This is a genomic window from Paenibacillus sp. FSL P2-0089, from assembly GCF_038595095.1.
GTDB lineage: Bacteria > Bacillota > Bacilli > Paenibacillales > Paenibacillaceae > Paenibacillus_AQ > Paenibacillus_AQ silagei.
In genome coordinates, this window is record NZ_CP152006.1 from 7,494,441 (window position 1) to 7,552,111 (window position 57,671).

The 57,671-nt window shown below is 51.6% G+C and carries 51 protein-coding genes, 9 tRNA genes, 1 rRNA gene, 1 other RNA gene, 1 pseudogene and 1 riboswitch (2 of these 64 cut by a window edge); of the genes and pseudogenes, 56 read left to right on the forward strand and 7 right to left on the reverse strand.

Annotation, left to right across the window (positions count from 1 at the left end):
* From NST69_RS32100 to NST69_RS32175, 16 genes are all read left to right on the forward strand, one after another.
* Nucleotides 1-912 (forward strand): 23S ribosomal RNA (locus tag NST69_RS32100); it begins 2,015 nt to the left of the window's first position.
* An 82-nt stretch (nt 913-994) separates the two neighbouring features.
* Nucleotides 995-1,086, forward strand: a tRNA-Ser gene (locus tag NST69_RS32105).
* A 24-nt stretch (nt 1,087-1,110) separates the two neighbouring features.
* Nucleotides 1,111-1,187: transfer RNA gene (locus NST69_RS32110), tRNA-Met, on the forward strand.
* Nucleotides 1,188-1,196: 9 nt separating this feature from the next.
* Nucleotides 1,197-1,272, forward strand: a tRNA-Val gene (locus tag NST69_RS32115).
* A gap of 33 nt (nt 1,273-1,305) precedes the next feature.
* Nucleotides 1,306-1,381: transfer RNA gene (locus NST69_RS32120), tRNA-Thr, on the forward strand.
* An 18-nt stretch (nt 1,382-1,399) separates the two neighbouring features.
* Nucleotides 1,400-1,477 (forward strand) — tRNA-Asp (locus NST69_RS32125).
* A gap of 26 nt (nt 1,478-1,503) precedes the next feature.
* A tRNA-Phe gene (locus tag NST69_RS32130) sits at nt 1,504-1,579 on the forward strand.
* 4 nt (nt 1,580-1,583) lie between these two features.
* Nucleotides 1,584-1,666 (forward strand) — tRNA-Tyr (locus NST69_RS32135).
* A gap of 11 nt (nt 1,667-1,677) precedes the next feature.
* Nucleotides 1,678-1,750 (forward strand) — tRNA-Lys (locus NST69_RS32140).
* Nucleotides 1,751-1,915: 165 nt separating this feature from the next.
* Nucleotides 1,916-2,998 (forward strand): helix-turn-helix domain-containing protein, encoded by a 1,083-nt coding sequence (locus NST69_RS32145; protein ID WP_340956867.1) that lies wholly within the window; start codon nt 1,916-1,918, stop codon nt 2,996-2,998.
* 109 nt (nt 2,999-3,107) lie between these two features.
* A complete protein-coding gene (gene ugpC / locus NST69_RS32150) occupies nt 3,108-4,229 on the forward strand; it encodes a sn-glycerol-3-phosphate ABC transporter ATP-binding protein UgpC (protein WP_036726231.1) in 1,122 nt (373 codons plus the stop codon).
* Nucleotides 4,230-4,460: 231 nt separating this feature from the next.
* Nucleotides 4,461-5,399 carry an HPr(Ser) kinase/phosphatase gene (hprK, locus tag NST69_RS32155; RefSeq protein ID WP_036726232.1) on the forward strand — a complete coding sequence of 313 codons (939 nt, stop codon included), beginning with the start codon at nt 4,461-4,463 and terminating at the stop codon, nt 5,397-5,399.
* Between the two features lie 12 nt (nt 5,400-5,411).
* Nucleotides 5,412-6,443, forward strand: a complete 1,032-nt coding sequence (lgt, locus tag NST69_RS32160) for a prolipoprotein diacylglyceryl transferase (protein ID WP_036726233.1) — start codon at nt 5,412-5,414, stop codon at nt 6,441-6,443.
* A gap of 8 nt (nt 6,444-6,451) precedes the next feature.
* Entirely contained in the window at nt 6,452-7,111 is a 660-nt protein-coding gene (ppaX, locus tag NST69_RS32165) for a pyrophosphatase PpaX (RefSeq protein WP_342548069.1), read from the forward strand.
* Nucleotides 7,108-7,599 (forward strand): acyltransferase, encoded by a 492-nt coding sequence (locus NST69_RS32170; RefSeq protein WP_076077035.1) that lies wholly within the window; start codon nt 7,108-7,110, stop codon nt 7,597-7,599. Before ppaX ends, NST69_RS32170 begins: the two co-directional genes overlap by 4 nt.
* Nucleotides 7,599-8,756, forward strand: a complete 1,158-nt coding sequence (locus tag NST69_RS32175) for an acyltransferase family protein (RefSeq protein ID WP_209878684.1) — start codon at nt 7,599-7,601, stop codon at nt 8,754-8,756. The genes NST69_RS32170 and NST69_RS32175 overlap by 1 nt, the downstream gene beginning before the upstream one ends.
* Before the next feature lie 91 nt (nt 8,757-8,847).
* Here the strand turns inward: NST69_RS32175 and gntK are convergent, their stop codons facing one another.
* Complete coding sequence (gene gntK, locus NST69_RS32180; RefSeq protein ID WP_342548070.1) at nt 8,848-10,401, reverse strand: gluconokinase; 1,554 nt, start codon at nt 10,399-10,401, stop codon at nt 8,848-8,850.
* A gap of 254 nt (nt 10,402-10,655) precedes the next feature.
* Between gntK and NST69_RS32185 the strand changes: the two genes are divergently transcribed.
* From NST69_RS32185 to NST69_RS32295, 23 genes are all read left to right on the forward strand, one after another.
* Nucleotides 10,656-11,873 (forward strand): ATP phosphoribosyltransferase regulatory subunit, encoded by a 1,218-nt coding sequence (locus NST69_RS32185; RefSeq protein WP_342548071.1) that lies wholly within the window; start codon nt 10,656-10,658, stop codon nt 11,871-11,873.
* A gap of 60 nt (nt 11,874-11,933) precedes the next feature.
* A complete protein-coding gene (gene hisG, locus NST69_RS32190; RefSeq protein WP_342548072.1) occupies nt 11,934-12,578 on the forward strand; it encodes an ATP phosphoribosyltransferase in 645 nt (214 codons plus the stop codon).
* 36 nt (nt 12,579-12,614) lie between these two features.
* The gene (gene hisD / locus NST69_RS32195; RefSeq protein WP_339252773.1) at nt 12,615-13,925 is read left to right on the forward strand and encodes a histidinol dehydrogenase; all 1,311 of its coding nucleotides are present in this window, start codon (nt 12,615-12,617) and stop codon (nt 13,923-13,925) included.
* Nucleotides 13,912-14,523 carry an imidazoleglycerol-phosphate dehydratase HisB gene (hisB, locus tag NST69_RS32200; RefSeq protein WP_339252775.1) on the forward strand — a complete coding sequence of 204 codons (612 nt, stop codon included), beginning with the start codon at nt 13,912-13,914 and terminating at the stop codon, nt 14,521-14,523. Before hisD ends, hisB begins: the two co-directional genes overlap by 14 nt.
* Before the next feature lies 1 nt (nt 14,524).
* Nucleotides 14,525-15,145, forward strand: a complete 621-nt coding sequence (hisH, locus tag NST69_RS32205) for an imidazole glycerol phosphate synthase subunit HisH (RefSeq protein WP_209878674.1) — start codon at nt 14,525-14,527, stop codon at nt 15,143-15,145.
* 42 nt (nt 15,146-15,187) lie between these two features.
* Nucleotides 15,188-15,937: a 1-(5-phosphoribosyl)-5-[(5-phosphoribosylamino)methylideneamino]imidazole-4-carboxamide isomerase gene (hisA, locus tag NST69_RS32210; protein WP_339252779.1), complete on the forward strand. Its 750-nt coding sequence runs from the start codon at nt 15,188-15,190 to the stop codon at nt 15,935-15,937.
* A 25-nt stretch (nt 15,938-15,962) separates the two neighbouring features.
* On the forward strand, nt 15,963-16,721 hold the full coding sequence (gene hisF / locus NST69_RS32215; RefSeq protein ID WP_342548073.1) for an imidazole glycerol phosphate synthase subunit HisF: 759 nt from the start codon (nt 15,963-15,965) through the stop codon (nt 16,719-16,721).
* Nucleotides 16,718-17,437, forward strand: coding sequence for a bifunctional phosphoribosyl-AMP cyclohydrolase/phosphoribosyl-ATP diphosphatase HisIE (gene hisIE / locus NST69_RS32220; protein WP_342548074.1), 720 nt, complete (start codon nt 16,718-16,720; stop codon nt 17,435-17,437). Before hisF ends, hisIE begins: the two co-directional genes overlap by 4 nt.
* Nucleotides 17,438-17,451: 14 nt before the next feature.
* The gene (gene hisJ, locus NST69_RS32225; RefSeq protein WP_342548075.1) at nt 17,452-18,279 is read left to right on the forward strand and encodes a histidinol-phosphatase HisJ; all 828 of its coding nucleotides are present in this window, start codon (nt 17,452-17,454) and stop codon (nt 18,277-18,279) included.
* Nucleotides 18,280-18,302: 23 nt separating this feature from the next.
* Nucleotides 18,303-19,250, forward strand: a complete 948-nt coding sequence (locus tag NST69_RS32230; protein ID WP_036726251.1) for a ribose-phosphate pyrophosphokinase — start codon at nt 18,303-18,305, stop codon at nt 19,248-19,250.
* 166 nt (nt 19,251-19,416) lie between these two features.
* The gene (locus tag NST69_RS32235) at nt 19,417-20,865 is read left to right on the forward strand and encodes a tetratricopeptide repeat protein (protein ID WP_342548076.1); all 1,449 of its coding nucleotides are present in this window, start codon (nt 19,417-19,419) and stop codon (nt 20,863-20,865) included.
* A 46-nt stretch (nt 20,866-20,911) separates the two neighbouring features.
* Nucleotides 20,912-21,865, forward strand: a complete 954-nt coding sequence (gene trxB / locus NST69_RS32240) for a thioredoxin-disulfide reductase (protein WP_036726252.1) — start codon at nt 20,912-20,914, stop codon at nt 21,863-21,865.
* A 49-nt stretch (nt 21,866-21,914) separates the two neighbouring features.
* Nucleotides 21,915-22,021: riboswitch (TPP riboswitch) on the forward strand.
* Nucleotides 22,022-22,181: 160 nt separating this feature from the next.
* Nucleotides 22,182-23,867 carry a phosphomethylpyrimidine synthase ThiC gene (gene thiC, locus NST69_RS32245; protein WP_340958175.1) on the forward strand — a complete coding sequence of 562 codons (1,686 nt, stop codon included), beginning with the start codon at nt 22,182-22,184 and terminating at the stop codon, nt 23,865-23,867.
* 215 nt (nt 23,868-24,082) lie between these two features.
* Nucleotides 24,083-24,310, forward strand: coding sequence for a DUF1858 domain-containing protein (locus tag NST69_RS32250; RefSeq protein WP_036690062.1), 228 nt, complete (start codon nt 24,083-24,085; stop codon nt 24,308-24,310).
* A 14-nt stretch (nt 24,311-24,324) separates the two neighbouring features.
* Nucleotides 24,325-25,587, forward strand: coding sequence for a DUF438 domain-containing protein (locus NST69_RS32255; RefSeq protein WP_340956850.1), 1,263 nt, complete (start codon nt 24,325-24,327; stop codon nt 25,585-25,587).
* A 201-nt stretch (nt 25,588-25,788) separates the two neighbouring features.
* On the forward strand, nt 25,789-26,739 hold the full coding sequence (locus NST69_RS32260; protein ID WP_036690067.1) for an ROK family glucokinase: 951 nt from the start codon (nt 25,789-25,791) through the stop codon (nt 26,737-26,739).
* 45 nt (nt 26,740-26,784) lie between these two features.
* On the forward strand, nt 26,785-27,684 hold the full coding sequence (rapZ, locus tag NST69_RS32265; RefSeq protein ID WP_036690069.1) for an RNase adapter RapZ: 900 nt from the start codon (nt 26,785-26,787) through the stop codon (nt 27,682-27,684).
* Nucleotides 27,685-27,741: 57 nt separating this feature from the next.
* Nucleotides 27,742-28,683 carry a YvcK family protein gene (locus tag NST69_RS32270; RefSeq protein ID WP_200869550.1) on the forward strand — a complete coding sequence of 314 codons (942 nt, stop codon included), beginning with the start codon at nt 27,742-27,744 and terminating at the stop codon, nt 28,681-28,683.
* An 18-nt stretch (nt 28,684-28,701) separates the two neighbouring features.
* On the forward strand, nt 28,702-29,631 hold the full coding sequence (whiA, locus tag NST69_RS32275) for a DNA-binding protein WhiA (protein WP_036726258.1): 930 nt from the start codon (nt 28,702-28,704) through the stop codon (nt 29,629-29,631).
* A gap of 97 nt (nt 29,632-29,728) precedes the next feature.
* Entirely contained in the window at nt 29,729-29,998 is a 270-nt protein-coding gene (locus NST69_RS32280; protein ID WP_036690075.1) for an HPr family phosphocarrier protein, read from the forward strand.
* Nucleotides 29,999-30,184: 186 nt separating this feature from the next.
* A complete protein-coding gene (locus tag NST69_RS32285; protein ID WP_339252795.1) occupies nt 30,185-30,940 on the forward strand; it encodes an SIMPL domain-containing protein in 756 nt (251 codons plus the stop codon).
* 371 nt (nt 30,941-31,311) lie between these two features.
* Entirely contained in the window at nt 31,312-32,409 is a 1,098-nt protein-coding gene (locus NST69_RS32290; protein WP_051478082.1) for a DUF4163 domain-containing protein, read from the forward strand.
* Between the two features lie 164 nt (nt 32,410-32,573).
* The gene (locus NST69_RS32295) at nt 32,574-33,212 is read left to right on the forward strand and encodes a GDSL-type esterase/lipase family protein (RefSeq protein ID WP_036726263.1); all 639 of its coding nucleotides are present in this window, start codon (nt 32,574-32,576) and stop codon (nt 33,210-33,212) included.
* A gap of 87 nt (nt 33,213-33,299) precedes the next feature.
* Here the strand turns inward: NST69_RS32295 and clpP are convergent, their stop codons facing one another.
* Nucleotides 33,300-33,896, reverse strand: a complete 597-nt coding sequence (gene clpP / locus NST69_RS32300; RefSeq protein WP_036690083.1) for an ATP-dependent Clp endopeptidase proteolytic subunit ClpP — start codon at nt 33,894-33,896, stop codon at nt 33,300-33,302.
* A 193-nt stretch (nt 33,897-34,089) separates the two neighbouring features.
* Nucleotides 34,090-34,164: transfer RNA gene (locus NST69_RS32305), tRNA-Arg, on the reverse strand.
* A 292-nt stretch (nt 34,165-34,456) separates the two neighbouring features.
* Between NST69_RS32305 and NST69_RS32310 the strand changes: the two genes are divergently transcribed.
* The 12 genes and pseudogenes from NST69_RS32310 (at nt 34,457) to NST69_RS32365 (ending at nt 48,423) form a co-directional block, all read left to right on the forward strand.
* On the forward strand, nt 34,457-35,509 hold the full coding sequence (locus NST69_RS32310) for a sugar-binding domain-containing protein (protein WP_036726264.1): 1,053 nt from the start codon (nt 34,457-34,459) through the stop codon (nt 35,507-35,509).
* A 116-nt stretch (nt 35,510-35,625) separates the two neighbouring features.
* Nucleotides 35,626-36,636 (forward strand): type I glyceraldehyde-3-phosphate dehydrogenase, encoded by a 1,011-nt coding sequence (gap, locus tag NST69_RS32315; protein ID WP_036690087.1) that lies wholly within the window; start codon nt 35,626-35,628, stop codon nt 36,634-36,636.
* 132 nt (nt 36,637-36,768) lie between these two features.
* Entirely contained in the window at nt 36,769-37,950 is a 1,182-nt protein-coding gene (locus NST69_RS32320) for a phosphoglycerate kinase (RefSeq protein ID WP_036726266.1), read from the forward strand.
* Between the two features lie 27 nt (nt 37,951-37,977).
* Nucleotides 37,978-38,733, forward strand: a complete 756-nt coding sequence (gene tpiA, locus NST69_RS32325; RefSeq protein WP_036726267.1) for a triose-phosphate isomerase — start codon at nt 37,978-37,980, stop codon at nt 38,731-38,733.
* A 2-nt stretch (nt 38,734-38,735) separates the two neighbouring features.
* Nucleotides 38,736-40,280, forward strand: a complete 1,545-nt coding sequence (gene gpmI, locus NST69_RS32330; protein ID WP_036726269.1) for a 2,3-bisphosphoglycerate-independent phosphoglycerate mutase — start codon at nt 38,736-38,738, stop codon at nt 40,278-40,280.
* A gap of 57 nt (nt 40,281-40,337) precedes the next feature.
* Entirely contained in the window at nt 40,338-41,624 is a 1,287-nt protein-coding gene (eno, locus tag NST69_RS32335; RefSeq protein ID WP_036726271.1) for a phosphopyruvate hydratase, read from the forward strand.
* 231 nt (nt 41,625-41,855) lie between these two features.
* On the forward strand, nt 41,856-42,089 hold the full coding sequence (secG, locus tag NST69_RS32340; RefSeq protein ID WP_036690096.1) for a preprotein translocase subunit SecG: 234 nt from the start codon (nt 41,856-41,858) through the stop codon (nt 42,087-42,089).
* A 231-nt stretch (nt 42,090-42,320) separates the two neighbouring features.
* Nucleotides 42,321-45,290: a ribonuclease R gene (gene rnr, locus NST69_RS32345; RefSeq protein WP_342548077.1), complete on the forward strand. Its 2,970-nt coding sequence runs from the start codon at nt 42,321-42,323 to the stop codon at nt 45,288-45,290.
* Nucleotides 45,291-45,468: 178 nt separating this feature from the next.
* The gene (smpB, locus tag NST69_RS32350) at nt 45,469-45,948 is read left to right on the forward strand and encodes an SsrA-binding protein SmpB (protein WP_036690100.1); all 480 of its coding nucleotides are present in this window, start codon (nt 45,469-45,471) and stop codon (nt 45,946-45,948) included.
* A 203-nt stretch (nt 45,949-46,151) separates the two neighbouring features.
* Nucleotides 46,152-46,516: a transfer-messenger RNA gene (gene ssrA, locus NST69_RS32355) on the forward strand.
* A 101-nt stretch (nt 46,517-46,617) separates the two neighbouring features.
* Nucleotides 46,618-47,447, forward strand: a pseudogene (locus tag NST69_RS32360) (Rpn family recombination-promoting nuclease/putative transposase).
* 190 nt (nt 47,448-47,637) lie between these two features.
* Complete coding sequence (locus NST69_RS32365) at nt 47,638-48,423, forward strand: nucleotidyltransferase domain-containing protein (RefSeq protein WP_342548078.1); 786 nt, start codon at nt 47,638-47,640, stop codon at nt 48,421-48,423.
* Nucleotides 48,424-48,491: 68 nt separating this feature from the next.
* Here the strand turns inward: NST69_RS32365 and NST69_RS32370 are convergent, their stop codons facing one another.
* From NST69_RS32370 to NST69_RS32380, 3 genes are all read right to left on the reverse strand, one after another.
* The gene (locus tag NST69_RS32370; protein ID WP_342548079.1) at nt 48,492-50,333 is read right to left on the reverse strand and encodes an alpha/beta fold hydrolase; all 1,842 of its coding nucleotides are present in this window, start codon (nt 50,331-50,333) and stop codon (nt 48,492-48,494) included.
* 59 nt (nt 50,334-50,392) lie between these two features.
* Nucleotides 50,393-50,959 (reverse strand): TetR/AcrR family transcriptional regulator, encoded by a 567-nt coding sequence (locus NST69_RS32375; protein ID WP_342548080.1) that lies wholly within the window; start codon nt 50,957-50,959, stop codon nt 50,393-50,395.
* 89 nt (nt 50,960-51,048) lie between these two features.
* Nucleotides 51,049-51,909: a hypothetical protein gene (locus tag NST69_RS32380; RefSeq protein WP_339312242.1), complete on the reverse strand. Its 861-nt coding sequence runs from the start codon at nt 51,907-51,909 to the stop codon at nt 51,049-51,051.
* A 237-nt stretch (nt 51,910-52,146) separates the two neighbouring features.
* Between NST69_RS32380 and NST69_RS32385 the strand changes: the two genes are divergently transcribed.
* The 5 genes from NST69_RS32385 to NST69_RS32405 all read left to right on the forward strand — a co-directional run bounded on the left by NST69_RS32385 (nt 52,147) and on the right by NST69_RS32405 (nt 55,502).
* Nucleotides 52,147-53,400, forward strand: a complete 1,254-nt coding sequence (locus NST69_RS32385) for a mechanosensitive ion channel family protein (RefSeq protein ID WP_339315022.1) — start codon at nt 52,147-52,149, stop codon at nt 53,398-53,400.
* A gap of 168 nt (nt 53,401-53,568) precedes the next feature.
* Complete coding sequence (locus NST69_RS32390) at nt 53,569-53,817, forward strand: hypothetical protein (RefSeq protein ID WP_339312243.1); 249 nt, start codon at nt 53,569-53,571, stop codon at nt 53,815-53,817.
* Complete coding sequence (locus NST69_RS32395) at nt 53,804-54,013, forward strand: hypothetical protein (protein WP_339312244.1); 210 nt, start codon at nt 53,804-53,806, stop codon at nt 54,011-54,013. Before NST69_RS32390 ends, NST69_RS32395 begins: the two co-directional genes overlap by 14 nt.
* 6 nt (nt 54,014-54,019) lie before the next feature.
* Complete coding sequence (locus NST69_RS32400; protein ID WP_342550245.1) at nt 54,020-54,448, forward strand: DUF6155 family protein; 429 nt, start codon at nt 54,020-54,022, stop codon at nt 54,446-54,448.
* A 136-nt stretch (nt 54,449-54,584) separates the two neighbouring features.
* Nucleotides 54,585-55,502, forward strand: a complete 918-nt coding sequence (locus NST69_RS32405) for a VOC family protein (RefSeq protein WP_342548081.1) — start codon at nt 54,585-54,587, stop codon at nt 55,500-55,502.
* Nucleotides 55,503-55,599: 97 nt separating this feature from the next.
* On the opposite strand, the gene NST69_RS32410 is transcribed toward NST69_RS32405, so the two are convergent.
* On the reverse strand, nt 55,600-57,671 hold the 3' portion of the coding sequence (locus tag NST69_RS32410; protein ID WP_342548082.1) for a helix-turn-helix domain-containing protein. The gene runs 259 nt beyond the window's last position; only the last 2,072 of its 2,331 coding nucleotides appear in the window; its start codon lies off the right edge, out of view — the gene reads right to left on this strand; the stop codon is at nt 55,600-55,602.

The following is a 57,671-nucleotide window of genomic DNA, read 5'->3' on the forward strand; positions in this document are numbered from 1 at the left end:
CGACTTGGGCGCTGTCTCAACGAGAGATCCGGTGAAATTTTAATACCTGTGAAGATGCAGGTTACCCGCGACAAGACGGAAAGACCCCATGGAGCTTTACTGCAGCTTGATATTGAATTTGGGTACGATCTGTACAGGATAGGTGGGAGCCGTGGAGGCAGGAGCGCAAGCTTCTGCGGAGGCGCCGTTGGGATACCACCCTGATCGTATCTAGGTTCTAACCTAGTGCCCTCATCGGGTACGGGGACCGTGTCAGGCGGGCAGTTTGACTGGGGCGGTCGCCTCCTAAAGAGTAACGGAGGCGTTCAAAGGTTCCCTCAGAATGGTTGGAAATCATTCGCAGAGTGCAAAGGCATAAGGGAGCTTGACTGCGAGACCTACAAGTCGAGCAGGGACGAAAGTCGGACTTAGTGATCCGGTGGTACCGCATGGAAGGGCCATCGCTCAACGGATAAAAGCTACCCTGGGGATAACAGGCTTATCTCCCCCAAGAGTCCACATCGACGGGGAGGTTTGGCACCTCGATGTCGGCTCATCGCATCCTGGGGCTGAAGTAGGTCCCAAGGGTTGGGCTGTTCGCCCATTAAAGCGGTACGCGAGCTGGGTTCAGAACGTCGTGAGACAGTTCGGTCCCTATCTGTCGTGGGCGCAGGAAATTTGAGAGGAGCTGTCCTTAGTACGAGAGGACCGGGATGGACGTACCGCTGGTGCATCAGTTGTTCCGCCAGGAGCATGGCTGAGTAGCTACGTACGGACGGGATAAGCGCTGAAAGCATCTAAGCGTGAAGCCCCCTCAAGATGAGATTTCCCAGTATGTAAGACCCCTTGAAGACGACGAGGTAGATAGGTTGGAGGTGGAAGTGCAGCAATGCATGGAGCTGACCAATACTAATCGGTCGAGGGCTTATCCAAAATTTCTAACACGCAGATTCGTTTCGGATTCAGTTTTCAGGAATCAATTTCCTGTGCGGATTTACATGGCTACCATTAATTTGGAGAGATACCCAAGTGGCTATAAGGGGACCCTCTGCTAAGGGGTTAGACTGCGTAAGCGGTGCGAGGGTTCGAATCCCTCTCTCTCCGCCATTATAAATCCAATACTTGTAGTGTGGCGGCGTAGCTCAGCTGGCTAGAGCGTACGGTTCATACCCGTGAGGTCGGGGGTTCGATCCCCTCTGCCGCTACCATACATACCCGGAGGCTTAGCTCAGCTGGGAGAGCATCTGCCTTACAAGCAGAGGGTCGGGGGTTCGAACCCCTCAGCCTCCACCATTTTTATGTTCGAATTGTATTGCCTTACACCGTGCCGGTGTAGCTCAACTGGTAGAGCAACTGACTTGTAATCAGTAGGTTGGGGGTTCAAGTCCTCTCGCCGGCACCATTTTTAAGAGCAAATTGTGGAACCGTGGTGTAGTTGGCCTAACATGCCTGCCTGTCACGCAGGAGATCGCGGGTTCGAATCCCGTCGGTTCCGCCATTTTTTTTGTTTTTAGGTTTGTTTATGGCTCGGTAGCTCAGTCGGTAGAGCAAAGGACTGAAAATCCTTGTGTCGGGGGTTCGATTCCCTCCCGCGCCACCATCATGGAGGCTTAGCGAAGTGGCCAAACGCATCAGACTGTAAATCTGCTCACGTACGTGTTCGGTGGTTCGAATCCATCAGCCTCCATCCCTTTTTAGGAGCCATTAGCTCAGTTGGTAGAGCACCTGACTTTTAATCAGGGTGTCGAAGGTTCGAGTCCTTCATGGCTCATCTTAAGTCAAACGGTCATCACTTTAGGGTGGTGGCCTTTTTTGTATTTTGATTCATGATACAAGTATGCTCGTAAGCGCAAATTCCGCATTTTACAGCAAAATATGATAAAATAAGCGAAAAAAGCAAAAGTGGTGGAGAATGGTGATGATGGATAGTGAGGGTTTGCGTCAAAAATTGGAGCAACTCACCGGAAAGAGGACCGGAATCAAGCAGCTGGGGAGACAGCATTCCGCTTCACTTTTTGGCATAAGTACGGATAAGGATCAGGAACTGCCGGTCATTCATGAGGGTTATCTCTGGATTCCCCTATATGAGAATGATGGCCGTGTTACAGCAGTGTGGGTGGAGACAGAGGGGCTGTCGTCGCTGGAGCTGGAGCTGGTGAATTATGCCGGACGCAATTTTGCGGTAGCGCTGAAGGCAACCGGGTTCAAGGAAGAAGGGGAGATGGAGGCGCGGCAGCTTAGCGGCTGGCTGAATGCCCAACTGGAGCAGGAGAAGGACGATGCGGAGATCCCGGATGAAATCTCGCTGAAGGGCCGGCTGTTCGGAGATATGATTCCGTTCATGCTGGTAAGCGAGAATGTTCATAATCCGCAGATGACGTATCGCTCCTTAATGAAGCTGCTGCGCAGTTATTTCGAGAATGATGTATTGCTGGTTCCCCTGCAGGATAAGGAATGGTTAATTTTAGCCCGTAAGGAACTCCTCACAGGCGGAGATGATAAAGAGGATGAGGAAGAGAGTGCTGAGGATTTGCTGTCACAGACTTCTATGGGGCTGCATGAACTGATTGCCAGCGAGTGGGTTGGCGTCTTCCATCTGGCCGTCTCTCCAGCCATTATCCCGGTTAAAGGTCTGACAGGAGCAGTCGCCTTGCTGCGGGAGACCATTATTCTTGGCCGTATCTTCCAGGTAGGTGATTATATTCATCTGCCGTGGGAGCTGCACATGGAGCGGCTGGTTAACAGTATTCCGGATGACCGGCGGAGACAGCTGCTGGGCCAGATCGGTGATTACACGGCGGTACTGGCGGATAAGGAAATGCTGCTGACGCTGGAGAGTTTTTTTGAAATGGACTGCAATGTCAGTGAAACCGCCAAGAAGCTGTACATTCACCGCAACACGCTGCTCTACAGGCTGGACAAGATTAAACAGGAGACGGGGGCCGATGTCCGCAGCTTTGGGGATGCCGCTATTGTGAAGCTTGCCATGTTATTGTATAAAGTGACGAAAAGAAAATAGGTTTTTTGTGAACCTTGCAAATAGCCATGAGGCCGGCTCTGGGGTAAGATAAGTGTACAAGAAAGCGTTTGATTTTCTAATCCAATACTAGACTCGAGGGGGAAATACAATGGCAGGCGTACGTTTAGAGCATATTTTCAAAAAATACCCGGGTTCCGATAAAGCAACAGTAATCGATATCAATCTTGATATTAAAGATAAGGAATTCCTCGTACTGGTTGGTCCTTCCGGTTGCGGTAAATCCACAACCCTGCGTATGATCGCTGGTCTGGAAGAAATCTCTGAAGGTAAAATGTACATTGGTGACCGTGTAGTGAATGACGTTGCTCCTAAAGACCGTGATATCGCGATGGTATTCCAATCCTACGCCTTGTACCCGCACATGAGTGTATATCAGAACATGGCTTTCGGTCTGAAATTGCGCAAAGTGAAGAAAGAAGAAATCGACAAGAAAGTGCGCGAAGCAGCGAAAATCCTGGATATCGAGCACTTGCTGGAACGCAAACCTAAGGCACTGTCCGGTGGTCAACGTCAACGTGTCGCTCTCGGCCGCGCAATCGTCCGTGATCCACAAGTCTTCTTGATGGATGAGCCTCTTTCCAACTTGGATGCTAAACTTCGTGGTCAAATGCGTGCTGAAATCACTAAGCTGGTGAAACGCCTTGAAACTACTTGTATTTATGTAACGCATGACCAGACAGAAGCAATGACGATGGGTGACCGTATCGTAGTTATGTACGATGGTATCATCCAGCAGGCGGCTTCCCCTGAAGAACTGTACAATGAGCCTACGAACCTGTTCGTAGCCGGATTTATCGGTTCCCCTACCATGAACTTTATCAACGGTACTCTTTCCGAAGTGAACGGCGCTGTCCGTTTCCGTGCAGAGAACCTTGATGTTGAAGTTCCAGGCGGCAAAGCTACAATCCTGCGTAACAAAGGCTTCATCGGTAAAGATGTAATCATGGGCGTTCGTCCAGAAGACATTCATGAAGAGCCAGTGTTCCTGGAAGCTTCTCCTAACACAATCTTCACTTCGATGGTTGATGTTACGGAAAACCTTGGTCATGAAATGCTCCTCTACTTGAGCGGTCTTGGCAATAACACTGTAATTGCACGTGTAGATGGACGTTCCACTACCCGTGAAGGCAGTAAGCCTAGATTGGCCATCGACATGAACAAAGTCCACATCTTCGACAAAGAATCCGAACTTAACGTTCTGCTGGGATAAGATCTCTGCAGGGTGAACATAGTTTATAATGAAGAAAGCCGCCTGGTTAGGCGGCTTTTTCTTGTAATGATCATGGTGGAATGGAACGATAACCGCTGGGGTTAAGATTGCATTCACTGGCATAATCCATTAAGATAGCAGGAGAATTACCTGTAGCTGGAATGGATAAAGATGTAACCGGTATGCGGGGAAGCGGCATAAGCCGCGGGTGACGAAAGGACGGACACATATATGGCTAAGAAGGTAAAAGTATCGGAATTGGTGCAGCATTTTCAATTAGAGGTAGTATCCGGACATGAAGGTCTGAAAAGACCGATCACAGTGGATGATTTGAACCGTCCCGGGCTGGAAATGGCCGGTTATTTCGAATATTATCCGGAAGAACGTGTGCAGCTACTAGGCAAAACAGAGCTGGCTTTCTTCTCTATGCTCTCAGAGGAAGAACGGAAAAGCCGGGTACGCGGTATCTGTAACGACAATACCCCGTGTATCGTCATTACTCGTGCGTTGGATGTACCTCAGGAGCTTGTAGACATCAGTAACGAGAAGGGACTTCCTGTGCTCCGCAGCTCCATGGCGACCACGATTTTCTCAAGCAGACTGACCAGCTTCCTTGAGGGCAGACTGGCACCGACTGCAACAATTCACGGTGTTCTCTGTGATGTGTATGGGGTAGGGATGCTGATTACAGGCACCAGCGGCATTGGTAAAAGTGAAACCGCTCTGGAACTCGTTAAACGCGGTCATCGCCTGATTGCCGATGATGCGGTAGAAATCCGCCAGACCTCGGATAATCAGCTTCATGGTACCGCACCGGAATTAATCCGTCACTTGCTGGAGATCCGCGGTGTCGGGATTATTAATGTTATGACGCTCTTTGGAGCAGGCGCTATCCGTAATCACAAGCGGATTACTCTGGTGGTCAGACTGGAAGCCTGGCAGCAGGACAAGCAGTATGACCGACTGGGACTGGATGAGGAGACGACACGGATTATTGATACCGATGTGCCGCTGGTTACCATCCCTGTCCGTCCGGGACGTAACCTCGCTGTCATTATCGAGGTGGCTGCGATGAATTACCGGCTCAAGCAAATGGGCTTTAATGCCGCGCTGCAATTTACGAATAAACTTACCGCCACCATCTCAGAAGATATGGATGATCTCGATTAGGAGTGTGAGAGCATGTTTTATTCACTAGCGATTGACCCGATTGTCTTCTCGATTGGATCACTGCCGGTTCACTGGTATGGCCTGATTCTGGGTCTTGGTGCGCTTACCGGGCTTTTCCTATGTATTCAAGAAGGCAAACGCTTCAACATTCCTCAGGAGTTCTTCATGGATATGTTGCTGTTGGGCTTGCCATCGGCTATTATTGGGGCGCGGCTATACTTCGTAGCCTTCAAGTGGGAAGACTATAAGGATAACCTGCTCGATATCTTCAAGGTCTGGAATGGCGGTATTGCGATTTATGGCGCCCTGATCGGCGCGATTATCTGCGGGATTATTTATTTCCGCTATAAAGGCTATCCGTTCTGGCGCATCGTGGATATCTGTGCTCCCGGACTGCTTGCAGGCCAGATGATCGGACGGTGGGGTAATTTCATCAACCAGGAAGCCTATGGCGGTGTGGTAGAGGAATCGTTCCTGCGGGATAAGCTGCATTTGCCGGACTTTATCGTTAATCAAATGTACATAGGGGATGCTTTTCACCATCCGACCTTCCTGTACGAATCACTCTGGAGTCTGCTGGGCATTCTGCTCCTCATGGTGCTGCGCCGCCAGAAGTTCGTCCGTGCCGGAGAAATCTTCATGTCCTACTTCATCTGGTACTCCATCGGCCGCTTCTTCATTGAAGCTCTGCGTACGGACAGTCTTGCCTTTGACGGCAGCAGCGGTGTGGCAGCCTTCATTAACGGGCTGTGGAGTCCAATGAAGTGGATGGGTTTCGAGCAAGGCTATCTTGACCCGGCTTACGGGAATATCCGTATCTCTCAGCTGCTCGCGCTGCTCATTATTGTGGCCGCCATTGCACTGATTATTGTACGGCGGGTAAGCGGACAGCCGAAGGCTCATTACCTGGACCCGATCATTAGCACCAAACCGGCAGCAGCGGATGCGGTAGTTCCAGAGAGTGCTGTGAATACGCCTCAGAAGCCTTCTCAGCCAGTTCAGCCGGTGGAAGATCCCTCTAAAGATAAGGAAACAAAGGAGTAATACAATCAATGATAGAATGCGTGTTATTTGATCTGGACGGAACGATTGTGAATACGAATGAGCTGATCATCAATTCGTTCATGCATGCGCTGAAGGAGAATAACCTGCCGGCGCTGACCCGGGAACAGATCATTCCCTTGATGGGAACTACACTTCAGCAGCAGCTAGGCGCATTCTCCGGCCTGGAGCTGAAGGATATAGGCGTGCTGGAACGGTCCTACCGTTCGTACAACAATGCGCATCATGATGAGCTGGTCCAAGCTTTTCCCGATGTGAATGAGACGATGGAGGAGCTGCAGCGCCGGGGAATCAAGCTTGGGATTGTGACCACGAAGATCCGGCCTAACACATTGAAGTCACTGGAAATGTTCGATCTGTTGAAATATATGGAGACGATTGTTACGGTGAATGATGTGACTCATCCGAAGCCGCATCCGGAGCCGGTGCTCACGGCAGTGGCCAATCTGGGTGTTGATCCAGCCAAGACACTGATGGTGGGGGATAGTGCTGTCGATATTCAGTCTGCCAAGGCAGCAGGTGTGCTTGTAGCAGGGGTAGCCTGGTCGCTTAAGGGTGAGGCTGTACTGCGCACCTATGAACCGGATTACATCATCCAGGAGATGAAGGACTTGTACTCAATTGTGGAGCAGGAGACTATGCAGCCGTGAGAAAGATAACCCGTTATCCCGTGGAGGGGCATAATTCGCTCTGGCATATTTACCGCACGGTCAGCCCGTGGAAGGGTGTGCGCAACTTTATTTTTATCCAGATTGCCCGTTATTGCCCGATTCTGCCGCTCAAAAACTGGATTTACCGCCGGGTGCTCGGGATGAAGATAGGCAAGCATACTGCGTTTGGACTTATGGCGATGGTGGATGTTTTTTTTCCGGAGAAGATCTCTATTGGGGAGAACACGGTTATCGGCTATAACACTACAATCCTGGCCCATGAGTACCTCATCAAGGAGTATCGGCTGGGTGAAGTTATGATCGGCGAGAATGTAATGATTGGGGCTAACACGACTATTCTCCCTGGGGTTACGATTGGGGATGGGGCTACGGTTGCGGCGGGGTCGGTGGTTCACAAAGATGTTGCTGCCGGTTCGTTCGTCGGGGGGAATCCGCTCCGCGAGCTGCGTAAACAGGAGGAATCATAATGGCTCAAAAGGAAAGAATTCCACAGCTAGATATTTTTCGGGCAATCGCTATTTTTGCGGTAATCGCCATCCATGCCACTTCACGCACGTTGGCTGAGACACTGGGCACTTCCATGTTCCCTCCGTTTCTGTTTATTAACAAGTTCAGCCAGTTTGCGGTGCCTTCCTTTATATTCTTAAGCGGGTTCGTCCTGTTCTACAATTATATTGACCGTCCGCTGGGCGGGAAGGTACTGGCCAAATTCTACAGCCGCAGACTGATCTATATTATTGTGCCTTATCTTGTGTTTACGGTGCTGTATTTTGGACTGAAAATGACGTCCGGTCATACCTGGGGGATGCCTCTTCAGGAGATGGGCGGGAAGTTCTTCAAGTATCTATGGACGGGTACGGCGTATACACATCTCTACTATATCATCATCATTATCCAGTTCTATCTGCTGTTCCCTTTGATACTCTGGTGTCTGCAGAAAGTCCGGCATCTCGCGGCCTGGGCACCTGTAATCGGGCTTGCGTTACAGTGGGGCTTCGTGCTGCTTAACAAATATATGGTGAACCATGGGTATTGGCAGCTGTCCAAGGGGAGTCTAGCCATTACGTATTTCTCGTATTTCCTGCTAGGTGCGGCGATTGCGATCTACTACAGCTCCTTGAAAAAGTGGCTGGTTCCCTCCCGCGAAGGCTGGCGTTCCGGTAAAGGGACAAGCTGGGTGGTACTATGGCTCTTATGGGCGGCTGCCGGAGCTTACCATGTGGTCTTGTGGTATAACAACTATACGAAGAAAACAGTAATCAATAGTCTATGGTACGAAGGGTTCTCGAACCTGCATGCCTTGCTCTCTTGTCTGGTACTGTTCCAGCTGTCCTTCCTGCTCTACGGGGCAGGACGCAGCGTGCTGAGCAGACTGCTGCTCTCGGCCGGGGCATGCTCCTTCGGTATCTATCTGCTCCATCCGCTGCTGCTGTTCATGTACCGGAAGCTGCCGTTCCACGGCGGATCGCTGGCCTATACGGCAGCAATAGCGGGCGGCTGGCTGGTGGCCCTCCTGGGCTCCTGGCTGGTGGTTGCGCTTGCCTTCCGTTATGTGAAGCCGGCCTGGATGGTGTTCGGCTCTGCACCGCAGAAGCCGGCAGCAGCGCCAAAGGCGACAGTGTAGACTTAGGTTTGGTAATATATTGAAAGCGCCGGCTGGCCGCATCTGCGGCTGTCCGGCGCTTTGCTGTAAGCAGGCGGTTCTGGAAAACACGTTAGCCGGGCTGTTCCCCCGCCTGCTCGCGCTGGAAGTCGGCGATAGCCTGATACTGATCCTCCAGACTGCGGGATACCGAGATGAAGATGGGCAGCAGCTGTTTGTAGGCTTTGGCGTGGGCAGTAACCGGCTCATGCCGGTGAGTGGAGCCAATCATGCTGAAGACAGCATCCAAGGAATCGATCCGCCGGATGGCGTATAATCCCAGTACAACAGCGCCGAGGCAAGAGCTCTCGAAGCTCTCAGGGACGACTACCTCCTGATCGAAAATATCCGCCATCATCTGCCGCCATAGCGCCGAGCGGGCGAAGCCGCCGGTAGCCAGGATTCTAACGGGCTCGCCGATACATTCCTCCATGGCCAGCAATACGGTGTACATATTGAAGATGACACCTTCAAGCACCGCACGGATCATATGCTCCTTACGGTGATTCATGCTTAACCCGAAGAAGGAGCCGCGGGCATCAGGATTCCACAGCGGTGCGCGTTCTCCGGTCAGATACGGATGGAAGAGCAGTCCGTTGCTGCCGGGCGGCACCTGCTCGGCGATCCGGGTTAATACTTCGTAGGGATCAATGCCCAGGCGCTTCGCCGTCTCTACTTCAGAAGCAGCGAACTCATCACGCACCCAGCGGAAGAGCATCCCCCCGTTATTCACGGGGCCGCCAATCACCCAATGCTTGTCTGTCAGGGCGTAGCAGAAGATCCGTCCTTTGGGATCGGTCAGCGGATGGTCAACTACAGTACGGATGGCACCGCTTGTGCCTATCGTTGCAGCGATTACCCCCGGCTCCATTGCCCCTACGCCCAGGTTGGACAGAACGCCGTCACTGGCGCCTACTACAAACGGAGTGTCCGTGAGCAGACCGAGCTTTCCGGTAAGCTCCGGAAGCAGGCCCTGCAGGATATGGGTGGTCGGGACCGGACGGGATAGCCGCTCTGGAGTAACACCGGCAATCCGGAGCGCCTCCTCGTCCCAGTCGAGCTTCTCCAGATTGAACATGCCGGTGGCAGAGGCGATGGAATGGTCAATCACATATTCTCCGAACAACCGGAAGAAAATATATTCTTTGATGGAGATGAACTTGTAGGTCTGCCGGAACAGCTCGGGCTGCTCCTCGCCCAGCCACATCAGCTTGGTGATTGGAGACATAGGGTGTATAGGCGTTCCTGTCCGCAGGTAGAGCACATGTCCATTCAATTCATCCTTCAACCGCCGGGCATAGCGGCTGCTCCGGTTATCAGCCCAGGTGATACAGGCGGTCAGCGGCTTACCCGCAGGATCTACAGCGATGACGCTATGCATAGCGGAGCTGAACGAGACCAGCAGAATGGATTCAGGTGTTGCAAGGCTCTCCTGCATGACCGCTGCTATGGTATGAATCACGGCTTCCAGAATCTGCTCCGGGTCTTGTTCTGCAACAGAGGGGGAGGGCTGATGCAGTGGATAGCCCTGATTGCTCTGAGCGACAATTGTTCCGTTCTCTTCAAAGAGGACAGCCTTCGTGCTGGTGGTTCCAATATCAACGCCAATCATATAGGATGTACTCAAGCCGTCAGTCCTTCTTTCTGCTTCTGAATTAGATACCGGGAATACTTAATGGAGGAAATAAAGTACAATCATATTAACTTATTATATTCGCCGCTTATCCCGGTGGCAAAAGGAACTCTGGAATTCAAGCGAATTGTTGACGCAAAAGGATGGTACGTGATACGATATTGCCACTACTTTACTTTGCTACCACTTTACCATGATAAAGTATTTGATGATACCCTTTAACATATCCGATGAGGTGAACAATGAAGATGGCCAAACCAAAGGGATTTGAAAAGCCTGCCGGCGTAAGAGATTATCTCCCGCGTGCAGTAACGAAGCTGCGCAAGATCGAGAAGGATGTACTTCACTGTATGAGCCGCTGGGGCTACCGGCAGATGATTACACCTACTCTTGAATATTACGATACGGTCGGTGTAGCCAGCTCTACATCTGATCAGAAGCTGTATAAATTGCTGAATAACCGTGGGCAGGCGTTGGTGCTGCGTTCAGAAATGACGGCACCTGTAGCCCGTGTGGTCTCCTCTCTATTGAAGGATGAGCCGCTGCCGCTGCGTTTGTCCTACCATGCCAACGTCTTCCGGGCGATTGAAGAAGAGGCCGGGCGGGAGGCGGAATTCTTTCAGACCGGTGTAGAGCTTGTCGGTGATGATTCACCGGAGGCTGACGCAGAGGTAGTCGCGCTGGCGATTGCTTCCCTGCAGGCGGCGGGCGTAAAGTCTTTTAAAATTGCAATTGGACATGTGGGCTTCCTCGACGGTCTCTTCCAGGAGGCGGTATCCGGCCTGCCCCAGGCTCAGGAGGAGCTGAAGAGCCATCTGCTCAGCCGCGATTATGTAGCCTTCCGCCAGACACTGCGGCGTCTTGAGCTGTCTGCTGCCCAGAAGCAGGAGCTGGACGGACTGTTGAGGCTGCGCGGCGGGAAGGAGATCTGCGGTCAGGCGCTGGAGCTGAGCAACCATCCGGTGGCGCGCGCGTCGATCGAGCATCTGTGCAAGGTCTGGGAGGTGCTGGTTGCTTACGGTGTCTCGGAGCATGTGCTGATTGATCTGACGATGATCGGTGATTTCTCTTACTATACAGGCATGACCTTCGAGGGATATGCTTCCGAGCTGGGCTTCCCGGTATGCAGCGGCGGCCGATATGACAACCTGCTGCAGCAATTCGGGCGTCCGATTCCCTCCACCGGCTTCTCCCTGAAGACCAACCGTATTCTGGATGGAGTCTCCGGGCTGCTGGAAGAGGAAGAGCTGCCGATTCTGGTCCAGTACGATGCACTGCGGCGCCAGGAGGGTCTGGCCGAGGCTGCGAGGCTGCGCTCGGAAGGGCATGCTGTGGTTACACGGCTGGCAACAGGCCCGGAGGAGCTGAAGACCGTGAAGCGGCTGGATGCAGATACTATTCAGGCAGAGGGCGGGCTGTACGGCGAGATCTACACGTTCGTGTCGTTTGTCAGCGAGCATGGGTGAGCGGAGCTGCTGCAGGTGGTTTTGAAATGATGAGTACACACGAAACGGGGGCGGGTATTGATGGCACAGATTCTTAAGGTGGCCATGCCGAAAGGCCGGATTTACAATAAAGCGGCAGAGCTGTTCCGCCAGGCGGGACTGCCGATTCCTCCGGACGGAGAAGAGTCGCGCAAGCTGGTGATTTCATTGCCGGAGGCCGGAATGGAGTTCATTCTAGCCAAGCCGGTGGATGTGCCCACTTATGTAGAGTATGGAGTGGCGGATATCGGTATTGTCGGCAAGGATGTGCTGCTGGAGGAGAGCCGCGATGTGTACGAGCTGCTGGATCTCGGGATCGCCCGCTGCCGGATGTCGATTATCGGGCTTCCGAACTGGCAGCCGGGCATTCAGCAGCGGGTAGCTACCAAGTACCCGAACGTGGCTTCGCGGTATTTCCGTGAGCAAGGCCAGCAGGTGGAGGTTGTGAAGCTGAACGGCTCCATCGAGCTGGCACCGCTGATCGGGCTGGCTGACCGGATCGTGGATATGGTTGAGACCGGCCAGACGCTGAAGGATAACGGTCTGGTGGAGATGACGAGCATCTTCGAGATCACCAGCCGCCTGGTGGCGAACCGGGTAAGCTACCGGATGAAGAATGCGGAGATTCAGCAGCTGTGTGACCGGCTGCAGGCTGTTATTGCAGAACCGGGGTTGCAGGTAAAATAATATAAGCAAAACTATAAGCTCAAGGGGGAAGCGGCGGTGAAGATCCAGTCCAGTAAGGAATTTAAACTGCAGCGTGAGGTGGAATACGGCACGCCGGAGCAGAACAAGGCCGTACGTGAAATCGTGGCCGATATCAAGCGGGAAGGCGACGCGGCGCTGCTCCGGTATACGGAGCGCTTCGACGGCGCTGTACTGACGCCAGCGCAGCTGCGCGTAACGCCGGAGGAGCTTGAGGCCGCCTACGGCCGGGTAGAGGAGTCCTTCGTGACGGCGATTCGCGCAGCAGCCGTGAATATCCGTGCGTTCCATGCGCGGCAGAAACGCAATTCCTGGATGGATCTGCAGCCGGACGGTACGATCCTCGGCCAGATCATCCGCCCGCTGAAGCGCGTGGGCGTCTATGTTCCCGGCGGCAAGGCGGCCTACCCGTCCTCGGTGCTGATGAACGTGATACCGGCACAGATCGCCGGGGTGCCGGAGATCGTGATGGTGACGCCGCCTTCGACGGGCGGCTCCGAAGGTATTGATCCTTATATTCTCGTGGCCGCCGCTGAAGCGGGCGTACACGAGATCTACCGCGTAGGCGGCGCGCAGGCCATCGCCGCCCTCGCCTTCGGCACGGAATCGATCGTGCCGGTCGACAAGATCTGCGGGCCAGGGAACATCTACGTGGCCCTGGCCAAGCGCGAGGTCTACGGCGCTGTCGACATCGACAGCATCGCCGGACCGAGCGAGATCGTCGTGCTCGCCGACGATACCGCTGAGGCCGCCTACATCGCGGCCGACCTGCTCTCGCAGGCCGAGCACGACGAGATGGCGTCGGCGATCCTCGTGACGCCGTCGCAGCGTCTCGCGGAGGCGGTGGCTGCCGAGGTTGAGCGGCAGCTGCAGGCATTGCCGCGCGAGCAAATCGCGCGGGCCTCGGTCGAGAACTACGGCGCGATTATCGTCGTAGACTCGCTTGAGGAGGGCATCTCCGTGGTGAACCGGCTCGCGCCGGAGCATCTGGAGATTGTGGTGAAAGACCCGATGGGGCTGACCGGCGCAATAGAGAACGCCGGTGCGATCTTCCTCGGGCCGTACAGCTCGGAGCCGGTCGGCGACTACTTCGCCGGACCGAACCATATTATACCGACGAATGGCACAGCGCGGTTCTCCTCGCCTGTAGATGTGGATGACTTCATCAAGAAGTCCAGCCTGATCTATTACAGCAAGGAAGCGCTGCTGCGCGACGGGGCGGCGATTATGGAGCTTGCCCGGCGTGAAGGGCTGGAAGGCCATGCACGCGCGATAGAAATCCGGCTTACGAACGAAGCGAAAGGTGGAGACACAAATGGAGAACAATAACAACGAACTGGCGCTGCGTAAGGCCGGACTTAGCCGTACAACCAATGAAACGGACATCAAGCTAACCTTTGCCGTGGACGGCAGCGGGGTCTCCGAACTGGAGACCGATGTACCGTTTCTGAATCATATGCTGGATCTGTTCACGAAGCATGGACAGTTTGACCTCTCTGTACAGGCGCGGGGAGATATCGAGATTGATGATCACCATACGGTAGAAGATATCGGTATCTGTCTCGGGCAGGCTTTGCGGGAAGCGCTTGGCGATAAAAAAGGCATCAAGCGGTACGCCAGTGTCTTCGTCCCTATGGATGAGGCGCTTGCCCAGGTAGTGATCGATATCAGCAACCGGCCGCATTTCGAATACCGGGCAGCGTATCCTTCCCAGCAGGTAGGTAGCTTCTCAACAGAGCTGGTACATGAATTCCTGTGGAAGTTCGCACTGGAGGCGAGAATTACGCTGCATGTCATCGTTCATTACGGCTCCAATACCCATCACATGATTGAAGCGGTCTTCAAGGCGCTGGGACGGGCACTGGATGAGGCGACCCTGGTAGATCCCCGGGTGAAGGGCGTGCCTTCAACGAAGGGAGTGCTGTAGTATGGCCGTTGCAATCGTCGATTACGGCATGGGCAACCTGCACAGTGTCAGCAAGGCCGTAGAGCGGCTGGGGTATACGAGTCTTGTAACCTCGGATGCCGCCGAGATCCTGGCGGCAGACAGTGTCATTCTGCCGGGAGTCGGTGCCTTTGGCGATGCGATGGAGCACTTACGGGAGAGCGGAATGGATGATGTCGTCCGGGCCGCAGCGTCAGCGGGCCAGCCGGTGCTGGGCATCTGCCTCGGAATGCAGCTGCTATTCAGCAGCAGCGAGGAGCATGGCGAGCATAAGGGGCTGGGGCTTCTGCCCGGCGCAGTGGTGCGCTTCGCCCCCCGGGACGGCTACAAGGTGCCGCATATGGGCTGGAACAAGCTGAGCTTCCGCCAGCCGGAGAGTCCGCTGCTGGCCGGCCTGACGGAGGGGCATGTGTACTTCGTGCACTCCTACCATGCACTCGCGGCGGACAGCGATCTGCTGGCCGTCACAGACTATGGACATCCGGTAACGGCTATTGTGGGCCGCGGCAATGTCTACGGTATGCAGTTCCACCCGGAGAAGAGCGGGGAGCTTGGCGTCAAGCTGCTGGGTAATTTCCTGAGGCTCCAGGCACAGCAGGCTTAGCCTGCCTGAATCACTAATTTGCAATGAAAGCGGGGAGTATTCATGTCTTCTTTTATCCTATATCCGGCGATTGATATCCGGGACGGCAAGTGTGTCCGGCTGCAGCAGGGTGATTATGCCCAAGAGACGATCTATAACGACAGTCCGGTAGAGGTAGCTAAGTCATGGGAAGAGCAGGGCGGGCAGTATATCCATCTGGTGGATCTGGACGGAGCCAAAGCAGGCTGTCCCGTGAATGATGCCATCATTGGAACTATTGCTAAGCATGCGAATGTTCCTGTACAGGTCGGCGGCGGTCTCCGTACTCTTGCCGATGTCGAGAAGCTGCTGGGCCTTGGCGTCAGCCGGGTGATTATCGGAACGGCGGCCATTAATGATCAGGCTTTTACAGAAGCGGTTCTTGCCAAATACGGCGACAAAGTTGCCATCGGCATCGATGCCCGCAACGGCTATGTGGCTACGCACGGCTGGCTTAATACATCTGAGGTCCGCGCGGAAGATTTGGCCAGAGAGCTGGCCGCCAAAGGTGCCGAGACCTTCATCTATACCGATATCTCCCGTGACGGGATGATGCAGGGGCCGAACGTGGAAGGCATTCTCTCTATGGCTAAAGCAAGCGGCCGCAGCGTAATTGCTTCCGGCGGCGTGACCAGCCTTAATGATCTGCAGCGCCTGAACGTACATAGCGGCAGCGGAATCGGCGGGGCGATTGTGGGCAAGGCGCTGTATACCGGCAATATTAATCTGGGTGAAGCGCTGCAGACCCTGGGCCAATCCTCCGGATTGCGGTAAGTCTATACTAAGGAGGGGTCTTGGCATGTTGGCGAAACGGATTATTCCCTGTCTGGATGTGAAGGACGGGCGTGTGGTAAAAGGCGTGAATTTTGTGAATCTGCGCGATGCCGGAGATCCGGTGGAGCTTGCGGCGCTGTACGACCGCGAGGGAGCGGATGAGCTGGTATTCCTCGATATTTCCGCTTCTGTGGAAGGCAGGGCGACCATGATTGAAGTGGTGCGGCAGACGGCGGGTGAGATTGCCATTCCCTTCACGGTGGGCGGGGGCATCTCGACCCCTGATGATATGAAGCGGATTCTGCGTGCCGGAGCGGACAAGATCGGCATTAACACAGCCGCAGTAAATAACCCCAGGCTGATTCTGGAAGGGGCCCGTCACTTCGGCTCCCAGTGCGTTGTAGTGGCGATGGATGCCAAATATAATGAGGCTTGGGGCGAATGGGAAGTGTATACGCACGGCGGACGTACGCCCACGGGTATCCGGGCCTTGAACTGGGCCAAGGAAGCGGAGCGGCTGGGGGCCGGCGAGATTCTGCTTACAAGTATGGACGCGGACGGGACCAAGGACGGCTTCGACCTGAAGCTGACGGCGGCGGTCAGCGGCCTGCTGAGTATTCCTGTCATTGCTTCCGGCGGGGCCGGGAGAATTGAGCATTTCTATGATGTATTTACGGAAGGCCGGGCAGATGCCGGACTTGCGGCAACCATTTTTCACTATAAAGAGATTGCTATTCATGATCTGAAGGCTGATCTGAAGCAAAGAGGAGTAGAGATCCGATGAGCGAGGACAAGAAGGATATCGCACTAAGCCAGCAGGAGGCAGTGTCCGGCATCCGCTGGAATGAATCCGGCCTGCTGCCTGCTGTCATTCAGGATGCGCGCACCCTGGAGGTATTAATGTTCGCCTATATGAATCCTGAATCGCTGCAGCGCTCACTTAAGAGCGGCCAGACCTGGTTCTGGAGCCGTTCACGCAGCGAGCTGTGGCATAAGGGGGGGACGTCCGGCAATACGCAGGCGATCACCTCGATCCATTACGATTGTGACAGCGATACGCTGCTGGTGAAGGTAGTGCCGGAGGGCCCGGCCTGCCATACCGGGGAGAACAGCTGCTTCTTCCGCGAGATTCCGCTCGATTCACCGGCAACCGTAACTGATACTGCCGGGGCTGCCGTGAATGCTGCTGAAGCAGAGAGCGGCCGGTTTGCGGTACTCGGGGAGCTGGAGCGTGTGATTGCCGAGCGTGAGGTGAACCGTCCTGAGGGGGCGTATACGACCTATCTGTTCGACAAGGGCGTGGACAAGATCCTGAAGAAGGTCGGTGAGGAAGCCTCCGAGACGATCATTGCCGCCAAAAACAAAGATAATGCCGAGCTGCGCCTGGAGGTCAGCGATCTGATCTATCACCTGCTGGTGCTGCTGCAGGAGCGCAAGCTTCCGCTGGATGAGATTCTGGAAGAGCTGAGCGCCCGCCATGAACGCCCGCGGCGGGATTAGGAGGAACTTTCTGCATGCACATCGATTATCATACCCATCATGAACGCTGTGGCCATGCGGTCGGGAAGCTGGAGGAGTATGTGCAGCGGGGCATCGCTCTGGGACTTGAGCAGCTTGGGTTGTCGGATCATCTGCCGCTGATCCATGTCGACCCGGACCACTATTATCCCGAGATGGCTATGCCTCTTGCGGAGCTTCCGCGATATGTGGAGGAATGCCTTACGCTGAAGGAGCGCTACCGGGGCACGATTGAGCTGCGGGTCGGGCTGGAGGCGGATTATATTGAGGGATATGAGGAGCAGATCCGCGAGCTTTTGGCACCGTATCCGTGGGATTATCTGATTGGCTCGGTGCATTTCCTGGGAGAATGGGATATTACCGACCACCGGCAGACCCATGGCTGGGAAGGCCAGGATGTCATGGCGGTATACCGCCGCTATTATGATGCTGTACAGAAGTCGGCGTTATCAGGATTATATGATATTATAGGACATATGGACGTCATCAAAAGGTTCGGTTACGGACCCCGGACGCCGGAGGACCTGGCGGAGGCTAAGAAGCTTGAGCTGGATACGCTGAAGGTCATTGCCCGCAGCGGCATCGCGATGGAGCTGAACGCTTCCGGGCTGTCCAAGCCGTGCGCCGAGATGTTCCCGGCAGAGCATGTGCTTGTTCAGGCGCTTGAGCTGGGCATTCCGCTCACGGTTGGCTCTGATGCGCATGATCCCATGAAGCTGGGAGACGGCTTAACAGAGGCCCGGGACATGCTCTGGCGCACCGGCTTCCGCGAACTGTCCGTCTTTGAAGGACGCCGCCGTACATCTGTTCCGTTCAGCGTATAAATTTATAATCCCAGGAGGGTACTATGCATCATCAATTACGGATTTTTTCCGGTTCGTCGAATCCGAAGCTTGCCGCTGATATTGCGGAGCGCCTTGGTGCGCCGCTTGGCCAGATTAAGCTGACCCGTTTCAAAAGCGGCGAGATTTATGTGCATTATGAAGAGAGCATCCGGAACTGCGACGTATTTTTGGTGCAATCCCTGGCTCATCCGATTAACGAGCTGTTTGTAGAGCTGCTGGTCATGATTGATGCCGCCAAGCGCGCATCGGCCAGAACGGTGAACATTATCGTTCCCTATTACGGGTACGCCCGGCAGGAGCGTAAGTCCGCACCACGTGAGCCGATCTCAGCCAAAATGGTCGCCGATGTGCTGACCACCGCCGGTGCAACGCGCGTAATTACGATTGATCTGCATGCCGCAGCCATACAGGGATTCTTCAATATTCCGGTCGATCATCTGACGGCGCTTGATCTGATTAGCGGTTATCTGAAGGTGAAGGGGCTTACCGATCTGGTCGTGGTCTCCCCGGATGCGGGACGAGCGTCCATGGCGGAGAAGCTGGCCAGCCGGCTGGATTCGCCGTTCGCCATCATGATTAAGAAGCGTCCGGCGCATAATGAATCGGTGATTACGCATGTCATTGGTGATGTGGAAGGCAGGACGCCAATCATTATAGAGGATCTTATAGATACCGGAACCACGATCGTCAATGTGGTGGAGGGCCTGAAGGAGCGGGGTGCCCGGAACAGTATCGTCTGTGCTACGCACGGACTGTTCTCCGGGGATGCGCTTGAGCGGATGGATCATCCCAATATCGACGAGATTGTCATTACCGATTCCATTGCCCTGCCGGACGAGCATTCCAGCAGATTCGCAGTGCTCTCGGTAGCTCCCATGCTGGCTGAGGCCACGCGTATTATCATCGAGGGCGGTTCCATAGATAAGCTGTTCAGAGACGCGGGGATTTAACTCCCGCGTCTTTTTTTGAGCTTTTCCCTCCCGTTAGCTCTCTCTCTGAGACTTGAGAATCTCGTTGCCACATGTGGTATACTGTGTGAAGAAGACAGCCGAGACCATAAATGGAAACGAACAGGTAAGGCTAGGGAAGCTGAAACAAGGGAGGTGCCTTGCTTCCATGATAGAGAGAACTTCAGAGAATACCGCGGAGCACAGTAATGTCATTCCGGTCACTCTGGATGCCAATTTTTTCTTTGAAAGAGCCGTTCGGTCGCTGGACCGCTTTCAATATGATAAGGCATTAAGAAATTTTCGCAAAGCTGTTGAATATGAGCCGGATAATCCGGTGAATCATTGCAATATGGCGGGTATATTATCTGAGATGGGCAATTATACCGCATCTAACGAGATTCTTATCCATGTTCTGGAGAAAATCGACCCCGCTATGACGGAATGCCATTTCTACATGGCTAATAACTTCGCCAATATGGAAAGCTTTGAAGAGGCGGAGCGTTCGCTGGTCACTTACTTGGAAGAGGATGCTAACGGCGAGTTCATGACCGAATCCGAAGAACTGATGGAGCTGCTGCAATATGAGCTGAACCGGCCTGCTCCGCTGGTGCGTATCCGTAGCCGTGAGGGAGTCGTAGAGCATGACCGGGCGCGGAGTCTGCTGGAGGAGGGTAAGTTCCCTCAGGCTGTAGAGCTGCTGGAGGAGATCACTGCGGGTACCCCGGATTTTTTGGCTGCGCATAATAATCTGGCACTAGCTCATTTCTATATGGGCCGGTTCGCCAAGGCGAAGGAATGTCTGAATGAGGTGCTGAAGCAAGACCCCGGCAATCTGCACGCTCTGTGCAATATGGCCATCTTCCTGCAGTATGCAGGAGATAAGGAACAGCTTGAAACGCTGCTCGGTATGCTAGAAGCAACGGTGCCGTTCCATCAGGAGCATGTATTCAAAATGGCTACAACCATGGGTATCCTGGGCCGGCACGCTGCCGCTTACAGCCATTTCCGCCGTCTGCTGAAGGACGAGGAGGTCGCCGGAGACGCCGGGCTGTATCATTACTGTGCCGCGGCGGCAAGCAATAGCGGAAGACATGATGAGGCACTGCGCTGCTGGAGACAGGCAGCCAAGCTGGACCCTGCTTCCGCTGTCCCTGCGTTCTTCCTGTCCCAGCTCCAGCAGGCCCGGGCAGAAGGACACCCTATGCCTGCTGTCAGCTATAACTATCAGCTGCCCTTCCAGGAGCAGCTGAAGCAGTGGAAGGGCAATACAGGCAGATTCACTGAAGAAGTGCGGAATAATCCGCTGCTGCGCGCCTCGTTCTTCTGGGCGCTGCGCTACGGCGATTCCGCTACGAAGCTTCAGGTGACCGAGGCTCTCCGCTGGATTGAGGACGAGGAGATGTCCGAGGTACTGCGCGGAGTTCTGGAGCAGGAGCCACTGCAGGAGGACCGCCTGCAGGAGGCGGCATTGTTCAGCCTTCAGCGGCTGATCGGGGAGAACCTGAATGAAGCCGGCGGCTCGCCCGGCGAAGAGCAGGAGCCTGCGGCTGCTCCCGGACCCAAGGGGATGCTGCCCGGAACCGGCGGCTTATCGCCGTCCACTACCCGCATTTGAAGCAATTGCTGTTGTAAGAACACCTACTTGTAAGGAGGCCAATGTAATGTACAAAACGATTGTAATCGGAACAGGCCCGGCCGGGCTGACTGCCGCGATTTATCTGGCGCGTGCGAACCTGAGCCCGCTGGTCATTGAAGGCTTGCAGCCGGGGGGACAACTGACAACGACGACAGAAGTGGAGAACTTTCCAGGCTTCCCTGAAGGGATTCTGGGTCCGGACCTGATGGACAATATGCGCAAGCAGGCGGAACGCTTCGGTGCTGAATTCAAGAATGGCTGGGTGGAGTCGGTGGACTTCTCACAGCGTCCGTTCAAGGTAACAGTGGACGGAATGGGTGTACTGGAAGCGGAGTCGGTTATTATTTCAACCGGGGCCTCTGCAAGATATCTGGGCATTCCGGGCGAGCAGGAGAATGTGGGACGCGGGGTCAGCACATGTGCGACCTGTGACGGCTTCTTTTTCCGTAATAAAAAGATTGTCGTCGTCGGCGGCGGAGACTCCGCTATGGAGGAAGCCAGCTTCCTGACCCGCTTTGCGTCCAGCGTAACGCTGGTTCACCGCCGTCCCGAGCTGCGGGCCTCGAAGATCATGCAGGACCGGGCGCGTGACAACAGCAAGGTAACCTGGGCCTTGAACCGCACACCGGTTGAAGTAACGGTAGGAGAGACCGGAGTGAAGGGCCTTACGGTGCTTAACAATGAGACAGGTCTGACAGAATTGGTGGAGGCAGACGGCGTGTTCGTAGCGATTGGACACACACCGAACACAGCCTTCTTGGGCGGGCAGATCAATACGGATGAGAATGGCTATATCGTGGTGAATCCGGGTACCACCGAGACCAACATCCCGGGTGTATTCGCCTGTGGCGATGTACAGGATACCCGTTACCGTCAAGCGATATCGGCAGCGGGAACCGGTTGTATGGCCGCTATGGATGCCGAGAAGTTCCTGGAAGGCACGATGGTGCACGACTGGAGCGAATCGCTAGACAAATAACGGGTTTACAAGAATTACCCATACAGGTAAAATGTATTTAATTAGATAAGATACCCACTAGGGGAGCCTGAATAGGCTGAGACGGGAAAATTGAATTTCCGGACCCTTGAACCTGATCTGGATCATACCAGCGTAGGAAAGTGGAGTCGGACCTTTTTTGAATACAGTCTTATTTGGCTGTTCCTTTAATAAAGCCGCTCCAGGTGGAGCGGCTTTTTGACTTGCAGGAATCTATAGATTCTTCAGCTCAATCTGCTGCGTGACCTCTTATCTGATGAGTGTACAGAGCGAAGAGGAGGAGATTGAAATGAAAGGAATGGGTAAAAACGAAGAGGTGGATCTTTCGGGATTCCCCGCAAGCCGTAAAGTGTATGTGGAGGGCTCACGCCCGGATATCCGGGTTCCGATGCGGGAGATCAGCCTCAGCAGAACCGAAGGCGTTGCCGGGGAAGAGGAAAATGCTCCGCTGCGTGTCTATGACACAAGCGGTATGTACACGGATGCCGCGGAGGAGATGGACATTCGGAGGGGGCTGCCGCCGCACCGTTCAAGCTGGATCGCGGAGCGTGGCGATTCGGAGGAGTACACCGGAAGAGCCGTCCGGCCGGAGGATAACGGAATCCGCAGAGAAGGGGCTGCCGCAGAAGCTTATCCAGGACTGTGCAGGAATCCGAGGCGGGCCTATGCAGGCGGCAATGTGACCCAGTTGCATTATGCAAGGCAAGGGATCATCACACCGGAAATGGAGTATATTGCGATCCGGGAGAATATCCGGCCGGAGTTCGTTAGGGATGAGGTGGCTGCGGGCCGTGCTATTATTCCGGCCAATATCAATCACCCGGAGAGTGAGCCGATGATTATCGGCCGTAACTTCCTGGTGAAGATCAATGCCAACATCGGAAATTCGGCGGTCACTTCTTCTATTGAAGAGGAGGTGGAGAAGATGCGGTGGGCGACCCGCTGGGGGGCTGATACCATCATGGATCTCTCCACCGGCTCTAAGATCCATACCACCCGGGAGTGGATTATCCGCAATTCTCCTGTGCCGGTCGGGACAGTGCCCATATACCAGGCGCTGGAGAAGGTGAACGGTATAGCTGAGGATTTAACCTGGGAGCTCTATCGCGACACGCTGATTGAGCAGGCGGAGCAGGGGGTGGATTACTTCACCATTCATGCCGGGGTGCTGCGGCGCTATATTCCGCTCACTGCCCGGAGAATGACAGGCATTGTATCCCGGGGCGGATCGATTATGGCTGCCTGGTGCCTGGCCCATCAGCAGGAGAACTTCCTGTACACACACTTCGAAGACATCTGTGAGATTATGAAGACGTATGATGTGGCCTTCTCGCTGGGGGATGGCCTGCGTCCCGGCTCTATCGCTGATGCCAATGACGAAGCTCAGTTCGCCGAGCTGGAGACGCTGGGAGAGCTGACGGCGCTTGCCTGGAAGCACGATGTTCAGGTTATGGTAGAAGGTCCGGGCCATGTGCCAATGCACAAGATCAAGGAGAATATGGACAAGCAGCTTGAGATTTGCCACGAAGCCCCTTTCTACACCCTCGGTCCGCTAACTACGGATATTGCACCCGGCTATGATCACATCACGTCGGCCATCGGGGCAGCGATAATCGGGGGGCTTGGAACGGCAATGCTGTGTTACGTTACACCTAAGGAGCATTTAGGCCTGCCTGACAAGAATGATGTGCGCGAAGGAGTCATTACCTACAAAATTGCTGCACATGCCGCAGACCTCGCCAAGGGACATCCGGGTGCGCAGGACCGGGACAACGCGCTGTCCAAGGCGCGGTTCGAGTTCCGCTGGCGCGACCAGTTTCATCTCTCCCTGGACCCGGAAAGGGCGCAGGCGTATCATGATGAGACCCTGCCTGCGGAGGGGGCAAAGCAGGCGCATTTCTGCTCGATGTGCGGCCCTAAATTCTGCAGCATGCGGATTTCGCATGATATCCGGAATTCCCATAGATGGAGCCAATCACTGTAACTTAGCTGCATGACCTAATCTATATGTAGGTACGTTGTTCATGGCCGAGAGGCCGTGATTACAGCGTAAACGTATTATTCTGAGGCTATCCCCACAAGCTGAATGGCTGGCGGGGATAGTCTTTTTGTAGTTAGTGATTACAATCACAATTCACCTCTGTACCCTATGCTAAGCTGGTGTTGAGAAGAATTCTCATTAGTGAGGTGTGCAAAAGGATGAGCAAAGCGTTGAAGCTGGATGAATCGGTCTTTGAGCTGGTAACCAGGCACCCGGAAATTGTTGAGATCATGGTGGAACTGGGTTTTCGTGATATTGCGAAGCCTGGAATGCTGCAGACTGCAGGACGATTTATGACCCTCTCCAAAGGAATGAAATTAAAGAAAATAGAGCTGGAAACCGTTCGGCTGGCCTTTCAGCAGCATGGTTTCGAGATTATAGAATAGAAGGAGAGATTGTGATGAGCGAACTGATTAATAACCGCGAGGTCGATATTCCGGAACAGACACGCCGCCAGGCTATGCTGAGAGAGATCATCAAGGAGCTGCATGCGGGCAAAAGCGTGGAGGAGGTTAAGGCGCGTTTTGAAGAAGCGGTAGGCGATGTTACGGTGGAGGAAATCTCCGCCATGGAGCACTCTCTGATGACCGAGGAAGGCATTCCGGTAGAGGAAGTACAGCGCCTCTGCTCCGTGCATACGGCAATCTTCAAGGGCTCGATTGAACAGATCCACCGTTCTTCTAAGCCTGAGGAGCAGCCCGGTCATCCCGTGCATACGTTCAAGCTGGAGAACCGGGAGATCGAACGTCTGGTCAACTTCCGGCTGGAGCTGCATGCGGATAAGTTCAAGAAGAACGCCAGCGATGAGATTATCTATAAGCTGCTGGAGGACCTGAGTCTGCTGCTGGATCTCGACAAGCACTACAGCCGCAAGGAGAATCTGCTTTTCCCTTACCTGGAGAAGTACGGCATATACGGTCCTACGAAGGTAATGTGGGGAGTGGATGACGGAATCCGCAATATGATCAAGGAAGCCAAGAAGGCGCTTAGCGCCTATAACGGAGACAGCGGGCAGATTACAGCCGCACTGGAGGAGATCATTAAGGAAGTCAATGAGATGATCTTCAAGGAAGAGAATATTCTGCTCCCGATGGCGCTTGATAAGCTGACTGAGGATGAGTGGGTCAAAATCGCCCGCGAAAGCGATGAAATCGGCTTCTGCCTGACTGCGCCCGACCAGGAATGGATACCGGAACGTGCAGCGGAGCCTGAGGGTGCTGATGTTCCGGCGGAAGAAGGGGAAGGCCTGTCCCCGCAGGGCTTCATCCGGTTCGAGACCGGGCTGCTGTCGCTACACCAGCTCGAGACGCTGATGAATCATCTGCCGGTGGATCTGACCTTTATCGACGAGAACGATGTCGTCCGCTACTTCTCGCATGGCAAGGAACGGATCTTCGCCCGGACGAAGGCCGTTATCGGCCGCACCGTACAGAACTGCCATCCGCCGCAAAGTGTGCATGTTGTTGAGAAGCTGCTGGCTGATTTCAAAGCCGGAGTGAAGGATGCCGAAGATTTCTGGATTAACATCAAGGATAAATTCATCTATATCCGTTATTTCGCCGTGCGGGATGCAGGAGGCCGTTATATGGGGACGCTGGAATTCACCCAGAATATCGCACCGATCCGTGCCCTTGAGGGCCAGAAGCGGATTTTGTCCGAATAGCATTAAGGTATCTGGCACCCTACAATAGAAGAGAATGAACGGACTTTCTTGCCTGCCTGGTGAGAAAGTCTTTTTGTTAACAAATAAGAACTGAAGTCCATTGCCCCGGGTGTATCGCCTTTCCTTGACCGCAGGGGAGGGTTCTATTATAGTGGGTACGTAGGATTAACTATTTTAGCATAGAAAAAGGTGGCTTGTAACATGTCTGAACATATCTACGTTGGCGTGGATTTAGGTGGTACCACGATTAAGGTTGGAATCTGTAATGCCGAGGGAAGCCTGCTGCACACTTACGAAGGTCCGACAGGGACTGCGGATGGCGTCGATGCTGTCATCGATAATATCGAGAAGTATGTACGCCAGATTGTGGAGGACTCTCCGTACTCCTGGGACCAGCTGGCTGGTGTCGGTGCGGGACTGGCCGGATTTACGAATATTCGTGAAGGTATCATCATCCTTGCGCCCAACATAGGATTTAGAGATGTGCCGATCCGCTCCATTCTGGAGGGTCGCCTGAACAAGCCAGTCAAAATAGACAATGATGCCAACGTGGCTGCACTGGGCGAAGCCTGGAGCGGTGCAGGGCGCGGCATAGAGAACTGTGTCTGCTATACGCTCGGTACGGGTGTCGGCGGCGGTATTATCATTAATGGTAAGGTGTATCAGGGATTTGCCGGTCTGGCCGGCGAGCTTGGACATATCTCCGTGGTGCCCGATCTGGAAGCGATCCAGTGCGGCTGCGGGAACATGGGCTGTTTGGAAACCGTTTCCTCAGCGACAGGCATTATCCGTATGGCGAACGATGCTGTAGCACGCGGGGACCGGACCTCCTTGTCCACCGTTGAAAAAATCGCTGCGAAGGAAGTATTCGATGCCGCCAAGGCAGGCGATGAAGCTGCGCTGCGGATTGTGAACCGGGCGGCCTTCTACCTGGGCAAATCAATGGCCTCCGTTGCAGCGGTCCTGAACCCTGAAGTATTCATCGTCGGCGGCGGAGTCTCCAAGGCAGGCGATATTCTGTTCGATGAAGTCCGCCGGGTATTCGCCAAGCTGGCGCCTGCCCCTCTGCAGACCGGTGTTACGATTGTACCTGCAGCGCTTGGCAATGACGCCGGTATTATTGGTGCGGCAGGCCTGCTGCTGCGTTCTTAAAAGACCGGAATTATTCATATACTAATCATAGGGAGGGATGCTGTAATGACCGACCTCGAGCAAACCCTGCCCGCCCATGCCACCCTGATTATCATTACAGGCATGTCGGGTGCGGGCAAGACGATTGCCGTGCAGAGCCTGGAGGATCTGGGGTTCTTCTGCGTGGATAATCTTCCGCCTGTACTAATCCCGAAATTCGCTGAGCTGATTGAGCAGTCCAAGGGTAAAATCGCCAAGGTGGCGCTGGTCATCGACCTTCGGGGGCGGGAATTCTTCACCGCCCTGTCGGAGTCTCTGGCCTACATCAAGGACGAGTCAACGATCGGGTGTGAGATCCTTTTCCTGGACGCCACAGATTCAGTGCTTGTACAGCGTTACAAGGAGAGCCGCAGGCATCATCCGCTTGCTCCGAAGGGCATGCCGCTGGACGGCATCCGCATGGAGCGCCAGATGCTGGAGGAGCTGAAGAATTCAGCTACCCTGTGTCTGGATACCAGCAGCATGAAGCCGGTTCAGCTCAAAGAAAAAATAGTGTCACGCTTCTCCCACCTCGGGAAAAGCACCCTCTCGGTTAACATTACTTCGTTTGGATTCAAGTATGGGATTCCGATTGATGCTGACCTGGTGTTCGACGTCCGCTTCCTGCCTAATCCGCACTATGTGGATCAGCTGCGGCCCAAGACAGGCCAAGACAACGAGGTGTACGACTACGTAATGAAATGGCCTGAAACGCAAGAATTCCTGACCAAGCTGCTGGATATGCTTCAATTCCTTATTCCGCAATACCGCAAGGAAGGCAAATCCCAGATTATTATCGGCATCGGCTGTACGGGCGGCAAACACCGTTCGGTAGCCATCGCCGAATACCTGGGCAAAATGCTGGGGGTTAGCGAGACGGAAGCGGTGGCAGTCAGCCATCGGGACTCCGAACGCGACCGGCATTGATGAGAGAAGGGATGAATAGTGGCTGAAGAACAAGGACAGCGTCCAAAGATCGTCGTGATGGGTGGCGGGACCGGACTCTCGGTGATGCTCCGGGGGCTGAAGGAGAAGCCGCTGGATATCACGGCGATCGTAACTGTCGCAGATGACGGGGGAAGCTCCGGGATTCTGCGCAGTGAGCTGCAGATGCCGCCGCCCGGGGATATCCGCAACGTACTTACGGCTATGGCTGACGTTGAGCCTCTGATGGCACAGATTATGAAGTACCGCTTCAGCAGCGGAGAAGGCTTAGCCGGGCATAGCCTGGGCAATCTGATTCTGGCTGCACTGACTGACATCTCCGGGGACTTCGTTACAGCAGTCCGGGAGCTTAGCCGGCTGTTCGCCGTTCGCGGCCGGGTGCTGCCTGCGGCCGGAGAGGCGGTAATCCTGCACGCCGAGATGGCGGATGGAACGCTGATTACCGGTGAATCCAAAATCCCGGAGGCGGGAGGCGTCATCAAGCGCGTATTTCTGGAGCCGGTGGATGTGGAGCCGCTGCCGGAGGCGCTGGAGGCTATCCGCAACGCAGATGCTATTCTGCTCGGTCCGGGCAGTCTGTATACCAGTATTCTGCCGAATCTGCTGGTGCCGAAGCTGGCAGAAGCCGTGGTAGCTTCCGAGGCCATTAAGATTTTTGTATGCAATGTAATGACCCAGCCGGGTGAGACGGATAATTACACGGTTAATGACCATCTACAGGCCGTATATGACCATATCGGGCTGCATCTGTTCGATTATGTGATCGTCAATGATGGGGAGATCCCGGAGCAGGTGCAGATCAAATACGCCGAGAAGGGTGCCCGTCCGGTACAGCTTGACCGTGAGGCCGTGGACGGCAACGGGTATAAGGTGATTGCTGACAAGCTGGTATTATTTAAAACCTATTTGCGGCATGATACAGATAAGCTCAGTCACCATATTTTCCAGCTGGTGAAGGATTGGATTGACAGAAAGAGTTAAATGAAAGAGGTGAGCCCCTTGTCTTTTGCGGCCCTTACCAAAAAAGAGCTGACGATGGTCGAGAGCCAGCCCTGCTGCGAGAAAGCGGAAATGTCAGCGCTGATCCGAATGAATGGTTCGGTGCAGCTTTCGAGCAAAAAGGTGGTTCTCGACATTTCGACGGAGAACGCCGCGATTGCAAGGCGGGTATATTCTTTGCTTAAGAAATATTACCAGGTCCATATCGAGCTACTCGTGCGTAAAAAAATGCGTTTGAAGAAGAATAACGTCTATATTGTAAGAATCCCGAACCAGGTCCAGGAGATCCTGAAGGATCTGCGGATTGTCTCTGAGGGCTTTATTTTCACGGACGGGATTGATGAGGAGATTGTCGGCAAGAACTGCTGCAAGCGTGCCTATCTGCGCGGGGCCTTCATGGCCGGCGGTTCGGTCAATAACCCGGAGGGCTCTTCGTACCACTTGGAAATCGCTTCCATGTATGAGGAGCACTGCAAGGCGCTCGTTGAGCTAGCTGGTGAATTTCACCTGAATGCCCGCTGCATAGAACGCAAAAAAGGCTTCATCCTATACATCAAGGAAGGCGAGAAGATCATCGAGTTCCTCAGTCTGATCGGCGCCCATCAGGCGCTGTTCAAATTCGAGGATGTGCGGATCATGCGCGATATGCGCAACTCGGTCAACCGGATTGTGAACTGCGAAACGGCCAATCTGAACAAGACGATCAGTGCGGCGGTACGCCAGATTGAGAACATCAAGCTGCTGCAGCGCGAGGTGGGTCTGGAAAGCTTGCCGGATAAGCTGCGGGAGGTTGCCGAGATCAGACTGGCGCACCCGGATATTAACCTCAAGGAAGTCGGGGATATGCTGGGCGGGACGGTCAGTAAATCGGGTGTGAACCACCGTTTGCGCAAAATTGATGAGCTGGCGGACAAGGTCCGCGGCGGCTGATTATTTTTTTTCTAGTGCGGTATGCGTTATAATGATATAATATTATAAAATTAATGTGAAATTTTTGGGCAGATCTCAAATAGGGGGTAAGCGTTTCATGACAAAGCACCCGGTAGTTGTTCGGTTGAAGACGGGGCTCCATGCTCGGCCGGCAGCATTGTTTGTGCAAGAAGCTAATAAGTTTTCGTCGGAGATTTTCGTGGAAAAAGACGATAAAAAAGTGAACGCCAAGAGTATCATGGGCATTATGAGCCTTGCGATCAGTTCCGGTACGGAGATTCATATCAGCGCAGACGGTGCAGATGCGGAACAGGCTGTAACCGCTTTGACCAGTCTGGTAAGCAAGGAAGAGCTCGAGAATCAATAAATGCTACATGGTCTAACCAAAAGCCCTTAGGGGCTTTTTTTCATATCGTAGATGTCATCCGCCGGTTCTGGATCGGGACGGGGAACAAATAAAAAATAAATATCGTACATCGCTCATGCAACTTTTACCATGCTGTCCCGTCTAGAGGGTAATAACACTTAAACGAATCGAAAGGGGATGGCAAGCATGAGAAAATGGGGTAAATCGATTGGATCAGTTCTGCTGGCAGCTAGCTTGATGATTGGAGGAATGGGGTTGAGCGGAGTGCTAAAGGGTCCTGAAAAGGCTTACGCCGACGAAGTACAGAAGAATGTGGTGAACGTGGTAGGCAAAGGCGAGCTGTCGATCAAACCGGATATCGCGTATCTCTCCATCGGGGTAACGACAACTGCCGAAACCGCGCAGGAAGCACAGAAAGGCACAGCCGCGAAGGTCTCCAAGCTGACCGCTTTGTTCAAGACCACTTGGGGCATTGCAGACAAAGACATTCAGAGCACCCAGTTCAACGTACAGCCTAACTACACTTACAGCGAGAAGGACGGCCAGAAGGTAAAAGGCTATAACGCCCAGCACACGCTAGAGGTCTCTTACCGGGATCTGACAAAGGTTGGACAATTGCTGGACGCTGCCTCTGCGGCTGGAGCGAACAACATCGGCAATGTGCGGTTTGCCATTGAAGATCCATCGGCCTTTGAAGCACAGGTAATCGAGAAGGCTATGCAGAATGCAGATGTCAAAGCAGCGGCTATTGCCAAAGCAGCCAAGCGCGGACTGGGTCAGGTAGTCACTGTCATTCAGAGCGATGACGGGAATCATCCGGTGGTCTACGCTGAAGCAGCCTCCATGCAAAAGATGTCCATGGATAACAATGCTGGCAGCTCCGTTGAGCCCGGGCAGGTTAAGGTCATTACCCAATTGAGTGTAACTTATGAATTGAAATAAAACGTTTCGTAAGAGGCGCTTGCTCTGCTGTTATAGCGGGGCAGGCGCTTTTTATAAAAATATAAGAATTTATATGTTTTACATGATAAATTATCCTTCATTTCTCGCTGAAACGGTACCGTCCTTTAAAAGGACGGCAAAGCCGTTTCCACTTGTCATATAAATGTATTGATATGCACATAGCCGCTATCGAAAGCTCTCAATTTGTTTAAATTGAGGTAACAGGATCTTTAGATAATCACGGCAAACCTTAAGAAACTGTAAAGCGGATTGTAACAATCCCCGCACTTTCTTTTACTATAATAGGAACAGTGATACTGAGGAGCACACATCATGACTAATCATACCACCAGGTGGAAGGGGAAATAACAATGAATTCGAACTCTAAGAAATATATCAGCAAATGGGGTGCAGGAATGCTCGCCGCAGGAATCCTGCTGGGAGGAACAGGAATAATCCATGCAGGCATCACTGAGGCCGCTCCGGCAGCCGCTCAGGTCAAAGCCAAATCCTCATCTATAGTGCTGAAGGTTAACGGGAAAAGTACAGCCCAGACGGGCCTGCTCCAGGAAGGAAAGGTATGGGTGCCGGTAACCTTCCTGCGCGATGCGCTGGGGATGCCGCTCTCTTATGATAAAGCGGGGAAGACGTACACCATCGGGACAGGAACTGCTCAGACAAGGCTGACGATCAATGATTATGGCATTTCTGTTATGGTGAACAATTATTATGTCGGTGAAGGCAAGCAACTGAATAACCGGCTGTATGTTTCGTCTGAGCTGCTTAGCGATTACTTGGGCTACAAAGTAGACGGGAGCGCAGCAGCAGGACGGCTGAATGTTATGAAGAAAGTACAGAATGCGGTAACCATCAAAACAGTGAGCTATGTGAAGGATCATAAGGATGCGCCTATCCGGCTGGATTATCCGCAGGTCAGCGGCCTGGCAAGTGCAGAAGCAGAGAAGGCAATCAATGATACGATTAAGCAGACCGTTCTGAACTATGCGAAGGATGCTGAAGATCAAATCTCCAAGCGGTCGAAGGATGACCGGCCGTATGAATTCGAAGGCGGTTATGTGATCACGTATAACCAGGATGGCGTGCTCAGCCTAATCACCAATCAATACGGGTATACCGGCGGTGCCCATGGGATGACTTACCGCAATGCGTTCACCTTCTCGCTCAAAGACGGGAAACGTCTGTTGCTGGGCGATCTGTTCGGTGCCAACCCTAATTACAAGAAACAGCTCAATGCCAAGCTGGCCACCGAGATCAAAGCTAACGGAGGATATCTGGGCGGGTTCAATGGACTGAATACCGAGAAGTACTTCTATCTGAAAGATGGCAAAGCGGTGCTCTTCTTCCAGTTATACGAATACACGGCATATGCCGAGGGCTTCCCGGAATTCAACTTCAGCTTCAAGGAACTCCTGCCGGATGGAAGCAGTCCGTTCGCGGCGCTGAAATAATAAAATAATTATCCAGATGCCCTTGCATCTCCTCCGGGAGATGCAGGGGCATTCTTGCACAACCCTTCATCCACGGCCTAATCAGCCTGCCCTGCCGTTACCACTTCACCCGGATAGTCATAAGCTATAGAAGGCAAGCAGCTTATAACGGGGAGGGGAAGGTTATGGTCTATGCTTATACAGCGATCGGGGATTCACTTACAACCGGCTTCGGGGCGCTGCCCGGGAACGGCTTCGTCCCCGTCTACCGGCGGATGGCGGAAGGGAGGCTGGGTACACCAGTGGTGCCGGCGAATCTTGGCGTCAACGGTCTGACCACCGGGGGGCTGAAGCAACGGCTGAGGAGCTCGAATGTCTACCGGGCAGCGGTGAAGGATGCGCAGATCATTACGCTGTCCATTGGCGGCAACGACTTGATTAAGGCAGCCCGGGCAGCCGGGCCCCGGCCCGGTGAATTCCAGGGATTACTGCAGCAGGCGCTTAGGGACTGCAAGCGTAACTACAGCGACATCATGGGTAGCCTGACACAGCTCAAAGCAGGTTCCCGCAGCCCCTACATCATCCGGATGGTAGGCCTGTATAATCCCTACCCACAGGTGAATGAAGCAACAGAGTGGGTGCGGGAGTTCAACCGCTATGCAGCAGGCTACAGCAGCAATAACGTAGGGTTTGCTTCGGTATACCATGAATTTGCCGGTAATGAGCGGGGGCTGCTGTTCCTGGACCATATTCACCCGAACGGCAGAGGCTACCGCGTAATTGCAGGCAAGCTGGATGCCCTTGGGTACGGGAGCTTAAGGTAGGCAGCAATGGCTGGGCATAAGAAAGAGGCTGTAACGGGACCGGACCGGTCTGTTACAGCCTCTTTGTGTATTCATTGGAGCAGGTACTTATACGCCTGTTGGCAGAGTCTTCTCAATTACCTTGTCCACGATACCATATTCAGCAGCGTCTGCAGCGCTCATGAAGTAGTCGCGGTCAGTATCCTTCTCGATCTTCTCCAGCGGCTGGCCTGTACGCTCGGACAAGATGCGGTTCAGCTTCTCACGCAGCTTGATGATGCGGCGGGCGCGGATCTCGATATCCGAAGCCTGCCCCTGGGCACCGCCTAGCGGCTGGTGAATCATGATTTCGCTGTTCGGCAGGGCGAAGCGCTTGCCCTTGGCGCCGGCATTCAGCAGGAAAGCTCCCATGGAAGCGGCCATACCTACACAGATGGTGGACACATCCGGCTTAATGTATTGCATTGTATCGAAGATAGCCATACCCGCTGTGATGGAACCGCCTGGGCTGTTCACATACAGGTGAATATCCTTATCCGGGTCCTCGGCAGCCAGGAAGAGCATTTGTGCGATGATGGAATTGGCAACCACGTCATTAACCTCCGTTCCAAGGAAAATGATGCGGTCCTTCAGCAGGCGGGAATAGATGTCATAAGCGCGCTCACCGCGGTTGCTCTGTTCTACTACCATAGGAATATAACTCACGTGGAAAACCTCCTTGAAATTGGTGCTTCGAATGTGTTCATTTTTTACTGTTACCGTATTAACCACATGATAAACAAATTCAAACAAAAAGTCAAAGAAAGTCAAACTTACTTTCAAAAAAAAGAGCCCTCAAGCGGCTCATTGGTTAAATATAATATAATCGGAACTAAATTATGTACAAGCTTGAAAAAAATGGCGCGCCCGCCAAGAATCGAACTTGGATCTCAGGCTTCGGAGGCCTACGTCATATCCATTGGACCACGGGCGCAACAGAAATTATTATAATATACTTCTCGGATAAAAGCAATGCGTATTAGGCATCCTGCGCAAAAATAGTTTTCTCTGCCTCCATTAATAGAGCCGGAAATGCGCCTCCTGCCAGTGGGCTGCCGAACAAGCCCATGTATAAGATGAAAGCGGGCTGAGAATTATAGTCTCGGAACACTTGCACTTGGCGTCAGTTTTGGGTAGAATATGGGTGGGACTTAAAAAGTTAACCCGGGACATTTTGAGACCACGAACAAGGGATAAGAGAAAGACGAAGTTGCAGGAGTGAAAGCATGCGTAATCTATTGGAAATCCAAAAGCAGCTTCTGCCTGATCTCATGGAAACCCTTAAGAGACGGTATACGATTCTACATCAGATCATGCTGTCCGATATTATTGGGCGCAGGACGTTAGCCGCATCGCTTGATATGACCGAGCGGGTGCTGCGCGCCGAGACGGATCTTCTGAAATCGCAGGGGCTCATTGAGATCGAGAGCGTCGGTATGCGCATTAGCGATGCCGGTCGCAGACTGCTTGACCTGCTGGAGCCGGTCGCCAAGAGCCTATTCGGCCTGGATGATCTGGAAGAGAAAATTCGTACAACGTACGGTCTCACCAAAGTAATTGTGGTACCTGGCGATTGTGAGACATCGCCGTTCACCAAGCGTGAGCTGGGGCGCGCAGGCTCCAAGGCACTGCTCAGCGTACTGCGCAGTGACGATACGATTGCCGTCACAGGCGGATCAACACTGGCCGAGATGGCCGATCAGCTGACCCCGCCGCTATCCCTTTCCTATAAGAACGCCTGGGTTGTTCCGGCGCGTGGAGGACTGGGAGAGAGCATGGAGATACAGGCCAACACCATTGCTTCAACCATGGCCAAACGGATTGGCGCCAATTACCGTCTGCTGCATGTGCCCGATCTGCTTAGCGGAGACGCATATGAGTCGCTTGCGCAGGACTCCAATATTGGAGAGATTGTACAAATTATCCGCAGATCGCGTATTATTGTACATGGAATAGGCGACGCCATTGAAATGACCCACCGCCGCAAGCTGGACTCCGGGACGATCTCAGAGATTCAGAGCGAGGGAGCCGTAGCCGAGTCCTTCGGATACTATTTCAATGAGAATGGCGAAGTGGTTCATACGATGCGGACCATGGGGCTGCGCCTGGAAGACATTATCCGTACAGAAGTCGTTATCGGTATTGCCGGCGGCAAACGCAAGGCGAAGGCCATTCATGCGATGCTGCGGTTCGGGCAAGAGGATATTCTCGTCATCGACGAGGCGGCGGCTGTTGAAATCGGCAAGGAAATCGACACACAGCTACAAAAGGCCCTATAGATTCCATTAAATGGGGCGCGCGCAAAGGGTTTATGCATTATACTTAACATTGTTGTCTTGACGAGCCTCACGGCCTGTCTTGAATAAATAAAACGAACTCTAGGAGGAACTATTCAATGAGTGTAAAAGTTGGTATTAACGGTTTTGGACGTATTGGACGCCTTGCATTCCGCCGTATTCAAAATGTAGAAGGTATCGAAGTGGTAGCAATCAATGACTTGACTGACGCTAAGATGCTTGCTCATTTGCTTAAATATGATACAACTCAAGGTAAATTCCAGGGAGACGTTGAAGTTCATGACGGATTCTTCAAAGTAAACGGTAAAGATGTTAAGGTTCTGGCGAACCGCAACCCTGAAGAACTTCCTTGGGGAGAGCTTGGCGTTGATATCGTTCTGGAATGTACTGGTTTCTTCACAACTAAAGAAGCCGCTGAAAAGCACCTTAAAGGCGGAGCTAAGAAAGTAGTTATTTCCGCTCCAGCTACAGGCGACATGAAAACTGTTGTGTACAACGTTAACGATGACATCCTTGACGGTTCCGAAACAGTAATCTCCGGCGCATCTTGCACAACGAACTGCCTGGCTCCAATGGCCAAAGTCCTGAACGACAAGTTCGGTATCATCGAAGGCCTGATGACTACGATCCACGCTTACACAGGTGACCAGAACACTCTTGATGCTCCACACGCAAAAGGCGACTTCAGACGCGCCCGCGCTGCTGCTGAGAACATCATCCCTAACACTACCGGTGCTGCTAAAGCCATCGGCCTGGTTATTCCAGAACTGAAGGGCAAGCTTGACGGTGCAGCACAACGTGTGCCTGTAGCTACAGGTTCCCTGACTGAGCTGGTTACTGTTCTGGATAAGAGCGTAACTGTTGAAGAAATCAATGCAGCCATGAAGGAAGCTTCTGACCCAGAAACTTACGGCTACACTGAAGACGAAATCGTATCTTCCGACATCAAGGGTATGACTTTCGGTTCCCTGTTCGATGCAACTCAGACTAAAGTACTGACTGTTGGCGACAAACAGCTGGTTAAAACTGTTGCTTGGTATGACAATGAAATGTCCTACACTGCACAGCTGGTTCGTACTTTGGAGAAATTCGCTAAGCTTGCTAAATAAGACCGATTTCATATAAGAAGTACAATAGAGCGGAAACAAGGAAAGTCTGTTTCCGCTCTTTCTAAATGAACTGGATTCGCGTGAAATGGCTTTGTGAAGGAACCAATTTTGGGTGTGGAGGAAATGTTAATCATGAACAAAAAAAGTGTCCGTGATGTAGAAGTAAAAGGCAAACGCGTATTCGTGCGTGTAGATTTCAATGTGCCAGTGGAAGACGGCAAGATCACTGATGATACCCGTATCCGCGAAACCCTTCCAACAATTAAATACCTGATTGAGAACGGTGCAAAGGTCATTCTGGCCAGCCATATGGGCCGTCCTAAAGGCGAATTCGTCGATTCCATGCGGTTGACTTCCGCTGCAGTCCGTTTGTCTGAATTGCTCGGCAAACCGGTAGCCAAGGCTGATGAGGCCATTGGCGAAGCGGTAAAAGCGAAAATCGCTGAACTGAACGATGGCGATGTGCTTGTGCTTGAGAATGTCCGTTTCTACAAAGGCGAAGAGAAGAATGATCCTGAACTGGCTAAGCAGTTCGCTGAACTGGCTGACCTGTTCGTCAATGACGCATTCGGCGCAGCTCACCGTGCCCATGCTTCGACAGAAGGAATCGCTCACTTCCTGCCGGCAGTATCCGGTCTTCTGATGGAGAAGGAATTGTCCGTTCTCGGCAAGGCGCTTTCTAACCCGGAACGTCCTTTCACTGCCATCATCGGCGGTTCCAAGGTGAAAGACAAGATTGACGTTATCGACAACCTGCTGAATCTGGCTGACAATGTACTGATTGGCGGCGGCCTCTCCTACACGTTCACCAAGGCTCAAGGTTACGAAATCGGTAAATCCCTGGTAGACAACGACAAGATTGATGCAGCGCTTGGATTCATCGAGAAGGCCAAGAAGCTGGGCAAGAACTTCGTGCTTCCGGTTGACGTTGTAGTGGCTGACAAGTTCGGTGCAGATGCCAACACCAAGATTGTAGATGCAACCGAGATCCCTGCAGATTGGGAAGGTCTGGACATCGGTCCTAAGACCCGTGAAATCTATGCCGATATTATCAAAAACTCCAAGCTGGTTGTATGGAATGGACCGATGGGCGTATTTGAAATCGACATCTTCGCTGAAGGCACCAAGGCTGTGGCTCAGGCTTGTGCTACTACCGAAGGCTACACTGTTATTGGCGGCGGCGATTCCGCTGCGGCTGCTGAGAAATTCCACCTCGCAGACCAGATGGATCACATCTCCACTGGCGGCGGCGCATCGCTCGAGTTCATGGAAGGTAAGGCTCTTCCAGGTGTAGAAGCACTGAACGACAAGTAATACCGAAGAGGGAGGCAATACATCATTATGAGTAGAACACCTATTATTGCAGGCAACTGGAAAATGTTCAAAACCGTTCCGGAAGCCGAAGGCTTCATCGCTGAAATCAAAGGCCAGGCGGAAGTGGCAGGCGTAGAGACTGTAATCTGCGCGCCATTCACGAACCTGCCTGCACTGGTTGCAGCGGTACAAGGCACCACCATCAAAATTGGTGCACAGAACCTGCACTTCGAAGATAACGGCGCTTATACAGGTGAGATCAGCGGCGTAATGCTGAAGGATCTTGGTGTAGAGTACGTTATTATCGGCCACTCCGAACGCCGTGCTTATTTCGGTGAAACGGACGAAATCGTCAACAAGAAGATGCATGCGGCCTTCCGTCACGGCATTACTCCAATTGTCTGCGTAGGCGAAAAGCTGGAAGAGCGCGAAGCTGACCAGACTAAGGACGTATGCAAGGTGCAGACTGAAGCGGCATTTGCCGGTCTTAGCGCAGAGCAGGCAGCAAGCGTAGTTATCGCTTATGAGCCGATCTGGGCGATTGGTACAGGTAAATCCTCCACTTCCCAGGATGCTAACGAAGTTATTGCTTATATCCGTACCCTTGTTAAAGGCCTGTACGATGAAGCAACGGCTAATGCAGTCCGTATCCAATACGGCGGCAGTGTGAAGCCTGAGAATGTAACGGAGTACATGAGTCAAAGCGACATCGACGGCGCTCTCGTCGGCGGTGCCAGCCTGCAGCCTGCTTCCTTCGTTTCACTCGTTGAGGGGGCGAAGTAAGAATGTCAGCTCCAAGACCTGTAGCACTGATTATCATGGACGGCTTCGGACTGCGGAACACGGATGAAGGCAACGCTGTTGCCCAAGCCAACAAGCCGAACTACGACCGTTACCTGAAGCAATATCCGAATACTACGCTTACCGCTTGCGGTGAAGCTGTAGGTCTGCCGGAAGGCCAAATGGGTAACTCTGAAGTAGGGCACCTTAACATTGGTGCCGGCCGGATTGTATATCAAGACCTGACCCGTATCGACAAGTCGATCCGTGATGGAGAATTCTTCGATAACGAGACGCTGGTGGCTGCCGTAAGAAGCGCTAAGTCAACCGGCAAAAAGCTTCACCTCTATGCACTGGTATCCGATGGTGGCGTACACAGCCACATCAATCACCTGTTCGCCATGCTCGATCTGGCCAAAAAAGAAGATCTGCATGAAGTCTATATTCATGCCTTCATGGATGGCCGTGACGTACCACCCGACAGTGGACAGAAGTTCATTCAGGATCTGGTCGCCAAGATTGAAGAGGTTGGCGTAGGTACGATTGCTACGGTATCCGGACGCTACTTCGCGATGGACCGTGACAAGCGCTGGGAACGTGTAGAGAAGGCTTACCGTGCAATGGTATATGGGGAAGGCCCTAAATATACCGATGCCCTTCAGGCCATCACTGCATCCTACCAGAATTCTGTGTTCGATGAATTCGTGGAGCCAAGTGTAATTGTGGACAGCCAAAACAACCCGGTAGCGACCGTGGAGAGCGGCGATTCCGTCATTTTCCTTAACTTCCGTCCTGACCGTGCGATTCAGCTGTCACAAGTGTTCACGAACTCGGATTTCCGCGGCTTCGACCGTGGTCCTAAGTTCCCGCAAGGCCTGCACTTCGTATGTCTGACTACCTTCAGTGAGACAGTTCAAGGCTTCGTGGCTTACTCCCCGAAGAATCTGGACAACACGCTCGGTGAAGTGCTGGTTCAGCAGAACAAGAAGCAGCTGCGTATTGCAGAGACCGAGAAGTATCCGCATGTGACCTTCTTCTTCAGCGGCGGACGCGATGAGGAGCTTCCGGGCGAGACCCGTATCCTGATCAACTCGCCGAAGGTGGCAACCTATGATATGAAGCCAGAGATGAGCGCTTACGAAGTGGCGGCGGCCTGCGTAGCGGAGATTGAGGCGGATAGACAGGATGCCATTATCCTGAACTTTGCTAACCCTGATATGGTAGGACACTCCGGCATGCTGGAGCCTACAATCAAGGCAGTCGAAGTAACGGACGAATGCGTAGGCAAGGTTGTGGATGCTGTAGTTGCCAAGGGCGGCGTTGCTATTATCATTGCCGACCACGGAAATGCTGATATGGTATTCGATGAGAACGGACGTCCGTTCACAGCCCATACCACCAACCCGGTACCGTTCATCGTTACCACTGAAGATGTAGTTCTGCGCGAAGCTGGTATTCTCGCAGATGTGGCACCGACAATCTTAGATCTGATGGGACTTCCGCAGCCTGCGGAAATGACCGGACAATCCATGATTGCCAGCCGCAAATAAGCAAGACATCTGTTTGTGTAAACCCAAAACCATTGTATAAAAGGAGATTAAACTTACATGACTATTATTTCTGATGTGTATGCACGCGAAGTCCTTGACTCCCGTGGTAACCCTACTGTAGAGGTTGACGTATATCTGGAGTCCGGCGCAAAAGGCCGCGCTATCGTTCCTTCCGGAGCTTCCACTGGCGCTCATGAAGCTGTAGAGCTTCGTGACGGCGACAAATCCCGTTACATGGGCAAAGGCGTTCTGAAAGCTGTTGAGAACGTAAACGAAATTATCGCTCCAGAAGTAATCGGTATGGACGCTCTTGACCAAGTGGGCATCGACAAGCTGATGATCACTCTGGACGGAACTCCGAACAAAGGCAAGCTGGGCGCTAACGCAATCCTGGCTGTATCCATGGCCGTAGCTCGCGCTGCTGCAACTGCTCTGGACATTCCTTTGTATGTATACCTGGGCGGATTCAATGCCAAGACTCTTCCAGTACCAATGATGAACATCATCAACGGTGGTGAGCATGCCGACAACAACATCGACGTTCAAGAGTTCATGGTTCTTCCAGTAGGCGCTCCAAGCTTCAAGGAAGCACTGCGTACTGGTGCAGAAATCTTCCACAACCTGAAATCCGTACTGCAATCCAAAGGCCTGAACACAGCAGTTGGCGACGAAGGCGGCTTCGCACCGAACCTGGGTTCCAATGAAGAAGCGATCACTACAATCATCGAAGCGATCGAAAAAGCCGGTTACAAACCAGGCGTTGACGTATTCCTTGGTATGGACGTTGCTTCCACTGAGTTCTACAAAGACGGTAAATACACACTTGCAGGCGAAGGTAAATCTTACACTTCCGCTGAGTATGTTGACCTGCTGGCTTCATGGGTTGAGAAGTACCCAATCATCACTATCGAAGATGGTATGTCCGAAGATGACTGGGATGGCTGGAAATTGCTGACTGAAAAATTGGGCGATAAAGTCCAATTGGTTGGTGACGACCTGTTCGTTACGAACACTGAGCGTCTGGCAACAGGTATCGAAAAGGGTATCGGTAACTCCATCCTGGTTAAGGTTAACCAGATTGGTACACTGACTGAAACCTTCGATGCGATTGAAATGGCAAAACGTGCCGGCTACACAGCTGTAATCTCCCACCGTTCCGGTGAGTCCGAAGACAGCACTATTGCTGACATCGCTGTAGCTACCAACGCAGGCCAGATCAAGACTGGTGCTCCTTCCCGTACAGACCGTGTGGCTAAATACAACCAACTGCTTCGCATCGAAGACGAGCTGGGCGAATTGGCTCAATACAACGGCCTGAAATCCTTCTACAACCTCAAAAGATAATTTCTTTTGAATCTATAGATACAATGAGCCTGCCGGTTTCCGGCAGGCTTTTTTGATGCTGATATCTGCGATAGAGGGACAACATGAGATTTTCATAGTGTGATAGGGCGGGAATGCCGTCTGGAAGGTTGTATTCATTCTGTGGCTATGATAAAATAAAAATGCTGTTTATGAAACGGATATTCTAATTTAGCATAGATAGTGATGCTTGGACGTAGGAGGTGGAAGTGAATGGATATCTTTTTGAAAGTGGTGCTTCTGATTTTTGCCGTAGGTCTGATTGCGGTCGTTCTTCTGCAAAAAGGGAAAAGTGCAGGTCTTTCCGGTGCCATCTCCGGCGGTGCTGAGCATCTCTTCGGTAAAACAAAGGCGCGCGGTATGGAGCTTGTGCTGCAGCGTGTAACAGTTGGTCTGGCGGCAGGATTCTTCATCATGTCAATAGTTGTTGCCATTGTTGTTGAATAACTCGTCTACAGTAAGCCTTCGCTCTGTTCTGAATGGAATAGACGGGGGCTTTTTTGTATGCAGATTTAATATTGTGAACATCATAACAGGGATGCCCGGGATTAATTTCGTGTATACTAGGGTATGAAGTATATAAAGGTAAATTTTACTTGAAATGATTAGATGTATAATAGGACAAGGCATACAGTATGCCAATGCATAGGAATGCAGCAGGAGGCTGAGGTAACGAACATGATAACACAGGAAATCTTACTTGATTTCATGCGGGAGACCGCTTATAAACCACTAACCTATGAAGAACTGGTAAGCCATTTCGCCACTCAGGATAGTGCCGATTTCAAAGCCTTTGAGGCTCTATTGATTGACCTGGAAAAGGACGGCCGGATCATATTGACCCGGGGCAGCCGTTATGGTGTGCCTGAGCGGATGGATTTGCTGCGCGGACGGCTGCAGGTTCATGCCAAGGGCTTTGCTTTTCTGATTCCCGATAACCGGGAGCACCCGGATGTGTATATCCACGCGAACGATCTGAAGGGGGCTATGAACGGCGATATCGTCTTGATTCGTATTACCTCTAAGAGCCCGTCCGGCGGGCGAATGGAAGGCGAAGTGGAACGGATTCTGATCAGAGGTGTGTCGCAGACAGTGGGTGTTTTCCAGAGCCTGGAGACCTATGGCTTCGTGCTGCCTGATGATAAGCGGATTAACCGGGATATTTTCATCCCAAGGGAGTCTTTCAAGGGTGCGGTTGACGGGGAAAAGGTGGTTGTCCGCATTGTGAGCTATCCGGAGGGCCGTGCTGCGGCTGAGGGTGAGATCATTGAGATCCTTGGCCATAAGGATGATCCGGGCGTGGATATTCTGTCGGTAATCCGTAAGCATCAGCTTCCGGAGGCTTTTCCGGCTGAGGTGATGACGGAAGCGGAGCAGGCGCCGGATTCGATCACAGATGAAGAGATTATCGAGCAGGGGCGGCGTGATCTGCGCGGGCTCAATATCGTAACGATCGACGGCGCAGATGCCAAGGATCTGGATGATGCGGTAAACGTTGAGCGTCTGGAGAATGGCCATTATAAGCTGGGCGTTCATATTGCTGACGTAGGCTATTATGTGCGTGAAGGCTCTGAGCTGGACAAGGAAGCCTACGACCGCGGATGCAGTGTGTACCTGGTGGACCGTGTCATTCCGATGCTTCCGCACCGGCTGTCGAACGGTATCTGCAGCTTGAATCCGCAGGTTGACCGTCTGACGATGTCCTGTGAAATGGAATTCGACGAGCAGATGAAGGTCGTGAACCACGATGTCTTCACCAGTGTCATCCGTACGAAGGAGAGAATGACCTACTCTGATGTACGGAAGATTGTCGAGGATGAAGATCCTGAGCTGCTGGAGCGTTATGCTCCGCTGATCGGGGATTTCCGCCTGATGAAGGAGCTGGCGATGAAGCTGCGGGGTGCCCGGATGCGGCGCGGGGCGGTGGATTTCGATTTTGAAGAGAGCAAGATTATTGTAGATGAGGCCGGTAAGGCTATCGATATTGTAAAACGTGAACGCTCTGTAGCGGAGCAGATTATTGAAGAATTCATGCTGGTGGCTAATGAGACGGTGGCGGAGCACTTCCACTGGCTGAAGGTTCCCTTCCTGTACCGGATTCATGAGGACCCGGACCCGGAGAAGCTGCAGAACTTCATGGCTTTTGCGGCTAACTTCGGCTACCACGTGAAGGGCCGGGGGAATTCGGTTCACCCGCGTGCGCTGCAGGATCTGCTGGAGCAGATTCAGGGAACGAAGGAGCAGACGGTAATCAGCACGATGATGCTGCGCTCCATGAAGCAGGCGAAGTATGATGCCGAGAGCACCGGGCACTTCGGGCTGGCAGCGGAGTTCTATTCCCACTTCACCTCACCGATCCGCCGTTATCCCGATCTGGTCATCCACCGTGTGATGCGTGAGGTGCTTGAGAATGGCGGAGCGCTGAGCGAGAAGCGCCACGAATATCTGGCCTCCCGGATGCCGGATATTGCCCAGCAGTCCTCGGAACGTGAGCGAGTGGCTGTTGAAGCCGAGCGCGATACCGAGCAGCTGAAGAAAGCAGAGTTCATGCAGGACAAGGTTGGCGAGGAATTCGACGCCATGATCAGCAGCGTGACCAGCTTTGGGATGTTCATCGAGCTGGACAATACGGTCGAGGGTCTTATTCGCCTTAGTGCGCTGACGGATGATTACTATCACTTCGATGAAGCTCATATGGCGCTGATCGGCGAGCGTACCTCCAAGGTCTTCCGCATCGGCGATGAAGTGAAGATCCGTGTCGCCAAGGTTAACATGGATGACCACACCATCGACTTCGAGCTGGTTGATATGAAGCCGCGGGCGGCCGGAGACCACCGGAGCTATGGCGGCAAAGGCGGCCGTCCGGGCGCAGGTGGCTTCAGCAAGCCCGCCGGTAAGGCTGGAGGCGGCAAGGGCCGTGGCGGTAAAGGAAAGCCCGGCAGCGCTGCTGCCGGAGGCAAGAGTGGTGTTGCCAAGGGCAAGAACGGCACCATCTTCGGTGCTGGCGGTAAGGGGAAGAGCGGCGGTGCAGGTGCCGCTGGTAAGAGCAAGAACGCTTCTCCCGCTGGCGGCGGTGAAGCGGCTGGTGGCTTCGGTGCCGCTGGAGCCGGCACCGGGAACGGGCCGCGCACAGACGGAGCGGCGGCGTGGGACATCGCCGGTGCAGCAGGCAGCGGCCGCAAGCGCGGCCGCGGGCCGGAAGCGGCCGCGCGGCGTGGGCTTGCCGCCGCAGGCGCAGCGGGCGGCGGGAAGGCGGACCGCCGGGGCGAAGCCGGCGGTTCGGGCGCTCCGCGCGAGGGCGGCAGAGGCCGCGGGGCGGAGGCCGGTGGCGTTGCCGGGGGACGCGGCATCGCCTTCGGCTTTGGCTCGGGCAAGGGCGGCTACGGCGCGCCGGGCGGTGGCGGGTCTGAGCAGGCGGGCGGTGAGCTACGCGGCGTAGACGCGAGCACACGGTTCCGCAGCCGCGAGGACCTCGGGGCCGACGGGCGCGGCGCAGCGCCGGAGGGCAAGGGCCGCCGCAAGAAGAAGGGCGGCGTGTTAATTAGCCCCTCCGTGACGCCAGGCAGCGGGGAGTCTGCAGGCCAGGCCGGTGCTGACACTGGCGAGAAGAACGGGCGCCGTAAGCGCAAGAAGAAACCTAAGGCGTAGGCTGAACGATATGAGCGCTGTTCCTTTAGGGGAACAGTGCTTTTTTTAATAAGAATCAAGCTTCACACGACCGCGGCATAGAGCGATCCTTCCTTGCGTTGGCAGCTCGGCTTTTGATACAATATAGACCTGGTGTCCGTGAAGGATTGCCGGGAATTCGATTCAAGGAGTGACGCTCATGGGTAAAAAAGCAGACGGGAAAGTGCTCGCCCAGAACAAAAAAGCTTCCCATGACTATTTTATTGAGGACACCTACGAAGCTGGTTTGGTTCTTACAGGAACAGAGATCAAATCGCTGCGTAATGGCCGCGCCAACATAGGGGATGCGTTCGCTACGATCCGCAATGGCGAGATTCATATCCACAACATGCATATCAGTCCTTTTGAACAGGGAAACCGCGCCAATCCTACCGACCCTACGCGCACACGTAAGCTGCTTATGCATAAGGAGCAGATACACAAGCTGCTGGGCTCGTCCAAACGGGATGGCTTCACCATTGTGCCGCTTAAGATTTATGTGCGTAATGGCTATGCCAAGCTGCTGATTGGTCTGGGTAAAGGTAAGAAGGAATACGACAAACGGGATTCCGCCGCGAAGCGTGACGCACAGCGTGATATCCAGCGTGTACTGCGTGACAAGCAGAAGGTCGCCAGATAGACGGACTACTGCACCTGCGTCGAAGTGGTTCCAGATTCAACCTTCAATTCCTTTAACCCACGTGTTAAAGTGTTGATAAATGTGCTATACTGGGTAAGTAGATTTTTTGCTTCTGAACAGCCATCGTAAATCAGATCGCTGTGTACCGGATCAGCATTTGTGCTTGTGATTGATCCGTTCATCCGAAGCGCCCTTTCTAATGAGGGGCCGTTCTTGGATTCGACGGGGATAGTTCGAGCATGAGTAGCGAGTAGTGGGGACGCGTCCGCTTCATCAACGCTAAAGCCTATTAAACGGCAAACAACAAAACAACTACGCTTTCGCAGCCTAAGAAACTGTGTGCGTGCTTCTACTCTGCATCGTCCATGTGACAGGGCTAGGGGCTAACAAATAGTGGAATACGCTGTCTCATCTCCGCCTGGGGTGAGCTGAAGAAGATAATCAGGCTGACCCGAAGGGGACCCGGTTACGGGGGGCTTCTAGGGTGACATCAAAACTGTAACTACACTCGTAGAAGCTTATGTGCCGTTATCTTCGGACAGGGGTTCGACTCCCCTCGGCTCCATATGGAGTATCAGTGAAGACACCTTAATCGGTGTCTTTTTTCGTTATAGGTATTTTCCTTCTAAGCCCATTTCAAATGAAAAATGTTATAATAAATATTAAAGAATGGAGCTGATGCCGATGGAATTACTCGACCCGCGTGTGGATTTTGTGTTCAAACGGATATTTGGCAGCGAGAATAATAAGGATGTGTTGCTGGCGTTTCTTAACCGCATTTTTACAGAGGCTGGCGAGCCGCCGCTGACCGAGATCATTCTAATGAATCCCTATACGGACAAAGACGATCCACTCGACAAACAATCCATCTTTGATGTTTATGCCAAGACTTCTGAAGGTAAGCTAATTGATATAGAGATGCAGTTATTTAATAAATACGACATAGAGAAAAGAACACCTTTTACTGGAGTAAACGATATGCGAGTCAACTCAGTGAGGGTGAGAAGTATCTAGAGTTGAAGAAATGCGTAACGATCAATATTTTGAATTATTTGTTCTTGAAGAATCAGCAATATCATAACGTATTTCATTTGCGCGAAGACCGGACAGGAATATCCTTAATCGAAGATATTGAAGTTCATTTCCTGGAGCTGCCGAAGCTGGATGATCATAATGTTCCTTCTGAAGGCGGACTAATTAATTGGCTGTTGTTTTTAAAAGGTGCTGATACATCACAATGGGAGGTGCTGAAGATGAATGAGCCAGGATTGGAAAAGGCAATGGATACTCTGCAATATTTGAGTCAGGATTCTGATGCTAGACGGCTTTATGAGGCTAGACAGAAGTATCTTCATGATGAAGCATCTATGCTGGGAAGTGCTAAATTGGCAGGTATAAAGGAAGTAGCGAAGAATATGCTTGACTTGAATCTGGACATAACGACGATTGCAAAGGCCACTGGATTAACAGAGCAGGAGATCAATGCTTTGAGGAAGTAAAAAATGTGGGAGCATCCAATGTGAGGGTGCTCCCTTTTTTTGTTACTAACGATGCCTTCCTTTATTAGGGGTGATGATTGATTTATTCGGGGGATTGCGGGAATTTCAAAAGTGGAATATTATTACCTTATGATTAATGTATTGGCTTACTAATTTATGTTTATATTAATTTAATTGGAGTGGATGTATTATGTATCCCCATCATCAAGCTGCCATTGATGCCATCACCAACAAGCTTAAAGCCAGACCCGACGTACAAGGGATCATCATCGGAGGTTCCGTGGCGCATGGTTTTGCTGGTGAAACCTCTGATATCGACATTATGATCGTCCGTTCTGAAGAGGATTACAAGAATGCTTGTTCCATCCATAATCTTGGGTATTTCGAAACGGAATCCTGTTCTTATGAAGGCGGTTACGTGGACGGGAAGGTTGTATCTGCTTCCTACATCAAGCAAGTGGCCGAATCCGGCAGCGAGCCTGCTAAGTTCGCATTCCAGGATGCGTTCGTCACCTATTCCAATATCGAGGGGTTGGAAGAGTTGGTCCAAGACGCACCCCGATATCCGCTGGAGAACAAGGCAGAGAATATGCAGAAGTTCTATGCACAATTCGAAACCTGGAAATGGTATTATTACGAAGGACTGAAACGCAACAATCGTTTATTAATCGACTACTGTTTGACCCACTATGCCTTTTTCGCAGGTAGGCTGATTTTGGTACACAACGAAACGCTGTTCCCTTCTTATAAGTGGTTCTTAAAGGTTCTGGAAGGGGTAGAAAAGAAGCCGGAGAATTTGTTGGCGGACATCCATCGGGTACTGGAAGAACGAACGCCGGAAGCCGTCGAGAATCTGTACGAGAGTATTGTGGAATTTAATAACTGGTATCAGGCAGAGCATCATTGGACGGTTCAGTTCATGATGGATAGCCAGCTGAACTGGATGGACGGACCGGTTCCGATTCTCGATTTATAAACTGTTCCGCTAACGGAGTAAAGCAGAAGACACCTTATCAGGTGTCTTTTTTCATTACTGTGGATGTATTAATTTCCTAGTACATAAGAAGCCGTCTCCGTCGGATGGCTAAGAGGAAAATGATGACCATAGGGAACAACGTCAATCTTTCCAAGCTGTACTGGAGTAGAATAGCGCCGATCTTGATCGCCCCAAATAATATGAAGATTAGCACTCGGTACTTTGGTGAAATCACCCCGATAGTTTTTCGACAGGAAACGATTGAGCTGAAGAGTTGTATTTAAAATTCTAGGCGAAGTAAAGCTGCTGCGTACTTTGGCAATATAATATTTCGGAATGCCCTCTATATTTTCAAACAGACCATTGCCAATTAAATAACGTTCCAATGAACTAGCCGTTGCTAACTTTAATGCCCATTTGTTCAACAATGGAGGAGCATTAAACGATTTGTGATTTTTCTTCGTAACAGGTGGCTGAAGTAAAGTAATAGTATTCTTCGTATCCAAGTACTCTCGCGCTAACGCTTCCAGCAGAATAACCGCTCCGAAGGAATGGCCAATCCAATGTGCGCCCTGAGCAGCTTTTCCTGATAACTCCTTCACTACATTCAAATAGAGATCTATAAGGTTCTTCTCATGCTTAAAAGGGGAACGTCCTAAACCTGGAAGATCCGGAATCCATACAGGTTGACCCGTTTTTTCATGAAGCTCCACTCCTAAGGGAAATAAATCCTCCCCATCACTCAACAAACCGTGGAATAAAATAAATGGCCTACCCTCTCCTTGTATTTGATAAATCACAGTATTTCCGGTTAAGGTTCGTTCAAATGAATGATTATGCTGGTCATTTGGGTACATCAGGCGATAATCCAAATCTGCGACTACGGCCGGGAAAAAATTCATGACACTCGTCTTAGTAAACCAATCTGCTCCCATGACTTTTTTCGGTAAATCATTTGAAAACTTTCGATTTGTAATAAAGTTCAGTCCATCCGATGGAATTCGCGTGATTTTACTGAGCCCGCTGTTCATAAGTGCCTTCATGAAGCGAAGGGGCACAGAGATTGTAGGTGCGGCCATATTCATACTGTCTGACATCACGCCTAATAATGCAGAGATATCCGGGTCCAGCGGTTGGTCTGGAACAAGGGTGTAGGTTTGAATAGACGACGGCTCCAGCTTAACAACCTGAACAATAAACTTCGCCAGCGCATCGTTTGCAATCAGCGGTAATTTATACCCCTTGCCTCCAGGTATAACTGGCATCAGCCCTCTTCGCATACTCTCCACAAGTAAGCCTAAGCCGGCTACCTGCTCCGTACTCCCTGTTGTACTGCTGCCGACTACAGTTGGCGGATTAATCACAGACAGCGGATAACCTATTGCGGATGCCTGCTGGCGAATATACAGATCTGCTAGGAATTTGGTTCTTTCATAAGGATTTTTTATTTTCAGATAGTCGTATCCTTCCTTCAACACATCGATTGCAACCTTGCTATTATCATCATCAAAAGGGCTCATATATCCAACGACATGAATAAATTGCTGCAAACCCTTCAATTGATGGATACGTTTAGCGAATTCACTGATATGCTTAGCACCGTTTAAAAATACAGAGGTTGCCTCTTGCGTTGTCGCTTGAATATCCATTTGTCCGCCAGCATGAATAATAACATCTGTGCTCAGTACCTTCTCTTTATCTTCATCGCTTAGACCTAAGTCTGGTTTCGTCAAATCACCTTCCATAAAGTGCATCGCTGCCTCGTTGAGAATCCCTTTTTCCTGAAAAACACGTGTCGCTTTACTTTTCGACCTCACTAGTAGAAAAATCATAACCTCTTCCTTAAGAAGCTCCTCCACGAGTTGCCTCCCAATAAAGCCTGTTCCACCTGTTAAGAATATCGTCCGCATAGCATCTGTTCTCCTTTTTAGTACTGAATGGTACTAATTTTGTGTAAAAAAAATGCTTCTTATCGAAGCAAGTTGAAAAAGTGGCTGGCTGTTCTCGTGATCACCGTTGCATCCTTCAATGTCTCTGAAAGAAACAGCGCTCCTTCAAGATTCGTTATAAAAAGTGCTGCTACCTCGTCAATATGAATCGTTTCTCTAAACTCGCCTTTTTCTGCTCCTTGTTGTAGTAATAGAGAGATTTTCATTTGTAATCCTGTGAAAAAGAGACCTATTTTTTCCTTGATGTGCGTAGCTTGTGCCGGAGTTTGAATATAAAGTGTAATAAACGGACAGCTCCCCTTATAGTCTCTTGCCTGAACTCCCTCCGTTAAATGCTTTAAAAACATCTGGACACGATCTTCAACGGATAACTGGTTCTGAGAAAGGATTTGATCCATTGCCCGCTCATACGTTTCAATCCAATAATCAACGACCCCTGCTAACAATTCCTCCTTATCCGCGAAGTGATAATATACATTAGATTTGGACACTTTGCTTACACGTACTAATTCATCCATGCTGGTATAAGCAAATCCCTTTTCTAAAAATAAGGCTGCCGCGACTTCAAGCACACGTTTTTGGTTCATTATTTTTGCCTTTGTCATGAGTAGAACTATACAGTACTAAATTGAGCGTTGCAAGTAGGAGGATAAATATATCTTTACCGGCAGGCCGATCATAGCTTGCTGTACTTGCTGTATATGTATGCATTCTCTTCATCATAATCTATACGGTCCACATAAATTTTTTCTTTATTTGACCGTAGCTTTCCGAAACATTTCTCTTCTATTGATCTTCTTTTTTCAAAATAGATCATAAGATCTTCCCGACCAGATACCTTATGTATCCTTCCATATTCCGAATTTTCTAAATACTCCACCATCCAGTCAATCCAGTCGGGATATAATTCATAATTGTCGGACACTCGCTCTAATGCCACTTTGTTGATTTGCTTAAATAGATCATCTGGATATAGGTAAAAAATTAATGGATTAAGGGGCTTCAATATCTGCTCAACCTCTAATATATAATCCGTCATTTGTTGTTCGTCGCAATCCATTGTTCGCATAAGTTCATTTAAGATTTGCTGAAAAATAACGTTCTCAAACACATATACCAGATCAGAACTAAGAGCCTGTTCAACAAATGCGGTTATTCTGCCTTTTAATGCCTGCATAAAACGTTCAGTCTTTAAATTTCCATTATCGGCTATATACGGTCTCAATAAATCATAAATTATTGGATACTCTTTGAAATCAGGAACGAAAACACAATACCATCCATTATAGATTTTTAGTTTATCTCTAAGTAATTCTTCATAAACAGAATGACTCTGTATAACAGCTTCGAATTCTTTCTCTGTCATTACTGCGGTCATTCTTACGTCACACGGATTCTCAATAGTGGAGTTCATATGATATTCGAAAAAAACCCCTGCTTTTATATTATTCGTATTCAAGTTGTTGTATAAATTCCATGCACATGCTGATTTTCCACTACCATGAATTCCTTCAAAGTTGATAAACCTTGTATTCAAGTTAACACCCCATTCCAATTGTGTGTTTTTTACTGCTTATAATTCTATATTTTGGAATATTATTATGCAAGGGCAAGAAAGACTGATAGTTATTTATTCCCTGGGTGCATTTTTGGAGTTTGGCTCCAACCGTATTCTAAGTGCGATCACCTTCTTAGGGTGGTCTTTATATTTTTGCATAACACCTATTTATCCTCTATAATTGTAGGCTACTATGCACCCAGTCAGGAGGAAATGATGAATTTTATACAAGAGCACCTAGCAGGATATGGAATGAGCGAGCAGATGGTTGTGTATCTCTCGAACATCATTATGGTTTTATGTATTGCTTTACTCTCTATAGTGGCTAATCTTGTTGCCAAAAAAATCGTACTGAAGATCATCATCCATATCATTCATAACAACCGGTATACGTGGGATAATATCTTTTTGGAGAAAAAAGTATTTCACAAGCTGTCGCATCTCGCTCCGGCCTTTATCATTTATTACGCGGCGCCTATTTTTCCGCTGTATCAGTCTTTCATTGTAAAGTTCGCCTTAGCTTATATGATTATTGTAACGATCACGGTGTTTAATGCCCTGCTTGATGCCATCGATGCTATTTATCGTACGTATGAAGTGTCCAAGATGAGGCCGATCAGAGGCTACATTCAGGTTGCAAAGATTATACTGTATATTATTGGTGCGATTGTGGTGATTTCTAACCTCATGGGTCAGAATCCGCTGATTCTGCTTAGTGGACTGGGCGCTTTATCCGCTGTTCTGATGCTAGTGTTCAAAGATTCGATATTGGGCCTCGTGGCAGGTATTCAATTATCTTCTAACGACATGGTTCGTGTAGGTGACTGGATTGAAATGCCTAAATATAATGCCGACGGCAATGTAATTGATATTACGCTGAATACGGTAAAGGTGATGAATTTCGATAAAACCATTACCATGCTTCCGAGCTATGCCCTGATCTCAGACTCTTTTAAAAATTGGCGGGGGATGGAAGCCTCCGGGGGCAGAAGAATTAAACGAAGTGTGTGTATTGATACAAGCAGCATATGTTTTTGTACCAAAGAAATGATTGAGGAGTTCCAAAAGGTTCACTATCTTAGCGATTATGTCCTGACAAGATTAGATGAAATTAACGCCTATAATACGGAACATCATATCAATATGGAGAGCAAAGTGAATGGAAGACAGCTAACGAATATCGGGGTATTCCGGGAATATGTCCAAGAATATCTGCGTAATCATCCCAAAATTCATAAGGATATGACGCTCATTGTCAGGCAGTTAGCACCAGGAGACAGCGGACTGCCTTTAGAAATTTATGCGTTCAGCAATGAGACTACCTGGGGTGTGTATGAGTCCGTCCAGTCGGATATCTTTGATCACATTTTTGCGATTATCCCTCTGTTTGGACTTCGCGTTTTCCAGAACCCGACGGGCCAGGATATTGTTAATTTAAAAGAAAGTAGGGAATATTCGGCGGGATATTGAGGTGTGATTATATGGAATCAAAAAAGGCCCTTTGGGGTCTTTTTTTATGTGAAATTATATTGATTGCAGTTGTTTATATGGTGTTACCTATACTCATAATATTAATAATGAAAGCATCGTAAAATCCCAAAGTATGCCATAGAGCTTCTTAAAGATCCCATATATGGTATGCGTATGCAAATCCTAGCGCAGGAAAAGAAAAAGGGTAAGCAGTCAAAAGAGGAGCGAGCTAAGGAAATTGCTCTAGAACTGATGGATCTTCAACTAAAATTTAAAGGTAAAACGTTTAAGGAAGCATTTGCAGACTACAATGGTGATGAAATGGATGATCCAACGGATTACCATCGGTGGTTAGACCTCGAAGAGGAATTAGCTGAAATTATGAAGCTCAGCGGAGGTGGAAATGACGCAAAGTAAGATTGAGCAATTAGCTCTCAAAAAACTCTTACCCGCGAATCTTTTTAGTATTACAGCTCAATTCGGTCATTTGCTTGAGACTTATCCTAATTTTCCTGGGAATTCAGGTATCTATGGTAATTTCACGAGAAATACAAATAAGTTAGATGTGCTTTTTCCTTTAAAAGAACATCCTGTACACGGCATTACTGGTTAATATTACATATCATTATTAACTCCAAATGAGGAAGAGATTCTGAATAAATACAAGAAAATCATTGAGAAGCAATTTGGCGACAGAGGAGAGGTTCTGCGCTACCCTGTTATTAAGAAGGCGATTAAGGACTTCAGTAAGGTATCCGCCAACAAGGAGCAGATTGCTGAAATTATGGTGTTCACGATGGAGTGCGGGGTGGACTTCACCCGGGCTTACGGAGACATCGATGAGCGGTTCTATCTGACGGTATCCAGTATTTATAGACAAGCATTGGAATACATTGTGAAGAATGATTTGGAGGAAAAATTCGTCGACCGTAGCAGAAGGTTGGCGGAACGTAGTCAGGGCATTGGCTGGGGCTTTGGAGATGCCATGGTCGAATTCTATTATCACTATTTAGGGCACATGGAGGAAGAAGAAGAGACAGAGGATTAGACTGTGCGAGCTAGGGCGGAGGCCCTGCATTGTTTTCCAATATAAAGAATGAAGAAGCCTCCCTGTAGTGTATAATAAAGCAAATTAAAGCCCCTGTCCCTGGATCGGAACGGACAGAAGCTGAGGAGGAATCGTTGTGGCCAGCATCAGACAGAGAATTGTCCCGCATCTATGGTATGACAAGGAGGCGGCAGAAGCCGCTCGCTTTTACGCTACTGTATTTCCGGAGTCCAAGGTTACGAGTGTGAACACGATTCATGATACGCCCTCCGGCGATGCGGGTCAGGTCTCTTTTGAGGTCTGGGGGCAGCCGTTCATGGCGATCAGCGGAGGTCCTTATTTCAAGCTGAATCCGGCCGTCTCCTTCTTTGTTAATTTCGATCCCTCCCGCGACCAGGATGCAGCAGAGAGATTAGATGAGGTGTGGGATAAGTTAGCGGAAGGCGGCACCGCCTTGATGCCGCTTGGCAAGTATCCGTTCAGTGAGCGGTACGGCTGGATTCAGGACAAGTATGGGGTGTCCTGGCAGCTGATTCTAACGAACCCGGCAGGGGAGGAGCGGCCTGCGATTATTCCTTCCTTGTTGTTCGTGGGGGATCAATGCGGGAAGGCGGAGGAGGCGATGTCCTTCTATCTGTCGGTATTTAAGGACTCGCGCCAAGGGCTTCTTACCCGCTACCCGGCAGGCTCTGCGCCCGATCAGGAAGGGACGATTATGTTCGCAGACTTCATGCTGGAGAATCTGTGGTTCACGGTCATGGACAGTGCGCATAATCATCAGTTCAGCTTCAATGAAGCGGTCTCCTTCATGGTATCCTGCGATTCTCAGGAAGAGATTGACTACTACTGGGACAAGCTGTCTGCAGTTCCTGAAGCCGAGCAATGCGGCTGGCTGAAGGATGCCTTCGGTATCTCCTGGCAAATTATTCCTGCGGAGATGAATGAGATGATGAAGAAGGGCACACCGGAGCAGCTGGCGCGTGTGACGAAGGCTTTTCTGCAGATGAAGAAGTTCGAGCTTGCGGAGCTGCGTAAGGCCTATAAGGGAGAATAAGAGCGGCAACCTGCTGGAATACCAACACAAGCGATAAGGACCTAATCCTTATCGCTTCTTTGCGCGCAAATATAAGAATGTATAGGTTTCACTTGCCTCACACCTTCCCCCCGCCATCCCCCGCCCGGTACTTCTTGCGGTACTGGGCCGGGGTCATGCCGTACACCTTTTTGAAGCTGGAATAGAAGGTGTTCAGGGACGAGAAGCCGAAATGCTGCACGATGGGCTCGATCGGCGAGTCGGAGGCAATGAGCTCCTGGCAGATGAACGTCAGCCGCTTCTCAGATATTTTGTCGGTGATGGACTGGGTGGTCTCTGCTTTGTACAGACTGCGGAAATAATTGACGGACAAGCCCAGGTGATCGGCCAGCATGGTGGCAGACAGATTCGGGTCGGTGAGATGACTCTCGATGAACTGGTCCACCTGTCCGATCAGGGCGATATTCTTGGATTGGCTGCGGGCGGCCGCAATGTCTTCGAGCGTCTTGGTAATCAAAGCCTCCATCCAGGGCATGACGTTATCCATGGTTTCCTGCCGAATGATCTGTTTCTCGATGGACGTCAGTCCCCACGAGCTGGGCAGCGGCTGGGAGAAATGCTCCTGGATGAGCCGGCGGATGTCCATGAACAAGGTGATCAGAGACATTTTACATTCAAAATAAGGCAGTTCCCGCAGCTTCACTACCGCTGAGCGTAAGACCTCCAGAATGACGGCGGCGTCCCCCTTGAGTATGGCCTGGGCGATCTGCCGCTCCTGACTCACAGGCAAATGATATAATTCCCCGGGTGCAGCGGGCAGCCATTCCTTCACAATGAGCGACCGGTGTCCGAACCGGAACCTCTCCTGCGTCAGATCATACGTCTCCAGATACACCTCATGCATGTCGGTTAAGCCAGGCAATGTCCGGCCCCAGGCCACGGTGGTGCCCACGGACAAATACTGCTGGATCAGCTGCCCTGCCACTTGCAGCCCCTTCGCGAATTCCTCTGACAAGGGAGCCGATAAGACTACAGCCACGTGGTCGTCCCCCATATCTACCGTCTGCAGCTTGTGCCTGGACGATTGCAGCGACTCCTGAATGATATTGGACATAGCGAACCGGAGCAGGCGCCGGTCCTTCTCCGGGTACACTCCCGAGAATTCCGCGAAGTGGTCGATCCGGAAGATGGCTACGGACAACTCATCGCTTGGCAGATCAATCCCCCATTCTACGAATTGAGCGCGGATCTCCGTTGACGAATGGTACGTCTCCCCGAGGAAATCCCTTAAGAACCGCTCTCTGCCCAGAAATTTATTATGCCGCCATTGCTCGGTAAGCTCGTGAATCTGATTATGCTGCGAGGTAAAAACGCTCGATAAGTACTCGAGTTCATTGGCGTTCGCCTCAAGGCCGGGCTTCTCCGCCTGATGCTGCCGCATGACCCGGCTGATCAGCTCCTGAATGGGCGAGTACACCCGTTTGGAGATTAGTATAATCACCGCCAGGGAGGCCGCGAACAAGACGAGGAACAGGATCAGACTGGTGTCGCGCAGGACCGTGATTTTATTCAGAATGGCGGACTTCGGGATCATCTCAATGAAGGTCCAATCCTGGATACCCTTAACGGAGGAGTCGGCATAGACCACTAGCTTCTCCCCCTGATCCCGTGGCTGAAATAGCTTCCAGCCGCTGGCTCCCTTCATTCCGTGGCTTCTGAGCTCGGCAATCTGCTGCGGATTCATTGGCGTGCTGCTAAAAATCGTCTCGTCCCGGTCATTCAGCACGGTGATCGACCGGCTGGCGAAGTTTGAATTATTCTGCAGCAGGGTCATCAGGTTTTGAGTATCCACATTCATGACGAATGCGGAGATGGAGCTGCCTTTTTCATAAAATATGACAATAGTCATCACTTCTTTGGGGGTGTTCCCGGTAAGAGGGAGAGACAAGGTTCGCGGAATGAGCACGCTGTGGTTCGCTGTTTCCGGGTCACGTAAGCGCTTAATAATATCCTGATCGTAAAAAGCGGCGGTATCATTTAACCCAAGTCTGGAGTCAATGACCGTATTCGTATAATCGTTAATAAGGTAGACCGAATCAATGGAGGGGTTGGCGTTCTTAATGTCCGTCAATTGGCTCCATACCTCATAGGTCTCGAAATCGCTGTAATGGTCCGAAAGGGCATACACCT

Excerpts from the sequence above, each read along its gene's own strand:
- ugpC (WP_036726231.1), top strand. The coding sequence starts at position 3,108 with ATGGCAGGCGTACGTTTAGAGCATATTTTCAAAAAATACCCGGGTTCC.
- hprK (WP_036726232.1), top strand. The coding sequence starts at position 4,461 with ATGGCTAAGAAGGTAAAAGTATCGGAATTGGTGCAGCATTTTCAATTA.
- lgt (WP_036726233.1), top strand. The coding sequence starts at position 5,412 with ATGTTTTATTCACTAGCGATTGACCCGATTGTCTTCTCGATTGGATCA.
- ppaX (WP_342548069.1), top strand. The coding sequence starts at position 6,452 with ATGATAGAATGCGTGTTATTTGATCTGGACGGAACGATTGTGAATACG.
- NST69_RS32175 (WP_209878684.1), top strand. The coding sequence starts at position 7,599 with ATGGCTCAAAAGGAAAGAATTCCACAGCTAGATATTTTTCGGGCAATC.
- NST69_RS32185 (WP_342548071.1), top strand. The coding sequence starts at position 10,656 with ATGGCCAAACCAAAGGGATTTGAAAAGCCTGCCGGCGTAAGAGATTAT.
- hisG (WP_342548072.1), top strand. The coding sequence starts at position 11,934 with ATGGCACAGATTCTTAAGGTGGCCATGCCGAAAGGCCGGATTTACAAT.
- hisB (WP_339252775.1), top strand. The coding sequence starts at position 13,912 with ATGGAGAACAATAACAACGAACTGGCGCTGCGTAAGGCCGGACTTAGC.
- hisH (WP_209878674.1), top strand. The coding sequence starts at position 14,525 with ATGGCCGTTGCAATCGTCGATTACGGCATGGGCAACCTGCACAGTGTC.
- hisA (WP_339252779.1), top strand. The coding sequence starts at position 15,188 with ATGTCTTCTTTTATCCTATATCCGGCGATTGATATCCGGGACGGCAAG.
- hisF (WP_342548073.1), top strand. The coding sequence starts at position 15,963 with ATGTTGGCGAAACGGATTATTCCCTGTCTGGATGTGAAGGACGGGCGT.
- hisIE (WP_342548074.1), top strand. The coding sequence starts at position 16,718 with ATGAGCGAGGACAAGAAGGATATCGCACTAAGCCAGCAGGAGGCAGTG.
- hisJ (WP_342548075.1), top strand. The coding sequence starts at position 17,452 with ATGCACATCGATTATCATACCCATCATGAACGCTGTGGCCATGCGGTC.
- NST69_RS32230 (WP_036726251.1), top strand. The coding sequence starts at position 18,303 with ATGCATCATCAATTACGGATTTTTTCCGGTTCGTCGAATCCGAAGCTT.
- NST69_RS32235 (WP_342548076.1), top strand. The coding sequence starts at position 19,417 with ATGATAGAGAGAACTTCAGAGAATACCGCGGAGCACAGTAATGTCATT.
- trxB (WP_036726252.1), top strand. The coding sequence starts at position 20,912 with ATGTACAAAACGATTGTAATCGGAACAGGCCCGGCCGGGCTGACTGCC.
- thiC (WP_340958175.1), top strand. The coding sequence starts at position 22,182 with ATGGGTAAAAACGAAGAGGTGGATCTTTCGGGATTCCCCGCAAGCCGT.
- NST69_RS32250 (WP_036690062.1), top strand. The coding sequence starts at position 24,083 with ATGAGCAAAGCGTTGAAGCTGGATGAATCGGTCTTTGAGCTGGTAACC.
- NST69_RS32255 (WP_340956850.1), top strand. The coding sequence starts at position 24,325 with ATGAGCGAACTGATTAATAACCGCGAGGTCGATATTCCGGAACAGACA.
- NST69_RS32260 (WP_036690067.1), top strand. The coding sequence starts at position 25,789 with ATGTCTGAACATATCTACGTTGGCGTGGATTTAGGTGGTACCACGATT.
- rapZ (WP_036690069.1), top strand. The coding sequence starts at position 26,785 with ATGACCGACCTCGAGCAAACCCTGCCCGCCCATGCCACCCTGATTATC.
- NST69_RS32270 (WP_200869550.1), top strand. The coding sequence starts at position 27,742 with ATGGGTGGCGGGACCGGACTCTCGGTGATGCTCCGGGGGCTGAAGGAG.
- NST69_RS32280 (WP_036690075.1), top strand. The coding sequence starts at position 29,729 with ATGACAAAGCACCCGGTAGTTGTTCGGTTGAAGACGGGGCTCCATGCT.
- NST69_RS32285 (WP_339252795.1), top strand. The coding sequence starts at position 30,185 with ATGAGAAAATGGGGTAAATCGATTGGATCAGTTCTGCTGGCAGCTAGC.
- NST69_RS32290 (WP_051478082.1), top strand. The coding sequence starts at position 31,312 with ATGAATTCGAACTCTAAGAAATATATCAGCAAATGGGGTGCAGGAATG.
- NST69_RS32295 (WP_036726263.1), top strand. The coding sequence starts at position 32,574 with ATGGTCTATGCTTATACAGCGATCGGGGATTCACTTACAACCGGCTTC.
- NST69_RS32310 (WP_036726264.1), top strand. The coding sequence starts at position 34,457 with ATGCGTAATCTATTGGAAATCCAAAAGCAGCTTCTGCCTGATCTCATG.
- gap (WP_036690087.1), top strand. The coding sequence starts at position 35,626 with ATGAGTGTAAAAGTTGGTATTAACGGTTTTGGACGTATTGGACGCCTT.
- NST69_RS32320 (WP_036726266.1), top strand. The coding sequence starts at position 36,769 with ATGAACAAAAAAAGTGTCCGTGATGTAGAAGTAAAAGGCAAACGCGTA.
- tpiA (WP_036726267.1), top strand. The coding sequence starts at position 37,978 with ATGAGTAGAACACCTATTATTGCAGGCAACTGGAAAATGTTCAAAACC.
- gpmI (WP_036726269.1), top strand. The coding sequence starts at position 38,736 with ATGTCAGCTCCAAGACCTGTAGCACTGATTATCATGGACGGCTTCGGA.
- eno (WP_036726271.1), top strand. The coding sequence starts at position 40,338 with ATGACTATTATTTCTGATGTGTATGCACGCGAAGTCCTTGACTCCCGT.
- secG (WP_036690096.1), top strand. The coding sequence starts at position 41,856 with ATGGATATCTTTTTGAAAGTGGTGCTTCTGATTTTTGCCGTAGGTCTG.
- rnr (WP_342548077.1), top strand. The coding sequence starts at position 42,321 with ATGATAACACAGGAAATCTTACTTGATTTCATGCGGGAGACCGCTTAT.
- smpB (WP_036690100.1), top strand. The coding sequence starts at position 45,469 with ATGGGTAAAAAAGCAGACGGGAAAGTGCTCGCCCAGAACAAAAAAGCT.
- NST69_RS32365 (WP_342548078.1), top strand. The coding sequence starts at position 47,638 with ATGTATCCCCATCATCAAGCTGCCATTGATGCCATCACCAACAAGCTT.
- NST69_RS32370 (WP_342548079.1), bottom strand. The coding sequence starts at position 50,333 with ATGCGGACGATATTCTTAACAGGTGGAACAGGCTTTATTGGGAGGCAA.
- NST69_RS32375 (WP_342548080.1), bottom strand. The coding sequence starts at position 50,959 with ATGAACCAAAAACGTGTGCTTGAAGTCGCGGCAGCCTTATTTTTAGAA.
- NST69_RS32385 (WP_339315022.1), top strand. The coding sequence starts at position 52,147 with ATGAATTTTATACAAGAGCACCTAGCAGGATATGGAATGAGCGAGCAG.
- NST69_RS32390 (WP_339312243.1), top strand. The coding sequence starts at position 53,569 with ATGCGTATGCAAATCCTAGCGCAGGAAAAGAAAAAGGGTAAGCAGTCA.
- NST69_RS32395 (WP_339312244.1), top strand. The coding sequence starts at position 53,804 with ATGACGCAAAGTAAGATTGAGCAATTAGCTCTCAAAAAACTCTTACCC.